Source organism: Pantoea sp. X-Soil-TKNS-1280, assembly GCF_059730475.1.
On record NZ_AP035962.1, the window covers coordinates 3215723 to 3272538 of the forward strand.

The 56816-nt window shown below is 53.1% G+C and carries 58 protein-coding genes, 1 other RNA gene and 1 pseudogene (2 of these 60 running past the window's edge); 32 read left to right on the top strand and 28 right to left on the bottom strand.

The features are described 5' to 3' along the window. On the bottom strand, positions 1-1075 hold the 5' portion of the coding sequence (locus tag AC6I8X_RS14900; protein WP_313683567.1) for a sensor histidine kinase. The gene continues 353 nt to the left of window position 1, outside the view; the window shows 1075 of its 1428 coding nt (coding positions 1-1075); its start codon is at positions 1073-1075; its stop codon lies off the left edge, out of view. Positions 1076-1650: 575 nt separating this feature from the next. After that, entirely contained in the window at positions 1651-5541 is a 3891-nt protein-coding gene (gene purL / locus AC6I8X_RS14905) for a phosphoribosylformylglycinamidine synthase (protein ID WP_497840038.1), read from the bottom strand. A gap of 269 nt (positions 5542-5810) precedes the next feature. Between purL and mltF the strand changes: the two genes are divergently transcribed. Continuing rightward, positions 5811-7271 (top strand): membrane-bound lytic murein transglycosylase MltF, encoded by a 1461-nt coding sequence (mltF, locus tag AC6I8X_RS14910; protein WP_497840039.1) that lies wholly within the window; start codon positions 5811-5813, stop codon positions 7269-7271. Here the strand turns inward: mltF and tadA are convergent. After that, a complete protein-coding gene (gene tadA, locus AC6I8X_RS14915) occupies positions 7268-7765 on the bottom strand; it encodes a tRNA adenosine(34) deaminase TadA (protein ID WP_084876343.1) in 498 nt (165 codons plus the stop codon). The genes mltF and tadA overlap by 4 nt on opposite strands. A gap of 52 nt (positions 7766-7817) precedes the next feature. Next, on the bottom strand, positions 7818-8456 hold the full coding sequence (gene yfhb, locus AC6I8X_RS14920; protein ID WP_497840040.1) for a phosphatidylglycerophosphatase C: 639 nt from the start codon (positions 8454-8456) through the stop codon (positions 7818-7820). Positions 8457-8647: 191 nt separating this feature from the next. Between yfhb and AC6I8X_RS14925 the strand changes: the two genes are divergently transcribed. Next, positions 8648-9487 carry a MurR/RpiR family transcriptional regulator gene (locus AC6I8X_RS14925; protein WP_084876345.1) on the top strand — a complete coding sequence of 280 codons (840 nt, stop codon included), beginning with the start codon at positions 8648-8650 and terminating at the stop codon, positions 9485-9487. A 90-nt stretch (positions 9488-9577) separates the two neighbouring features. Here the strand turns inward: AC6I8X_RS14925 and AC6I8X_RS14930 are convergent, their stop codons facing one another. Then, positions 9578-10438: a glycosyltransferase family A protein gene (locus AC6I8X_RS14930; RefSeq protein WP_497841043.1), complete on the bottom strand. Its 861-nt coding sequence runs from the start codon at positions 10436-10438 to the stop codon at positions 9578-9580. Between the two features lie 261 nt (positions 10439-10699). Between AC6I8X_RS14930 and AC6I8X_RS14935 the strand changes: the two genes are divergently transcribed. Next, positions 10700-10948 (top strand): YfhL family 4Fe-4S dicluster ferredoxin, encoded by a 249-nt coding sequence (locus tag AC6I8X_RS14935; RefSeq protein ID WP_084876346.1) that lies wholly within the window; start codon positions 10700-10702, stop codon positions 10946-10948. On the opposite strand, the gene acpS is transcribed toward AC6I8X_RS14935, so the two are convergent. The 11 genes from acpS to rpoE all read right to left on the bottom strand — a co-directional run bounded on the left by acpS (position 10945) and on the right by rpoE (position 20287). Continuing rightward, positions 10945-11325: a holo-ACP synthase gene (gene acpS / locus AC6I8X_RS14940; RefSeq protein ID WP_299456014.1), complete on the bottom strand. Its 381-nt coding sequence runs from the start codon at positions 11323-11325 to the stop codon at positions 10945-10947. The genes AC6I8X_RS14935 and acpS overlap by 4 nt on opposite strands. Further along, positions 11325-12056, bottom strand: coding sequence for a pyridoxine 5'-phosphate synthase (gene pdxJ / locus AC6I8X_RS14945; RefSeq protein ID WP_497840041.1), 732 nt, complete (start codon positions 12054-12056; stop codon positions 11325-11327). The genes acpS and pdxJ overlap by 1 nt, the downstream gene beginning before the upstream one ends. A gap of 59 nt (positions 12057-12115) precedes the next feature. After that, on the bottom strand, positions 12116-12844 hold the full coding sequence (recO, locus tag AC6I8X_RS14950) for a DNA repair protein RecO (protein WP_299456010.1): 729 nt from the start codon (positions 12842-12844) through the stop codon (positions 12116-12118). A gap of 3 nt (positions 12845-12847) precedes the next feature. Beyond that, entirely contained in the window at positions 12848-13753 is a 906-nt protein-coding gene (gene era, locus AC6I8X_RS14955; RefSeq protein ID WP_084876350.1) for a GTPase Era, read from the bottom strand. 45 nt (positions 13754-13798) lie between these two features. Next, the gene (rnc, locus tag AC6I8X_RS14960; RefSeq protein WP_208716115.1) at positions 13799-14479 is read right to left on the bottom strand and encodes a ribonuclease III; all 681 of its coding nucleotides are present in this window, start codon (positions 14477-14479) and stop codon (positions 13799-13801) included. A 130-nt stretch (positions 14480-14609) separates the two neighbouring features. Next, positions 14610-15581 (bottom strand): signal peptidase I, encoded by a 972-nt coding sequence (lepB, locus tag AC6I8X_RS14965; protein WP_313685119.1) that lies wholly within the window; start codon positions 15579-15581, stop codon positions 14610-14612. A gap of 9 nt (positions 15582-15590) precedes the next feature. Further along, positions 15591-17390, bottom strand: a complete 1800-nt coding sequence (gene lepA, locus AC6I8X_RS14970) for a translation elongation factor 4 (protein ID WP_497840042.1) — start codon at positions 17388-17390, stop codon at positions 15591-15593. 217 nt (positions 17391-17607) lie between these two features. After that, positions 17608-18072 (bottom strand): SoxR-reducing system protein RseC, encoded by a 465-nt coding sequence (gene rseC, locus AC6I8X_RS14975; protein WP_299456000.1) that lies wholly within the window; start codon positions 18070-18072, stop codon positions 17608-17610. Next, positions 18069-19025, bottom strand: coding sequence for a sigma-E factor regulatory protein RseB (gene rseB, locus AC6I8X_RS14980; RefSeq protein ID WP_497840043.1), 957 nt, complete (start codon positions 19023-19025; stop codon positions 18069-18071). The genes rseC and rseB overlap by 4 nt, the downstream gene beginning before the upstream one ends. After that, complete coding sequence (gene rseA / locus AC6I8X_RS14985) at positions 19025-19681, bottom strand: anti-sigma-E factor RseA (protein WP_299455996.1); 657 nt, start codon at positions 19679-19681, stop codon at positions 19025-19027. Before rseA ends, rseB begins: the two co-directional genes overlap by 1 nt. A gap of 27 nt (positions 19682-19708) precedes the next feature. Then, positions 19709-20287, bottom strand: a complete 579-nt coding sequence (gene rpoE / locus AC6I8X_RS14990) for an RNA polymerase sigma factor RpoE (protein ID WP_010617748.1) — start codon at positions 20285-20287, stop codon at positions 19709-19711. Between the two features lie 444 nt (positions 20288-20731). On the opposite strand from rpoE, the gene nadB reads away from it, so the two are divergent. Continuing rightward, positions 20732-22351: an L-aspartate oxidase gene (gene nadB / locus AC6I8X_RS14995; protein WP_497841044.1), complete on the top strand. Its 1620-nt coding sequence runs from the start codon at positions 20732-20734 to the stop codon at positions 22349-22351. On the opposite strand, the gene trmN is transcribed toward nadB, so the two are convergent. Then, positions 22336-23085 (bottom strand): tRNA(1)(Val) (adenine(37)-N(6))-methyltransferase TrmN, encoded by a 750-nt coding sequence (gene trmN, locus AC6I8X_RS15000; RefSeq protein WP_299455983.1) that lies wholly within the window; start codon positions 23083-23085, stop codon positions 22336-22338. The genes nadB and trmN overlap by 16 nt on opposite strands. Positions 23086-23242: 157 nt before the next feature. Here trmN and srmB point away from each other — a divergent pair, with 157 nt between their 5' ends. Next, the gene (srmB, locus tag AC6I8X_RS15005; protein WP_208716125.1) at positions 23243-24571 is read left to right on the top strand and encodes an ATP-dependent RNA helicase SrmB; all 1329 of its coding nucleotides are present in this window, start codon (positions 23243-23245) and stop codon (positions 24569-24571) included. A 196-nt stretch (positions 24572-24767) separates the two neighbouring features. Here the strand turns inward: srmB and grcA are convergent, their stop codons facing one another. Then, a complete protein-coding gene (gene grcA, locus AC6I8X_RS15010) occupies positions 24768-25151 on the bottom strand; it encodes an autonomous glycyl radical cofactor GrcA (protein ID WP_084876360.1) in 384 nt (127 codons plus the stop codon). Between the two features lie 266 nt (positions 25152-25417). Between grcA and ung the strand changes: the two genes are divergently transcribed. Then, positions 25418-26095, top strand: a complete 678-nt coding sequence (gene ung, locus AC6I8X_RS15015) for a uracil-DNA glycosylase (protein ID WP_313685128.1) — start codon at positions 25418-25420, stop codon at positions 26093-26095. A gap of 46 nt (positions 26096-26141) precedes the next feature. On the opposite strand, the gene grpE is transcribed toward ung, so the two are convergent. After that, positions 26142-26720 carry a nucleotide exchange factor GrpE gene (gene grpE / locus AC6I8X_RS15020; RefSeq protein WP_084878548.1) on the bottom strand — a complete coding sequence of 193 codons (579 nt, stop codon included), beginning with the start codon at positions 26718-26720 and terminating at the stop codon, positions 26142-26144. Positions 26721-26843: 123 nt separating this feature from the next. Between grpE and nadK the strand changes: the two genes are divergently transcribed. The 3 genes from nadK to bamE all read left to right on the top strand — a co-directional run bounded on the left by nadK (position 26844) and on the right by bamE (position 29993). Next, positions 26844-27722, top strand: coding sequence for an NAD(+) kinase (nadK, locus tag AC6I8X_RS15025; protein WP_313685110.1), 879 nt, complete (start codon positions 26844-26846; stop codon positions 27720-27722). 73 nt (positions 27723-27795) lie between these two features. Continuing rightward, positions 27796-29457 carry a DNA repair protein RecN gene (gene recN, locus AC6I8X_RS15030; RefSeq protein WP_313685108.1) on the top strand — a complete coding sequence of 554 codons (1662 nt, stop codon included), beginning with the start codon at positions 27796-27798 and terminating at the stop codon, positions 29455-29457. Positions 29458-29645: 188 nt separating this feature from the next. Then, on the top strand, positions 29646-29993 hold the full coding sequence (gene bamE / locus AC6I8X_RS15035; protein ID WP_299455974.1) for an outer membrane protein assembly factor BamE: 348 nt from the start codon (positions 29646-29648) through the stop codon (positions 29991-29993). 54 nt (positions 29994-30047) lie between these two features. Here the strand turns inward: bamE and AC6I8X_RS15040 are convergent, their stop codons facing one another. Both AC6I8X_RS15040 and AC6I8X_RS15045 read right to left on the bottom strand, forming a co-directional pair. Continuing rightward, positions 30048-30338 (bottom strand): RnfH family protein, encoded by a 291-nt coding sequence (locus tag AC6I8X_RS15040; RefSeq protein ID WP_299455972.1) that lies wholly within the window; start codon positions 30336-30338, stop codon positions 30048-30050. Beyond that, complete coding sequence (locus AC6I8X_RS15045) at positions 30331-30765, bottom strand: type II toxin-antitoxin system RatA family toxin (RefSeq protein ID WP_299455970.1); 435 nt, start codon at positions 30763-30765, stop codon at positions 30331-30333. Before AC6I8X_RS15045 ends, AC6I8X_RS15040 begins: the two co-directional genes overlap by 8 nt. Before the next feature lie 159 nt (positions 30766-30924). On the opposite strand from AC6I8X_RS15045, the gene smpB reads away from it, so the two are divergent. From smpB to AC6I8X_RS15070, 5 genes are all read left to right on the top strand, one after another. Next, positions 30925-31407 (top strand): SsrA-binding protein SmpB, encoded by a 483-nt coding sequence (gene smpB / locus AC6I8X_RS15050; RefSeq protein WP_299455968.1) that lies wholly within the window; start codon positions 30925-30927, stop codon positions 31405-31407. A 43-nt stretch (positions 31408-31450) separates the two neighbouring features. Then, positions 31451-31831, top strand: a transfer-messenger RNA (tmRNA) gene (gene ssrA, locus AC6I8X_RS15055). 192 nt (positions 31832-32023) lie between these two features. Then, entirely contained in the window at positions 32024-33214 is a 1191-nt protein-coding gene (locus AC6I8X_RS15060) for an integrase domain-containing protein (protein ID WP_497840044.1), read from the top strand. Positions 33215-33229: 15 nt separating this feature from the next. Further along, a complete protein-coding gene (locus AC6I8X_RS15065) occupies positions 33230-34018 on the top strand; it encodes a hypothetical protein (RefSeq protein ID WP_497840045.1) in 789 nt (262 codons plus the stop codon). A 1-nt stretch (position 34019) separates the two neighbouring features. Further along, positions 34020-36290 carry a UvrD-helicase domain-containing protein gene (locus tag AC6I8X_RS15070; RefSeq protein ID WP_497840046.1) on the top strand — a complete coding sequence of 757 codons (2271 nt, stop codon included), beginning with the start codon at positions 34020-34022 and terminating at the stop codon, positions 36288-36290. Positions 36291-36567: 277 nt separating this feature from the next. Here AC6I8X_RS15070 and AC6I8X_RS15075 read toward each other — a convergent pair whose 3' ends face one another. Together AC6I8X_RS15075 and sid are read right to left on the bottom strand one after the other, a co-directional pair. Beyond that, a complete protein-coding gene (locus tag AC6I8X_RS15075; protein WP_266305670.1) occupies positions 36568-36819 on the bottom strand; it encodes an ogr/Delta-like zinc finger family protein in 252 nt (83 codons plus the stop codon). After that, positions 36816-37532: a capsid size-determining scaffold Sid gene (sid, locus tag AC6I8X_RS15080; protein WP_497840047.1), complete on the bottom strand. Its 717-nt coding sequence runs from the start codon at positions 37530-37532 to the stop codon at positions 36816-36818. Before sid ends, AC6I8X_RS15075 begins: the two co-directional genes overlap by 4 nt. Before the next feature lie 509 nt (positions 37533-38041). On the opposite strand from sid, the gene AC6I8X_RS15085 reads away from it, so the two are divergent. From AC6I8X_RS15085 to AC6I8X_RS15145, 13 genes and pseudogenes are all read left to right on the top strand, one after another. Further along, positions 38042-38299 (top strand): helix-turn-helix transcriptional regulator, encoded by a 258-nt coding sequence (locus AC6I8X_RS15085; protein ID WP_497840048.1) that lies wholly within the window; start codon positions 38042-38044, stop codon positions 38297-38299. After that, positions 38296-38544: a hypothetical protein gene (locus tag AC6I8X_RS15090; RefSeq protein WP_497840049.1), complete on the top strand. Its 249-nt coding sequence runs from the start codon at positions 38296-38298 to the stop codon at positions 38542-38544. The genes AC6I8X_RS15085 and AC6I8X_RS15090 overlap by 4 nt, the downstream gene beginning before the upstream one ends. A 13-nt stretch (positions 38545-38557) precedes the next feature. Beyond that, a complete protein-coding gene (locus AC6I8X_RS15095) occupies positions 38558-39085 on the top strand; it encodes a host cell division inhibitor Icd-like protein (RefSeq protein WP_497840050.1) in 528 nt (175 codons plus the stop codon). Continuing rightward, positions 39082-39348 carry a hypothetical protein gene (locus AC6I8X_RS15100; protein ID WP_497840051.1) on the top strand — a complete coding sequence of 89 codons (267 nt, stop codon included), beginning with the start codon at positions 39082-39084 and terminating at the stop codon, positions 39346-39348. Before AC6I8X_RS15095 ends, AC6I8X_RS15100 begins: the two co-directional genes overlap by 4 nt. Beyond that, positions 39335-39676, top strand: a complete 342-nt coding sequence (locus tag AC6I8X_RS15105) for a DUF5375 family protein (RefSeq protein ID WP_167141083.1) — start codon at positions 39335-39337, stop codon at positions 39674-39676. Before AC6I8X_RS15100 ends, AC6I8X_RS15105 begins: the two co-directional genes overlap by 14 nt. 14 nt (positions 39677-39690) lie before the next feature. Continuing rightward, positions 39691-42003 (top strand): primase-helicase zinc-binding domain-containing protein, encoded by a 2313-nt coding sequence (locus AC6I8X_RS15110; protein ID WP_497840052.1) that lies wholly within the window; start codon positions 39691-39693, stop codon positions 42001-42003. A gap of 254 nt (positions 42004-42257) precedes the next feature. Beyond that, positions 42258-43079: an RNase A-like domain-containing protein gene (locus tag AC6I8X_RS15115; protein WP_497840053.1), complete on the top strand. Its 822-nt coding sequence runs from the start codon at positions 42258-42260 to the stop codon at positions 43077-43079. A gap of 7 nt (positions 43080-43086) precedes the next feature. After that, positions 43087-43383 carry a contact-dependent growth inhibition system immunity protein gene (locus AC6I8X_RS15120; RefSeq protein WP_029991162.1) on the top strand — a complete coding sequence of 99 codons (297 nt, stop codon included), beginning with the start codon at positions 43087-43089 and terminating at the stop codon, positions 43381-43383. Between the two features lie 353 nt (positions 43384-43736). Next, positions 43737-43925 (top strand): YegP family protein, encoded by a 189-nt coding sequence (locus tag AC6I8X_RS15125; protein ID WP_299449670.1) that lies wholly within the window; start codon positions 43737-43739, stop codon positions 43923-43925. Positions 43926-44074: 149 nt separating this feature from the next. Then, the gene (locus tag AC6I8X_RS15130) at positions 44075-44368 is read left to right on the top strand and encodes an ArsR/SmtB family transcription factor (RefSeq protein ID WP_497841045.1); all 294 of its coding nucleotides are present in this window, start codon (positions 44075-44077) and stop codon (positions 44366-44368) included. A gap of 55 nt (positions 44369-44423) precedes the next feature. Continuing rightward, positions 44424-44892: pseudogene (locus AC6I8X_RS15135) on the top strand (rhodanese-like domain-containing protein). 121 nt (positions 44893-45013) lie between these two features. Beyond that, positions 45014-45370, top strand: a complete 357-nt coding sequence (locus AC6I8X_RS15140) for a KPN_00521 family repetitive protein (protein ID WP_313683332.1) — start codon at positions 45014-45016, stop codon at positions 45368-45370. A gap of 118 nt (positions 45371-45488) precedes the next feature. Then, positions 45489-46148 (top strand): epoxyqueuosine reductase QueH, encoded by a 660-nt coding sequence (locus AC6I8X_RS15145; RefSeq protein ID WP_084876377.1) that lies wholly within the window; start codon positions 45489-45491, stop codon positions 46146-46148. Here the strand turns inward: AC6I8X_RS15145 and AC6I8X_RS15150 are convergent. From AC6I8X_RS15150 to mgtA, 3 genes are all read right to left on the bottom strand, one after another. Next, on the bottom strand, positions 46145-46717 hold the full coding sequence (locus AC6I8X_RS15150; RefSeq protein WP_299449668.1) for a TetR/AcrR family transcriptional regulator: 573 nt from the start codon (positions 46715-46717) through the stop codon (positions 46145-46147). The genes AC6I8X_RS15145 and AC6I8X_RS15150 overlap by 4 nt on opposite strands. Before the next feature lies 1 nt (position 46718). Then, positions 46719-46976 carry a YdgH/BhsA/McbA family protein gene (locus AC6I8X_RS15155; RefSeq protein WP_299449667.1) on the bottom strand — a complete coding sequence of 86 codons (258 nt, stop codon included), beginning with the start codon at positions 46974-46976 and terminating at the stop codon, positions 46719-46721. Positions 46977-47381: 405 nt separating this feature from the next. Then, on the bottom strand, positions 47382-50105 hold the full coding sequence (mgtA, locus tag AC6I8X_RS15160; RefSeq protein ID WP_497840054.1) for a magnesium-translocating P-type ATPase: 2724 nt from the start codon (positions 50103-50105) through the stop codon (positions 47382-47384). A gap of 741 nt (positions 50106-50846) precedes the next feature. Here mgtA and AC6I8X_RS15165 point away from each other — a divergent pair. Genes AC6I8X_RS15165 through AC6I8X_RS15185 form a run of 5 tightly spaced genes read left to right on the top strand, consistent with a single transcriptional unit; the run spans position 50847 to position 55814 of the window. Continuing rightward, a complete protein-coding gene (locus tag AC6I8X_RS15165) occupies positions 50847-52415 on the top strand; it encodes an ABC transporter substrate-binding protein (RefSeq protein ID WP_313683329.1) in 1569 nt (522 codons plus the stop codon). Beyond that, on the top strand, positions 52415-53467 hold the full coding sequence (locus tag AC6I8X_RS15170) for an ABC transporter permease (RefSeq protein ID WP_313683328.1): 1053 nt from the start codon (positions 52415-52417) through the stop codon (positions 53465-53467). Before AC6I8X_RS15165 ends, AC6I8X_RS15170 begins: the two co-directional genes overlap by 1 nt. Beyond that, the gene (locus AC6I8X_RS15175; protein ID WP_084876383.1) at positions 53464-54321 is read left to right on the top strand and encodes an ABC transporter permease; all 858 of its coding nucleotides are present in this window, start codon (positions 53464-53466) and stop codon (positions 54319-54321) included. Before AC6I8X_RS15170 ends, AC6I8X_RS15175 begins: the two co-directional genes overlap by 4 nt. Further along, positions 54311-55144, top strand: coding sequence for an ABC transporter ATP-binding protein (locus AC6I8X_RS15180; protein ID WP_497840055.1), 834 nt, complete (start codon positions 54311-54313; stop codon positions 55142-55144). Before AC6I8X_RS15175 ends, AC6I8X_RS15180 begins: the two co-directional genes overlap by 11 nt. After that, positions 55137-55814, top strand: coding sequence for an ABC transporter ATP-binding protein (locus tag AC6I8X_RS15185; RefSeq protein WP_497840056.1), 678 nt, complete (start codon positions 55137-55139; stop codon positions 55812-55814). Before AC6I8X_RS15180 ends, AC6I8X_RS15185 begins: the two co-directional genes overlap by 8 nt. A gap of 70 nt (positions 55815-55884) precedes the next feature. Here AC6I8X_RS15185 and AC6I8X_RS15190 read toward each other — a convergent pair whose 3' ends face one another. After that, positions 55885-56670, bottom strand: coding sequence for an ABC transporter ATP-binding protein (locus tag AC6I8X_RS15190; RefSeq protein WP_497840057.1), 786 nt, complete (start codon positions 56668-56670; stop codon positions 55885-55887). Continuing rightward, positions 56670-56816 carry the end of an ABC transporter permease gene (locus AC6I8X_RS15195; protein ID WP_299449661.1) on the bottom strand. The gene runs 699 nt beyond the window's last position, so 147 of the gene's 846 nt are visible here — the last part of the coding sequence; its start codon lies beyond the right edge, outside the window; it ends in the stop codon at positions 56670-56672. Before AC6I8X_RS15195 ends, AC6I8X_RS15190 begins: the two co-directional genes overlap by 1 nt.

The window sequence follows — 56816 nt, forward strand, 5'->3', positions numbered from 1 at the left end:
GGCAGTGGTTCACCTGTAAATCCACATGGGTGCGCATTTGCCGCGCATGGGCCGGTAACGAGTGTGATTTCACCACCGTCTCGACAATGGTATCCAGTGCCACGACATCCAGCGCCAGCGGGCCGTCGGCCAGTTTGCGGTTGTAATCCAGCAGCTGCTCGATCAAACGTTGCAAATGACGGCTGCTGGTATCCAGAATCGCCACCACTTCCTGCTGTTCGCTATTCAGTGGGCCTGCCACCTGATCGGCTAACAATTCCGTGCCTTCGCGCAAGCTGGCAAGTGGCGTTTTCAGTTCATGGGAAAGATGGCGTAAAAATTCGTGGCGTTGCGCTTCCAGCCAGCTCAGGCGTTCACTCAGCCAGACAATACGCTTACCGAGCGAGCGAATCTCACGCGGACCACGAAAGCTGATACTGTCGCCCAGCGCCTTGCCTTCACCCAGCCGGTTGATCATCCGCTCCACCCGCTTCACCGGCCCGATAATCATGCCGGTAAACAACAACACCAGCGCCAGGCTGATCAGAAACAATATCAGAGCCTGCCAGCCAAAAAACTGGCCTCGATCGGCAATTTCACGCTGCAATTGCAAACCCCGCGAAAACACCACTTCGCGTGTTTCCTGCACCATTTGCGCATTGGTATCGGAAAAGTGCTCAAGGGCTGTCGATGCAGGTTCGGAGGGATTGCCGCTGGCACATTGCAGCGTTTCCAGCTGTGGCAGCGTTGCGGCTAACAGTTTGAACGAGGGCAAATCCGGCAGGCTGGCAGCGTGGGTGGTGAGCATCTGACTGTAGTGCGCACGTTGTGACTGATAGAGCCGCGCCAGACTGTCATCACCCAACACACAATATTGACGATAGCTGCGCTCCAGCTCGATGGCAGTCCGCGCCATGGCTTCACTGCGGCGCACGTCCGTAAAGGTGTTGCGATTGGTGTCTGCCGCCTGATTACTTAGCGCCGACAGGCTTTCCCATGCCTGCCACGCCAGTACCAACAGCGGCAGCAGCACCAGCAGGAACGCCATCAACACCAGCTGACGCAGCGAACGGGGAAATAAACGCCATCTCTTCACAACCGGATTTCCTTAAATTTTTACTACAGGAATGCTAGCGGAGTCTGAAAGCGGAAGAAAGCACAGATAAGAAAACGGCAGGCGCTATGGCCTGCCGTTGAGCGTGACGCCGAACGCCTCACGCGGGAATAAGGTGGTGCCTAACTCAACGTTACGTCCGATGCTTGATAACGTTGCAAAGCAAGCGATTATCGGTTGGGTGGACGGCAGGCACCGTTTGGTGCGTCATTCAGTTTTTATGAGCTCAACCGCAATGCGGGGCAATCATAAGCAGGAGAATGAGCAACGTAATGAGTATAGCAAACATCGTGCCAAAAATAAAATAGCGTTAATTATCAGATAAATGCTTTCTCAGAGTGAGACCCGGCGCAAAAAATTTACCGTCCGGTCTAAAAAGACTGTCGCTGATTAGCAACGCGTTTCTGAAGGAAAAATTACACTCAATAATATCAATAGGTTAAATGTCACCTTTTGACGACAAGCTAACCGTAGCGGTGTCGCTATTTTCCGACACCCAAAAAAAAGGGCATCCATCAGGATGCCCTTGATTGCGCGATAAATCGCGCCGCTACACATTAACCCAACTGCTTACGTGCGTTGCGGAAAATACGCATCCACGGGCTGTCTTCGCCCCACTCTGCCGGGTGCCATGAATTGCTCACCGTACGGAACACGCGTTCCGGGTGCGGCATCATAATGGTCACGCGGCCGCTTTCGTTGGTCACCGCAGTGATACCGTTCGGGGAACCGTTCGGGTTGGCCGGATAAGTCTCGGTCACCTTACCGAAGTTGTCCACGAAACGCAGCGCCACCAGGCCTTTGCTTTCCAGCGCCGCCAGATGCGCGCCATCACGCACTTCAACAAAACCTTCGCCGTGTGATACCGCAATCGGCATATGCGAACCGGCCATGCCGTCCAGCAGCAGTGACGGGCTGGCAGCCACTTCCACCAGGCTGAAACGCGCTTCAAAGCGTTCTGACTGGTTACGTACGAAGCGCGGCCACAGTTCGCTGCCCGGCACCAGCTCGCGCAGGTTGGACATCATCTGGCAGCCGTTACAGACGCCCAGCGCCAGCGTCTGCGGACGGTGGAAGAAGTTTTCGAACTCATCACGCACGCGGCTGTTGAACAGGATGGATTTCGCCCAGCCTTCACCTGCCCCCAGTACGTCACCGTAGGAGAAGCCACCACAGGCCACCAGCGCATGGAACTCTTCCAGACCGCGACGGCCCGCCAGCAGATCGCTCATATGCACATCGACGGCGGTAAAGCCTGCACGATGGAAGGCGGCCGCCATTTCAACGTGGGAGTTGACGCCCTGCTCACGCAGCACCGCGACACGCGGACGCGCACCGGTGGCAATCATCGGTGCAGCAACGTCTTCTTCCGGTTTGAAGGTCAGATGGACATTCAGACCAGGATCGTTGTCGTTTTTCTTCGCTTCATGTTCCTGATCGGCACAGGCCGGGTTGTCACGCAGACGCTGCATCTGCCAGGTGGTTTCTGCCCACCAGGTACGCAGCGTAGTACGGCTTTCGCTGTACACCGCGTGCTCACCAGAACGAATCACAAAACGATCGCCCGGTAGCGCCTGACCAATCACATGGACGTTGGTCATCAGGCCATGATCGGCGAACGTCTTCAGCACCGCATCACGGTCAGCAGCGTTGATTTGCACCACCGCACCCAGTTCCTCGGTGAACAGCGCAGCCAGCGCATCACTACCCAGCGCGGCAATATTGGCTTCGATACCGCAATGGCCAGTAAACGCCATCTCAGCCAGTGTCACCAGCAGGCCGCCGTCAGAACGGTCGTGGTAGGCCAGCAGTTTCTGCTCCGCCACCAGCGCCTGAATAGCGTTAAAGAAGCCAGCCAGCTGTGCGGCGTCACGCACGTCAGCTGGTTTATCACCCAGTTGACGATAGACCTGTGACAGCGCCGTCGCACCCAGGGTGTTTGCCCCATTGCCCAGATCCACCAGCAGCAGCAGGTTGTCTTTATCGGCCTGCAATTGCGGCGTTACGGTGCGGCGTACGTCTTCCACGCGGGCAAAAGCGGTGATGACCAGCGACAACGGTGACGTCATTTCACGCTGTTCATTCCCCTGCTGCCAGCGGGTTTTCATCGACATGGAATCTTTACCCACCGGGATGGTGATACCCAGCGCCGGGCAAAGTTCTTCGCCGACCGCTTTCACGGCTTCATACAGGCCCGCATCTTCACCAGGGTGACCGGCTGCCGCCATCCAGTTCGCTGACAGCTTCACGCGTGTCAGTGAACCAATTGCCGTTGCAGCAAGGTTAGTCAGCGCTTCACCCACCGCCAGACGGCCTGAAGCGGCGAAGTCGAGCAGTGCAACCGGGGCGCGTTCGCCGAGAGAGAAGGCTTCACCGTAGTAGCTATCGAGGCTGGCGGTGGTCACTGCGCAGTTGGCAACCGGAATCTGCCATGGACCCACCATCTGATCACGTGCCACCATACCGGTTACGGTACGGTCACCGATGGTGACAAGGAAGGTTTTCTCTGCCACGGTCGGCAAATGCAGCACACGGTTGACCGCATCAGCAACGGTGATGCCGTCGCGCTGCAATGCTTCACCTTTCGCCTGCTGACTGACCACATCACGCGTCATCTTCGGCGTTTTACCCAGCAGCACATCCAGCGGCATATCGATCGGTTTGTTGTCGAAATGCGTATCCGCCAGGCTCAGATGCTGTTCTTCGGTGGCTTCACCAATTACCGCGTAAGGGGCACGCTCGCGCTGGCACAGCTCATCAAACAGCGCCAGTTTGTCCGGCGCTACCGCCAGCACATAACGTTCCTGCGATTCGTTGCACCACACTTCCAGCGGGCTCATGCCTGGCTCATCGCTCAGCACGTCACGCAGATTGAAGCGGCCACCACGGCCACCGTCGCTGACCAGCTCCGGCATGGCGTTAGACAAGCCACCTGCACCCACGTCATGGATAAACAGAATCGGGTTAGCTTCGCCCAGCTGCCAGCAGCGGTCGATCACTTCCTGGCAACGACGTTCCATTTCCGGGTTGTCACGCTGTACGGAAGCAAAGTCGAGGTCGGCATCAGACTGGCCAGAAGCCATTGATGAGGCAGCACCGCCGCCGAGACCGATATTCATTGCCGGGCCACCCAGCACAATCAGCTTCGCGCCCACCACTATTTCGCCTTTTTGCACGTGGTCGGCACGGATGTTACCGATGCCGCCCGCCAGCATGATTGGCTTGTGGTAACCACGCAGTTCTTCACCGTTGTGGCTGTTAACGCGTTCTTCATAGGTACGGAAGTAACCGTTCAGTGCCGGACGACCAAATTCGTTGTTGAACGCCGCGCCACCCAGTGGGCCTTCGGTCATGATATCCAGCGCCGTCACGATACGATCCGGCTTACCAAAGTCTTCTTCCCACGGCTGTTCAAAGCCCGGAATACGCAGGTTGGACACGGAGAAGCCCACCAGACCCGCTTTGGGTTTGGCACCACGTCCGGTTGCGCCTTCGTCACGGATTTCACCACCGGAACCGGTCGCCGCACCGGGCCATGGAGAAATCGCCGTTGGGTGGTTATGCGTTTCCACTTTCATCAGGATATGCGCGGCTTCCTGATGGAAATCGTATTCGCCTTTTTCGGCATCGGCGTAGTAACGGCCAACTTCGGAACCTTCCATCACCGCCGCGTTGTCTTTATAGGCAGACAACACATAGTCAGGCGTTTGTTCGAAGGTGTTTTTGATCATTTTAAACAGCGACTTCGGCTGTTTTTCGCCGTCGATAATCCAGTCGGCGTTGAAGATTTTGTGACGGCAATGCTCGGAGTTCGCCTGGGCAAACATATAGAGTTCAATGTCGTTCGGGTTGCGGCCCAGCGTAGTGAAGGCGTTCAGCAGGTAGTCGATTTCGTCATCGGCCAGGGCCAGACCCAGCGTAGTGTTAGCCAGTTCCAGTGCCTGACGGCCCCCACCCAGCACATCAACACTTTTCAGCGGCTGCGGCTCATGGTGGGCAAACAGTTGCTGCGCATCATTGAGATCGCCGTATACCGTTTCCATCATGCGGTCATGCAGCAGGCTGGCAAGGGTCTGCCACTGTGCTTCTGTCAGCTGCGGTGCCTGAACATAGAACGCCATACCGCGTTCCAGACGACGCACCTGTGGCAGATCGCAGTTGTGGGCGATATCGGTCGCTTTGGAGGACCAGGGTGAAATGGTGCCTGGACGCGGCGTCACCAGCAACAGACGCCCTTGTGGCGCATGTTCGGCGAGAGACGGACCGTATTTCAGCAGGCGTTGCAGGCGGGCTTTTTCGTCCGCACTCAGCGGCGCACTGACATCGGCAAAATGGACGTACTCGGCGTAAATATCACTCACCGGCAGATGAGCGTCCTGAAAGCGGGTCAGCAGTTTGTTTACACGAAATGCCGACAGGGCGGGCGAACCACGCAGAATTTCCATCATTAAAGATCTCTCGTCTTCGAAGCGCCGGGCGACGCTTCATTGGGCGCAACAGGGAAAACGGGGCGTATTATAGAGAAACAGCACCGGTTACGAAACCGTTTGCGCAGAATTTATGGTCTACCGGATTCGCCTGAATTTTGCGCAAATCCTGCTATATAAGTTGCTCCGGCTCGCTTTGTTGCGCAAAATGCCCTTCGCTCTGGGAGTTCATACAAGATCAATACTGCCTTTTAAAGACAGAGGCCTTAGAGCCAGCGAGAGACAACTATTTGAAACGCCTGAAATTAAACTATCTGTTTATCGGTCTGATCACCGTGCTACTTGCGCTGGCACTGTGGCCGTCGATCCCCTGGTACGGGGGCGGCAAAGACGCGATATCGCAGATCAAATCACGGGGAGTGCTGCGCATCAGTACCGTTAACTCCCCGCTGACTTACTACACCATCAATAATGCACCAGCCGGTATGGATTATGAGCTGGCAAAGCGCTTCGCCGATTATCTTGGCGTCAAACTCCAGGTGACGGTGCGTCCGAACCTCGGTGACCTGTTTGACGATCTTGATGATGGTAAGGCGGATTTGCTGGCTGCGGGCCTGATCTACAACAACGATCGCATAGCCCGTTATCAGACCGGACCGAGTTATTACTCGGTATCGCAACAGCTGGTGTATCGCATTGATAAGCCGCGGCCAAAAAACCTCGGTGATCTGAAAGGCCGCCTGATTGTGCAGTCCGGTTCCGCGTACCTGTCAACTTTACGTTCCGCTAAAGCCGGAAACTATCCCGATCTTGACTGGTCAATCGCTACCGACCAGGGGCAAAAAGCGCTGCTGGAAGCGGTGGCGGATGGCAAACTGGACTACACCGTGGGGGATTCTGTCACCATTGGCCTGCTGCAACGCATTCATCCGCAGCTGGCAGTGGCCTTTGATATCACCGATGAAGAACCCGTCACCTGGTATCTGCCACATAATGAAGAAGATGACAGCCTGAATGCGGCCATGCTCGACTTCTATAGTCAGATGAGCGAAGAAGGCACCATCGCGCGGCTGGAGGAGAAGTATCTCGGCCATGTCGGCACCTTTGATTATGTCGATACCCGCACCTTCCTGCGCGCCATCGACAATACCCTGCCGGATATCAAGCCGTTATTTGAGAAATATGCCTCCAGTCTCGACTGGCGGCTGCTGGCGGCGATTTCTTATCAGGAGTCGCACTGGAATCCACAGGCAACCTCGCCCACCGGCGTGCGCGGCATGATGATGCTGACTCGCAACACCGCTGACAGCCTTGACGTTGCCGATCGTCTCGATCCTGAGCAAAGTATCCGCGGTGGCAGCGAATACCTGCAACGTATGGTGGAAAAAGTCCCCACGACCATCCCGGAAGATGAACGTATCTGGTTTGCTCTGGCGGCCTATAACATGGGCTATGCCCACATGCTGGACGCCCGTAAGCTGACGGCCAAACAAGGCGGTAACCCTGATAGCTGGGCCGATGTGAAGCTGCGTTTGCCGATGCTGAGCCAGAAGCGTTACTACGCGCAGACCACGTACGGCTATGCTCGCGGTCATGAGGCGTATAACTACGTGGAGAATATCCGTAAGTATCAGATTAGTTTGGTGGGATATTTACAGGAACAGGACAAACGGCTGGCGCAGCAGTCAGCCATGGAAGCAGAACTGGGCGCCGGTTATCCTGCTGTCGAACCGAAGATTGCGATGAATTAACCCGCGTCGCGCTGCGCCTGACGCAGCGCTTTTTTCTGCTCACGCCGCATGCGGAAAAAATCACTCAGCATCGCGGCGCATTCTTCCGCCAGCACACCAGAAGCAATCTGGATTTGGTGATTCATACCGGGATGACCAATCACATCCAGCAGCGAACCGACCGCTCCGGTTTTTTCATCTTTTGCGCCATACACCAGCCGGGTAATCCGGCTATGCACCATCGCCCCGGCACACATCACACAGGGTTCGAGCGTCACGTATAACGTGGTGTCGAGCAGACGATAATTTTCCAGCACTTTACCGCCCTGGCGCAGCGCCATAATTTCCGCATGCGCAGTAGGATCATGCTGACCGATCGGACGGTTCCAGCCTTCGCCAATCACCTTGTCACCCTGCACCAGCACCGCACCGACTGGCACTTCCCCCTGCTCCCACGCCAAACGTGCGAGGCGTAAAGCGTGACGCATCCAGTATTCATCAGTCTGTGGGTTCACCGGGTAACTCCTGCGGGTAACAAAGGCGGCGCATTATAGCGAAATAGCGAGGTTATTCCAGCTGCTGCAAATCACCACGCGGGGTGACGCGCCAGCGATGCTGGCAAAAGAACAGCAGCGGGTTGTCCTGCTTGCTGTCGCTATAGCCACTGTACAGCTGCAACGGCGTGCCGATTTTCTCCTCCAGCTGCGCCACTTTTTCATGCCCGAGACAGCGCATCGTCAGTACACGCCCACCCCGTGCTGGCTTCATCTGGCTGGCAATGAGTTGAACACGCGGCAGAAAAGCTGAATCGAAATAGACCTGCTCCACCAGCGACTGCGGTGAACCGGTGATTAACCAGACATCAGCATCATCGCTGCTGAGGTAATCCGTCAGCCGCTGCTGTACCACCGGAAAAGCGGTAACGCGCTGGCGGAACCAGCGGGCGAATTCAGCTTCGCGCTGCAACAGGCGTTTTTCACTGTGACCGAAGGTGATGGCCCACAGCAACAAACTCATCGGCCAGCGCGCGGCACGCCCTTTAAACAGCAACCCCGCAGCAATCACCGGTAACAATGGCACGACCAGCAATAAATTCAGCGGCTGATGTCTCAGCAGATAGCGCATAAAGGTGCCGAACATATCCTGTTGATGTAGCGTGCCGTCGAGATCAAAAAACACCACGCGTCGTTGCGTACCCTTTGTCAAACCACTCTCCTTTCATTCTGCTTTATCATGCCTGCTCTTGAGTGTAGCCAGGCGAACGCGGTCATTTTTAATTCCAATGACTACAATGCCCGCTGAATAGTTTATTCTTATTGGCGGCAGGCTGCTATGTGGCATTCCTCGCCACATTTATCAGGCTAAATAAGCATTACGTTCTGAATTAAGGATCGGAGATGAGTTCATTGCTGCGGATTCGTCAGCTTTATCCGCGTCTGGCGCTCAACGAGCGACGTCTGGCGGATTTTTTGTTGTCACAACCGGACCGGGCGCGGCATTTGAGTTCGCAAAAACTGGCGGAAGAATCAGGCGTCAGCCAGTCCAGCGTGGTCAAGTTTGCCCAGAAACTGGGCTATAAAGGGTTCCCGGCATTGAAGTTAGCACTCAGCGAATCACTGGCCGACCGTGATGCCATCACCGTTCATAACCATATTCTTAGCGATGACCCGCTGAAAGTCGTGGGTGAAAAACTGCTGGCCGAGAAGATCTCGGCAATTCGCGCCACGCTGGATATCAACAGCGAAGAGATGTTGATGGAAACGTTACGGCTGCTGAAGAATGCCAACCGTATCCTGCTGGTCGGCATTGGCGCATCGGGCCTGGTAGCAAAAGATTTTTCCTGGAAACTGATGAAGATCGGCATCAACGCGGTCGCCGAGCAGGATATGCATGCGTTGCTCGCCAGCGTACAGGCCATGACCGCAGGCGATGTGCTGCTGGCCATTTCCTATACCGGCGAACGACGCGAAATCAATCTTGCCGCCCAGGAAGCCGCGCAGACCGGGGCCGATGTGCTGGCGTTTACCGGGTTCACCCCCAATACGTTGCAGCAGTGCGCCACGCATTGTCTCTACACCGTTGCCGAGGAGCAAAGCACCCGCAGTGCCGCAATCTCCTCAACCAGCGCACAGCTGGCCCTGACGGACCTGCTGTTTATGGCACTGGTACAGAATGATCCTGAACGCGCCTCCAGCCATATCCGCCACAGTGAAGCGCTGGTAAGAAAACTGGTGTAACAGTTCAATAGCGCGATCTATCGCGCTATTTTCAGGCGCTTCACACGGTTACTAAACCCGCGTGATAACCAGCACCGCCAGACATGATGTTCAGCGTGCTGCGCGCGGATTCAACCAACGCCACCACCACAATGGCCGCCAGTATTTCCTGATTTTTGGCGGCATTGCCGGACAACGATTATAGGTTTTCATTTTAATCCAGTCGAAATTGAGAAAAATACGACTATGCCCATACTCTCTGCCAAAGTAGCTACACTCATTCTTCTTTCGCAAATCAACCGGCGTATTAGCAGAAAGATCACGTGATAAATTGTGATAGCTTTTTTCACGATCCAGTTGACGCTCATAACACCAAATGCTGTCCGGCATATAACGCTGCTGCGACCCCTGATACTTCTGATATTTCACAAACCGATAATCTTCTGCACCATAATTGCCGCAATATTCTTCATCATAGCCGTAAAAACGCAGAAAACGGGCGCGGCTCATAAAAAACAGATTGGAATGGCCTTTATAGCAGATGCCATCAGCACGCTTACGCCGCAGTTTATAGAAACATCGCCCTGGGTTATCAGAGTCAACCAGATATGCCAGCGTGCTGGCCGGGAAACCATGGTCGAGGTCTGACATCAAAATTTTATCCGATTTTGCGTAGGTCACTCCCAGATTACGTGCCCCACCCTGATTCCATTTGATATCCGTCGTGATGCGTAACCAGGTCAAATTTAAATTCAATACCGGTATTTCATATTCAATCGGTGAGCAGTCATCGACAATAATAAATTCAATACGATCTAATAATGGTGCCGGATAAGTTTCATATTCCTTTAACAAAGAGATGACCGAGTTGATAGACTCCTGGTCACAATAAAAATGCGTAATATAGCTCAGATCAATATGGGATTTGTCGGCAGCATGCCGGTTGCTAATCAGTTCATTTATTATATTCATTGCATAATTTATTAGAGGTTCACCTGGTAGCGCAGATGCTAACTCAGCACCAGATGGCTTCAACCCAGGTTCCCTGATAAATTATTGATATCATAGAAATAAACAAACCCCTGATGGCATCATCAGAAAAATATAACGAATGCAATCTTGCGCTGGCGCAAATGAAACGGAGAAAAATCAACACGCCAGATTGGGGGGAAGGCCGGATTATGCTAAGGTGCGCGCCTTTACTGAATCTTTTACACCAGATAGTAACTCACCATGGCTTTACTGATTACCCAGCGCTGTATCAACTGCGACATGTGCGAACCGGAATGCCCGAACCAGGCGATCAGCCTCGGTGACGCCATCTACCAGATCGACAGCGCTCGCTGCACCGAATGTGTCGGCCATTATGATGTGCCGACCTGCCTGAGTGTATGCCCCATCGATAACACCATCATTCCTGACCCACAGCACCCCGAAAGTCGCGAAGCGCTGTGGGAGAAATTTGTGGTGCTGCATCACTAGCTTTCGATGATCACCGTGGCACAGGCGTAGTGCCGTTCATCGGCCAGGGTGACGTGGACATGCTGCACACCAAGCTGTCGTGCAATTTCCGCCGCTTGCAGGAAGAAACGCAAACCCGGTTTGCCCAGCGCATCGTTGTACACTTCAAACTGATTAAACGCCAGACCGCCACGAATGCCGGTACCAAAAGCTTTCGCCGCCGCTTCCTTCACCGCAAAACGCTTAGCCAGAAAACGCACCGGCTGCTGGTGCGTCTGGTATTGCTGCCACTCGGCTTCGCTCAGCACCCGACGCGCCAGACGATCCCCGGAGCGCTCAATGACACCGGCGATGCGCTCAATCTCAACGATATCGCTGCCCAGCCCGAGTATGGCCATTAACGGCGCGCTTCCCGCATCAGCTGTTTCATCTCTTTAACTGCGTCAGCCAGACCACTCATCACCGCGCGACCAATAATCGCATGACCGATATTCAGTTCATGCATTTCCGGTAAAGCCGCAATCGGCAGCACGTTGTGGTAGGTCAGTCCGTGGCCGGCATTCACTTTCAGGCCGAGGCTGGCAGCAAAGGTGGCTGCGATACGAATTCGTTCCAGCTCAGCATCACGCGCCAGCCCTTCAGGCGCTTCAGCATAGGCACCGGTGTGGATTTCAATATAAGGCGCACCGCTGGCGACTGCCGCTTCAATCTGACGGTGATCGGCATCAATAAACAACGAAACCAGAATTCCCGCCTCACTCAGTTGCCTTACCGCAGCGTTGATTTTGTCCTGTTGTCCCGCCACATCGAGCCCACCTTCGGTGGTCACTTCCTGACGTTTTTCCGGCACCAGGCAGCAGAAATGCGGTTTGATGTCACAGGCAATGCCGACCATTTCATCGGTGACGGCCATTTCCAGGTTCATACGTGTCTGGATGGTATCACGCAGAATACGCACATCGCGGTCGGTAATATGACGACGGTCTTCACGCAGGTGCACGGTAATGCCATCCGCCCCAGCCTGTTCGGAGATAAATGCGGCCTGCACCGGATCAGGATAATGGGTGCCACGTGCGTTACGTACGGTGGCGATGTGGTCAATGTTGACCCCTAACAGCAACTCAGCCATGACAATCCTTAAATATGTTTAGTGTGTTGAGAGTGTACCGCGCGACATCCCGCCTGGCATCATTCGCTCGCCGTATCCGGCTTCTTTTTCGGCACAAACTGACGAAAGAGTTCCTGACTCTTGAGCGGTTTACCGCCCAGGTATGGCTTTAGCGCCATACGGGTAAAACGTTTGGCTGCGCGCAGGCTATCCGCATCCGGGAAATCTCGCTCCCATAGCGCCCGCAGCTGGCGACCGGTAAAGCTGCGCTGGTTCACCACCAGGCTGGCAATAAACCCTTTTTCTTCGCGATAGCTGTAGGTCATGCCGTCATCCACCTCTTCCCCACTGCCTGCGCAGTGCAGGAAATCGACACCGTATCCCAGGTGGCCCAGCAGCGCCAGCTCAAAGCGGCGCAACGCCGGTTCAGGCGTGCCGCTGGCCGCTGCCAGTGACTGGATGCAATTCAGGTAATCGAAGAACAGTTCAGAGAAAGGAATTTCCTGCTCCAGGACGCGTGACAAGAGTTCGTTCACGTACAGGCCACAGTAGAGTGTGATACCGCTGAGCGGCAGCGCCAGCGATACCGCTTCGGCACTGCGCAGCGTTTTTACTTCGCCGCGCCCGCCCCAGCGCACCAGCAATGGCGTGAAAGGTTGCAAAGCACCTTTGAGTTGCGAACGGCGCGACCGCGCACCTTTGGCGAGGACACGCACGCGCCCTTCGCTTTCGCTAAAGAGATCGATCAGCAGGCTGGTTTCGCTATAGGGGCGACTATGCAGCACAAAGGCGCGTTGCCAGCCTTCCATCGGTTAGAGGTCGTCTACATAACCCAGACTGCGCAACGCACGTTCGTCGTCCGCCCAGCCAGATTTGACCTTCACCCACAGTTCGAGGTGCACTTTGGCCTCAAACATCTCTTCCATATCTTTACGCGCTTCAATACCGATGGTTTTGATTTTGGCCCCTTTGTTGCCAATCACCATTTTCTTCTGTCCGTCGCGCTCAACCAGAATCAGGCCGCTGATATCGTAGCCGCCACGTTCGTTGGTTTCGAACTTCTCAATCTCAACGGTAACAGAATAAGGCAGCTCAGCACCGAGGAAACGCATCAGTTTTTCACGGATGATTTCGGATGCCATAAAGCGTTGTGAGCGGTCAGTGATGTACTCTTCCGGGAAGTGATGCTCGGCCTGCGGCAGACGTTTGCGCACGATAGCGGCAATAGTGTCCACATTCTTACCGAATTCAGCGGAAATCGGCACGATTTCAGCGAAGTTCATCTGCTGGCTGAGGAATTGCAGGTGTGGCAGCAGGATGCTTTTATCCTGGATGTTATCAACTTTGTTAACCGCCAGCACTACCGGCACTTTGCCATCACGCAGCTTGTTCAGCACCATTTCGTCATCAGGTGTCCAGCGCGTGCCATCGACCACGAAAATGACCAGTTCAACATCACCAATGGAGCTGCTGGCAGCACGGTTCATCAGGCGGTTGATTGCCCGCTTTTCTTCCATATGCAGCCCGGGGGTGTCCACGTAGATGGCCTGATAAGGCCCTTCAGTATGAATACCCATGATGCGGTGACGCGTGGTTTGCGGCTTGCGTGAAGTGATCGACACCTTCTGCCCCAGCAACTGGTTCAGTAAGGTGGATTTGCCGACGTTCGGTCGGCCAACAATCGCGACAAAGCCGCAATAAGTTTCGTGTTCGCTCATTCGAGTCCTGACTTAATCAGCACCGTTCAGGGTGCTGCGATGTGACTATTCGAGGCCGAGTTTAATCAGCGCTTGTTCGGCAGCGGCCTGTTCCGCTTTACGGCGGCTGGAGCCTACGCCCACCACCGGTTCTGCCATGCCACTCACCTGACAGTGAATGGTAAATTCCTGATCGTGGGCTTCACCACGCACCTGCACTACCAGATAAGAGGGCAGTGGCAGATGGCGTCCCTGCAGATACTCCTGCAGGCGGGTTTTCGGATCTTTTTGCTTATCGCCCGGGCTGATTTGTTCCAGCCGCGTTTGATACCAGTCGAGAATCAGCTTTTCGACGGTCTGAATCGTGCTGTCGAGGAAGATGCCACCAATCAGCGCTTCCACGGTATCAGCCAGAATCGATTCGCGACGAAAACCGCCGCTTTTCAATTCACCCGGACCGAGGCGTAAACACTCGCCGAGATCAAACTCCCGTGCCATTTCAGCCAGCGTGTTACCACGTACCAGCGTGGCGCGCATGCGACTCATATCACCTTCATCAACGCGAGGAAAGCGTTGGTAAAGTGCGTTAGCAATCACATAGCTAAGAATTGAATCGCCAAGAAATTCAAGACGCTCGTTATGTTTACTGCTGGCACTGCGGTGAGTCAGCGCCTGTTGCAGTAGTTCCGGATGAGTAAAAGTGTAGCCCAGTTTGCGCTGTAGCTTGTTAATGAGGATGGGGTTCATGCGATTCCAGTTCTTCTGTGCGTCTGTCACTCTGCATACGAAACAGGGCTGAGGTTCCAACACGTTCTGTTTCGTGTGCAGTGGCTCCCCGCAGGGAGCCAACCGTTTTGCCCGCTATGCGGGCCTGTTATCAGTGAATACCACCGATGCGACTCAGTCGCACGCCGGTTGGCCACTGTCCTTCCTGTTTCTCAAAGCTCATCCAGATAGCGACCGCTTTACCGACCAGATTACGCTCGGGTACAAAGCCCCAATAGCGGCTGTCGGCGCTGTTATCACGGTTATCGCCCATCATGAAGTATTGCCCCTGCGGCACAATCCACGTGGATTGCGGCTCGCCTGGCTGCTGATAGTACATGCTCGCCTGACTTTGCGCTTCGTTAACCAGCAGGATGTCATGCGTCACGTTGCCCAGCGTCTCTTTACGTGTCCCGAGACGCAGGCCGCCACGCATGGTTTCTCCCGGCGGTACCTGGAAGAAGCCGTTGCCGGTTTCATTGCCATCGAAGCCGCTGAAAGTCTGAATAAAGCTGCTCGGTTCGATATTGGTGTAGGTAATCGGCAGTGCCGTATCGCACTTGCTCCCTGCGCAGCCCGGGTTAACGGTCAACGTTTTGCTATAAGGATCGTAGACCACTTTGTCGCCCGGTAAGCCGATAACGCGTTTGATATAATCCATGCTCGGATCTTTCGGGTATTTAAATACCGCGACGTCACCTCGCTGCGGATGGCCGGTTGGGATCAGCGTGGTTTGCGTGATCGGATCTTTCAGACCATAGGCGAACTTCTCGACGAGGATGAAGTCACCAATCAACAAGGTGGGCATCATCGAACCAGATGGGATCTGGAACGGCTCATACACAAAAGAACGAACAATAAACACCACCGCCAGCACCGGGAAAACCGATGCTGCGGTTTCCACCCATCCTGGCTGCGCGGAGACTTTCGCCAGCGTTTTGCTATCCAGCGTGTTGCCGGCTTGCGCCTGTGCAGCAGCCTGCTTAGCACGACGCGTCGGTGCCCATTTAAAACGATCAATACACCAGATAACACCCGTTACCAGGGTGGCGATCGCCAGAATCAGGGCGAACATATTAGCCATTGAGGTTCCTTATTTGCTGTCTTTACCGACATGCAGAATGGCAAGGAATGCTTCCTGCGGCAGCTCAACGTTACCGACCTGCTTCATTCGCTTCTTACCGTCCTTCTGCTTCTGCAACAGTTTTTTCTTACGGCTGACGTCACCGCCATAGCATTTCGCCAGAACGTTTTTACGCAGCTGTTTGACTGTTGAGCGAGCGATAATGTGGTTGCCAATTGCTGCCTGAATCGCGATATCGAACTGCTGTCGTGGGATCAGTTCTTTCATCTTCTCCACCAGATCACGGCCACGATACTGCGAGTTATCACGGTGAGTAATCAGCGCCAGCGCATCGACACGTTCTGAGTTGATCAGCACGTCGACACGCACCATGTCAGAGGCCTGGAAACGTTTGAAGTTATAATCCAGTGAAGCATAGCCGCGTGACGTCGATTTCAGACGGTCAAAGAAGTCGAGGACCACTTCTGCCATCGGAATTTCGTAAGTCAGCGCAACCTGGTTGCCGTGGTAAACCATATTTGTCTGAACACCACGTTTCTCGATGCACAGTGTAATGACGTTGCCCAGATATTCCTGCGGCAGCAGCATATGACACTCGGCGATCGGTTCGCGCAGTTCTTCAATGTTATTCAGCGGCGGTAGCTTCGACGGGCTGTCGACATACACCACTTCGCCATCTGTGGTTTCCACTTCATACACCACGGTTGGTGCGGTGGTGATCAGATCGAGATCGTATTCACGCTCCAGACGTTCCTGGATGATCTCCATATGCAGCAGGCCAAGGAAGCCACAGCGGAAGCCGAAGCCCAGCGCAGTGGAGCTTTCCGGCTCGTAAAACAGCGAGGCATCGTTCAGGCTTAGTTTGCCCAGCGCATCGCGGAAGGCTTCGTAATCATCAGAGCTGACCGGGAACAGACCGGCATAAACCTGCGGCTTCACTTTTTTGAAGCCCGGCAGCGCTTTATCTGCCGGATTACGTTGCAGCGTCAGGGTATCGCCCACTGGTGCACCGAGGATGTCTTTAATGGCGCAAACCAGCCAGCCTACCTCACCGCATTTCAGTTCGGTGCGATCGACTTGTTTCGGCGTGAAAATCCCCAGGCGCTCAGCGTTATACACCTGACCGGTGCTGATCACTTTAATTTTGTCGCCTTTACGCAGCGTGCCGTTCTTGATACGAATCAGCGACACCACGCCAAGATAGTTATCGAACCATGAGTCGATGATCAGCGCCTGCAGCGGAGCATCCGGATCGCCCTGCGGCGGCGGAATGTCACGTACCAGACGTTCCAGCACTTCCGGCACACCGACGCCGGTTTTCGCTGAACAGCGCACGGCATCCGTCGCATCGATACCAACGATATCTTCAATCTCTTCCGCCACACGCTCCGGGTCGGCCGCAGGCAGGTCGATCTTGTTCAGTACCGGTACCACTTCCAGATCCATTTCCATTGCGGTGTAGCAGTTCGCCAGCGTCTGTGCTTCTACGCCCTGACCTGCATCGACCACCAGCAACGCCCCTTCACAGGCCGCCAGAGAACGCGATACTTCATAGGAGAAGTCAACGTGTCCGGGGGTATCGATAAAATTGAGCTGGTAAGTTTCACCGTTCAGCGCTTTGTAATCGAGCGTTACGCTCTGCGCTTTAATGGTAATGCCGCGCTCACGTTCCAAATCCATTGAATCCAGAACCTGCGCTGCCATCTCACGATCGCTCAGGCCACCACAAATTTGGATCAAACGGTCGGAGAGCGTCGATTTGCCGTGGTCGATATGAGCGATGATGGAGAAATTTCTTATGTGCTTCATTTATATGAATATCTTCACGTAGAACAGCAGTTGAATACTTGAGCACAGACACATTCAGGAAACGGTATTTTACCTGGAACCCTGTCAGCCTCATTAATGACGACGCATATTACACTGTTAACGCCTTGCGTTAAAGAATGGAACAGCGGGGAATCGCAACAGAATTAAGCGGCTAAGCGCGCATAAAAAGGCCGCGATTGACACGGCCCGGCAAGAATCAGATTTCAGTTTCAACCCGCATGGCATCTGGCGGCAAAGCAACATTCAGGATCACTGGCTGAAAAGCCTCACGTTCGCCGACTAATGTCGAGACCCCTTTCGCCACAATAAAGCCCCCTGTGCCGCCCAGCAGCGCACCACAGGCGGATGCCAGATCGCTATGGAACAACATCTGAAACAAGCCAGCAACCAGGAACAGGCCAAACAGCGGTGTCATGTAAACCAGCAACGCAGAGCCCAGCAGACTACTCTCACGGATACCCAGCTCAATACGCTGGCCAGGTTGTAGCGGTTCCGGGCTGGCGATTTGCATCACGTGGGCATTTTTCGGCCCCAGCTTATTCAGCATGTGGCTGCCGCAGCCTTTACGCGCCGAGCAACTGTTACAGGAGGTCTTCGCTTCGGTATGTAAGGTCGCGACGCCCTCTTTCCATGCCACCACGGTGGCCCATTCTCTCATCATTTTGCTGGTCCCGAATCAATGCTGTCCGCAATACGTTTTGCTGTGGCGGGAGGAATCTCACCCACCACGGTAATCTCGCTATTATTGCGCACTTCGGTCTGCACCGTACGACGCCCAGTGCGCAATGTCTGCGCAACGCTATTTTTATCAGCTGGCGTTACGTTAATGGCGAAACTGAACAAACCATCGCTGTAGAGACGGGATTCCACCGTTTTGTTCAGCGCCGGGATATCACGACGGCTCTGCGAAATCAGCGTCATCCCCGCCGGTAGCCATGTTGGCTGCCAGTTGAGCTGAACTTTATCGCCCACGGGTAAGGATAAGGTGGGTGGAAGATTGGCTTTCTCCAGCCCCTGCATCAGATTACGTACGCCTTCATCGACAGCAAAACTGATGACGCGGAACTGTTCAAGTGTCTCGCCATCACGATCCAGCAGATCGATACGTAATGGCAACCTGGTATCGACATCCAGCCACACGACATAGCTGTAACGTGAGCCATCCCGGGAAACGATGCGCATCACTTCACACAGCTGGTCGGCAATACGTGAACGACCAACCGGAATGAAATCGTAGGCGCTGCTCAGACGGGAGAAGTCGGCAAACATCAACGGAGGCAGTGCATCGACGATATGGTTGCCGGGCAGTGTGAACGGATCGAGGCCAGCCTCGAAATAGCTGATGTCATTACCGCGCTGAATCACCTCACGTCGCGGACCGTCCATCTGCAAAAGCTGGGCAAATACACGGTTGTTGATAACCGCGTGGCGATAACGCAGAGATTCAATGCCGAGACGCGAGACATTGATATAAGCGAATTCGTAATTGAGGGACTGGCTTGCCTGCTCCATCTGCTGTAACAACGCCCCGGACGCAGAGGTCTGCGCCGGGGCGGTAGATGTGTAAAGCAGGCTGCCTGCCAGCAGGCTAACGGCACACCAAAGCTGCTTCATTACTGCTGCTGAATTCCTAACGACTGATTACCGGGAACATTAGCCTGTGCCTGTTGCGGATCGTTCTTTTCAAACTGAACCTGATCGGCATGCAGACGACGTTGCAGCTCATAATCCTGCAGCATCGCGTTGATACGGCGACGCTGTTCCTGCACCTGCTGATTCGAACTGTTGGTATCGAACGCGTCAGAAGGAACCCCCAGACTGACCGGAGAGGCCTTGCCCATCATCGGCAGAGTGTTGAACACCGGAGAATCGGACGATGGCGTCGCGTTGCTACCTGCAGGCTGATTGTAGTGCTGAACACCGACAATCACCGCCAGCGATACACAGGCGGCTAAGCCGACCTGAGCCAGTTGCGCTGTCCAGGAGCCAGACTTACGCCAGAACGGCATTTTCTTCCAGCTCGCCGGTTCAGGCTGCGCTTCCGGAATCAGCGACGTCACTTTGCGTACCGGTTCATTTTCGATGGCTGCCGCTACACGCGCGGAGATATCAAAATGCAGCACTTCACCCACATCGCCCCGCAGGGTGTCGCGGATCAGATGGTAGCTTTCCCAGCTTTTTTGCAGATTTGCATCCCTGGACAACGACGCCAGCAGCTCGTTATCTAAAGTCTCACCATCCATTAAAGCGGAAAGTTTTTCTTTCTGCATGCTTTGGTACCCTTCCAGTAGCCGTTATCACTGACGTTGGATAAGCGGTTGAACTTTATTATCAATAGCCTCTCGTGCACGGAAGATACGCGAACGTACCGTACCGACCGGACAATCCATGATGGCGGCAATTTCTTCGTAGCTTAATCCGTCCAGCTCTCTGAGGGTAATGGCCATGCGTAAATCCTCAGGAAGCGCCTCAATGGTACGAAAGACAATCTGTTTCAGTTCGTCAGACAACATTAAGTTCTCAGGGTTCGAAATTTCTTTTAACGCACCCGCACTTTCGAAATTTTCCGCGTCGATCGCATCAACATCGCTGGATGGCGGGCGGCGTCCCTGAGCCACCAGATAATTTTTTGCTGTGTTCACCGCAATGCGGTACAGCCATGTATAAAACGCGCTGTCGCCACGGAACGATTCCAGTGCGCGATACGCTTTAATGAAAGACTCCTGTACCACATCCGGCACATCGCCCGACGGGACATAACGTGAAACCAGGCTCGCCACTTTATGCTGGTATCGTATCACCAGTAAATTAAAGGACTTTTGATCTCCCTTCTGAACCCGTTCAACAAGAACCTGATCCGTTAACTGCTCGCTCATCCGAGGTAATGTCTCCCCAAACTCTTTAAATACGCGTAAATGAACTGCCAGCACATCTCATTAGTTCTGAGCAAGCATGCGCTTAGAGTCATATTCTGGCCTGAAGTTCATTACGACCTGATAATTTTCCGTATCGGCACCAAGACGCCTTTGTTGTTGATTGTCATACAGTGTAGCGACTTGCCGCGCGGGCGACCTCTGGTCGGCACCGATAATCGCTGGCAGAGTAACCCATGACGCTACGATTTTCATCTTTATTACCTGAATTTTCAGTATGTTTGGTATAAAAAACGCGTAAAGACTATTTTCAGACATAACTTACTGAAATCGCGTCGTTATCGCGGAAAAACGTCTAATTTCCCCGCGAGATTTGTTCAAAATACTTCACAGCGCAGCCATCCGGGCTTATGCTCAGGGGACCTTTTGTTTAGTAAATTAAACATTATGACCTCATTATCCGATTATCAGTGTGACGTACTTATCGTCGGCAGTGGTGCTGCTGGCCTGTCACTGGCGCTGCGCCTGGCACCGCATTATCAGGTCACGGTGCTGAGTAAAGCCCAGGTCAATGAAGGTTCGACGCTCTACGCCCAGGGCGGTATCGCCGCCGTGTTTGATGAAACCGACAGCATTGAATCACATGTAGAAGACACCCTGATTGCGGGTGCCGGCTTATGCGATCGCGCTACGGTCAGTTTTATCGCCAGCAACGCGCGTAACTGCGTGCAATGGTTGATTGATAACGGTGTGGCCTTCGATAAAGAGCCGCAGGGAGAGGGCGAAGCGCGCTACCACCTGACGCGGGAAGGCGGCCACAGCCATCGCCGCATTCTGCACAGTGCTGATGCGACCGGGCGTGCCGTGGAAACCACGCTGGTCAGCCAGGCCCTTAGTCATCCCAACATTCGTATTCTCGAACGGACCAACGCGGTGGATCTGATCTTATCCGATAAAATTGGCCAGCCGGGTCCACGTCGTGTGGTCGGTGCCTGGATCTGGAACCGTAATCGAGAACAGGTAGAAACCTGCCGGGCGCGTGCGGTGATTCTGGCTACCGGCGGTGCCGCTAAAGTTTATCAATACACCACCAATCCAGACGTTGCTTCCGGTGACGGGATCGCGATGGCATGGCGTGCTGGCTGCCGGGTCGCAAATCTGGAATTCAATCAGTTCCACCCCACCTGTTTGTTCCATCCGCAGGCGCAAAACTTCCTGCTTACCGAAGCGCTGCGCGGTGAGGGTGCATGGCTACTGCGCCCGGATGGTACGCGCTTTATGCCAGATTTTGATCAACGTGCCGAGCTGGCGCCGCGCGATATCGTGGCACGCGCGATCGACCATGAGATGAAACGTCTTGGTGTGGATTGCATGTATCTCGACATCAGCCATCAGCCAGCCAGCTTTGTTCGCGCCCACTTCCCGATGATTTATGAAAAGCTGCTGACCTTTGGCCTGGATCTGACCAAAGAGCCGATCCCCATCGTCCCCGCCGCCCATTACACCTGCGGCGGCGTGATAGTCGATCAGCAGGGTCGTACCGATGTCGATGGCCTGTATGCCATTGGCGAGGTCAGCTATACCGGCCTGCATGGCGCGAACCGTATGGCGTCAAACTCCCTGCTGGAGTGCCTGGTGTATGGCTGGTCGGCAGCAGAAGATTTGATGCGTCGTCTGCCAGAGATCAAACAGGTCGAGCATCTTCCTGCCTGGGATGAAAGTCGCGTCGATGATGCCGATGAACGCGTGGTGATTCAGCATAACTGGCACGAACTGCGGCTGTTCATGTGGGATTACATGGGAATCGTGCGCACCACCAAGCGGCTGGAACGGGCGCTGCGCCGTATCAATCTGCTACAGCAGGAAATTGATGAGTATTACGCGCATTTTAGACTGTCTAACAATTTGCTGGAACTACGCAACCTGGTTCAGGTGGCGGAGTTGATGGTGCGCTGTGCACTGGAACGTAAAGAGAGTCGCGGCCTGCATTACACGCCAGACTATCCTTTCCTGTTACCCGAAGCACAGCCCACGGTATTGGCTCCAGCCCATTACATGAACAGATAGAAATCGCGCGTCAGGCTACACCAGTCTTCTGAGTATTGCGTGTTCTCATCACGTATCGCCAGTCGCTCCATCAAGTGTTCTCCGGCACTGGGTGAGAACCCAAGCAGCACGCGATGGGGCGGCCGCTGCGCGTATTCTGCCACGTCATAACGAAAACGCAGATGCCAGCCATCCTGCTGTGCCTGCTCAATCATGCCCTGCCCCAGTGATTCGGGCAGCACCACGCAAAAGAACCCCTCTTCTTCTATTAACTGCGCCGCACAACGTAGCAAAGTCTGGTGATCAAGACTATCGGTGGATCGCGCGGCGGCACGTTGCGGGGTCGCACAGGCCACGCCAGGTGCGAAATAAGGGGGATTACTGACGATCAGGGAGTAACGTTGTTCGCAATCCTCTGCCCAATCGGTGATATCTGCGTGATGAACTGTCACCCTTGATGGCCAGGGTGACGCCTGCACATTCTCCTGCGCCTGCCCGGCTGCATCAGCGTCCAGTTCTACAGCATCGATATGCACCTCATCTGGCGTGCGCTGGGCAATCATCAGGGCAATCAGCCCGCTGCCGCTACCGATATCCAGCACCCGCCGCACACCAGCAACCGGTGCCCACGCGCCCAGCAAAATCCCGTCGGTGCCAACTTTCATTGCACAGCGATCGTGGGCAATAAAAAACCGCTTAAAGGTAAAACCATTCTTTTGTAACTGAGGCCGCGGATGCGGCGTCGTTTCTGTCATTCTCTGCAACCACTCAACAAATCCTGCCCAATGGCAGAGCTTCAGTGTAACGTGGCTCGACAGGGAAAACATCTCCTGGCCGAACGACATCGGCACACAAACAGATGAAGATTATGTTTGTTCTGTCTATAATCAGCGCCCCAAACTGAGGTAGACCATGACCGTAACCACATTCTCCGAACTCGAACTCGACGAAAGCCTGCTGGATGCCCTGCAGGAAAAAGGCTTCACGCGCCCAACAGCCATCCAGGCTGAGGCCATCCCTGCCGCACTGGAGGGCCGTGACGTACTGGGTTCAGCACCGACCGGAACGGGGAAAACCGCAGCTTATCTGCTGCCGGCTTTGCAGCACCTGATCGATTTCCCACGTAAAAAATCAGGCCCGCCGCGCATTTTAATTTTAACGCCCACGCGCGAACTGGCGATGCAGGTTGCCGATCATGCGCGTGAACTGGCAAAACATACACATCTGGATATCGCCACCATCACTGGCGGCGTTGCCTACATGAATCACGCTGAAGTCTTCAGCGAAAATCAGGACATCGTGGTGGCGACCACGGGCCGTTTGCTGCAATACATCAAAGAAGAAAACTTTGACTGCCGCGCCGTTGAAACGCTAATTCTCGATGAAGCCGACCGCATGCTGGACATGGGTTTTGCCCAGGACATCGAAACCATCGCGGGCGAAACCCGCTGGCGTAAGCAAACGCTGCTGTTCTCCGCCACGCTGGAAGGCGACAGCATCAAAGACTTTGCCGAACGCCTGCTGAATGACCCGGTTTCAGTTGATTCGGATCCCAGCCAGCGCGAGCGTAAGAAAATTCAGCAATGGTATTACCGTGCTGACGACCTCGAGCACAAAACCAAACTGCTGGTGCATCTGCTGAAGCAACCTGAAGTCACCCGCTCGATTGTGTTTGTGCGTAAGCGCGAGCGTCTGCATGAACTGGTGACCTGGCTGCACGAAGCCGGTATTCGCTGCAGCTATCTCGAAGGTGAGATGGTGCAAGCCAAGCGCAACGAGGCGCTGAAACGTCTGAATGACGGTCGCGTCAACGTACTGGTGGCCACCGACGTCGCTGCACGCGGTATCGACATCGAAGATGTCAGCCACGTATTCAACTTTGATATGCCACGTACTGCGGATACCTATCTGCACCGCATTGGCCGCACCGCGCGTGCTGGCCGCAAAGGGACTGCGCTGTCACTGGTTGAAGCGCATGACCATGTGCTGCTGGGCAAAATCAGCCGTTATATTAATGAACCGCTTAAGCCACGTACCATCGATGAGTTACGTCCGGAGAGCCGTGCGCCCAGCGCAAAAGTGACCGGAAAACCGTCGAAAAAGGTGCTTGCGAAGCGTAAAGAGCAGAAAGAGAAAGAAGCCGAAAAACCGCGGGTAAAAAAACGTCACCGCGATGCTAAAAATATCGGTAAACGCCGCAAGCCAAGCGGTTCCGGCACACCGGATCAAAGTGTGGAATAAATCAGCACACTTACCAAAAAATCGCCTCCTGTGAGGCGTTTTTTTTACGTTTAACTGCCAAAAATTCCCATTTCGCTCCCCTTTTCACTCTGGTGTCACGAAGCTAAAAGATTAAATACAAAAAGGCCGTACCGGTAAGCACCGGTACGGCCTGGATTGCTGTGTGTCTTTTCGTCAGTTATGCAAAAAGCCGCAGTTACAGGCTTTCAGTGAAAGTACGGGTGATAACATCACGCTGTTGTTCCGGCGTCAGCGCATTAAAACGTACTGCATAACCTGATACACGGATGGTCAGCTGCGGATATTTTTCCGGGTGTTTCACCGCATCTTCCAGCGTTTCACGACGCAGAACGTTAACATTCAGATGCTGGCCGCCCTCGATACGAACCTGTGGTTTCTGCTCCACCGGAATTTCGCGGTAAGCAATTTCACCCAGATCGCTGATGGCAACCACCTGATCTTCAGCAAAATCACCTTTTGCACACAGGCAACGTGCTTCAGATTTTTCATCGTCCAGCAGCCAGAAAGAATTCAGCAGCTGCGGATTATTGGTTTTAGTAATTTGAATACCGGTAATCATACATGGCCTCCAGGTCCAGGCGCTGCCACGGTTGAACAGCGCGGTTTTCGAAAATCTTTGATGCTCAGGTATATCACTGGCAGAAATGAGCAGTTTTGACCTGCATCAATTTCAACCAGGCGCTCTGGTACCAACAAAAACTAAAAACTTGTTTTATAACAGGTTTACGTTTTAAATTTTTTTGTAAATTATCAAATTATTTTTGACCTTCTGCTCCCCGCCCGGACGCGTTAAGCTAGGCGCAATTTTTTGGCAGGGAGTCCATGATGACCGAGAAGCTGACCTGGCACGATGTGCTGGCTGAAGAGAAAGAGAAACCTTACTTTGTGGAGACCCTGAAGGCGGTCGCCAGTGAGCGCGCTGCGGGTAAAACGGTCTATCCGCCGCAAAAAGATGTGTTCAATGCCTTTCGCCTGACCGAGTTAGGGGACATCAAGGTAGTGATATTGGGCCAGGACCCTTATCACGGCCCCAATCAGGCTCACGGACTGGCTTTTTCCGTACTACCGGGCGTAGCCATCCCCCCCTCGCTGCTAAATATGTATAAAGAGCTGGAGCAGGATATACCCGGATTTGTTCGCCCTCAGCATGGCTTTCTGGAGAGCTGGGCAAAACAAGGTGTGATGTTGCTCAACACGGTGCTGACAGTGGAAGCAGGACAGGCACATTCACATGCGCGCTTTGGTTGGGAAACCTTTACTGACAACGTGATCAGCGCAATTAATCAGCATCGCGAAGGGGTGATTTTTCTGCTGTGGGGTTCGCATGCGCAAAAGAAAGGCAGCATCATTGATCGCCAGCGTCATCATGTTCTGAAAGCGCCGCATCCTTCACCGCTGTCCGCCCATCGCGGTTTTTTTGGCAGCCGTCATTTTTCGCAGACCAACACCTTGCTGAATCAGGCTGGGAAACCCGTTATTGACTGGACACCGGTGTTGCCCTGAAACGCAAACGGCCGCATCAGGCGGCCGTTTGTGATTAAGCAGCAAATCAGCTTTTCGCTTTTGCTACCGCAACCATCGCCGGACGCAGCAAGCGACCGTTCAGCGTATAACCACGCTGCATCACCATCATCACGTGATTAGGTGCCACTTCTTCGGATTCCATCATCGACATTGCCTGATGCACATCCGGGTTGAAAGGCACATTGGTCTCACCCACCACCTCCACACCGAATTTACGCACCGCACCCAGCAGTGATTTCAGCGTCAACTCGATGCCTTCAATCATTGATGCCAGTTCAGAATTCTCTTTGTCCGCCACTTCCAGCGCACGCTCGAGGCTATCGATGACCGGCAGCAGCTCGTTGGCAAATTTTTCCAGCGCAAATTTGTGCGCTTTTTCCACATCCATTTCAGTACGACGACGGATGTTTTCGATTTCCGCCTGCGCACGCAGTTGTGCTTCACGCACACCGGACTGCGACTGAGCTAATTCAGCTTCCAGTTGCGCGATGCGTTCATCACGCGGATCCACCTCAGCTGCCGTCTCTGCGTCCAAGTGCTGTTGATCCTGTTGAATTTCGTCTGAGACTTGCTCGTTTGGGGTGTTCTGTTCTTTACTACTCATGAATTTCTCCGCGTTTTGCACATTCATCTCGCTGGTTCGCTTATTATGGGGATCAGTTTGACGGTTTCAAGGGAACCCATCACATTGCCTGGCCGTTTTGGCTTATGAGGAATACGAGCGCAAATGAACAAACACTTTAACTGCATTGGGATCGTCGGCCATCCCCGCCATCCTACTGCGTTAACTACCCATGAAATGCTGTGGCGCTGGCTGACAGCAAAAGGCTATGAGGTGATTGTTGAGCAGCAAATTGCGCGCGAACTGGCACTGAAAAATGTACAAACCGGCACGCTGGCGGAAATTGGCCAGCAGGCCGACCTGGCTGTGGTGGTCGGTGGCGACGGCAACATGCTCGGAGCCGCGCGCGTGCTGGCCCGTTACGATATCAAAGTGATTGGTATTAACCGTGGAAATCTGGGTTTTCTGACCGATCTCGATCCAGACAACGCCCAGCAACAGCTGGATGATGTACTGCAAGGCGATTATTTCGTCGAAAGCCGTTTTTTACTGGAAGCGCAGGTATGCAAAGAAGATTGCTCACCGCGTATTGGTAGCGCCATTAATGAAGTGGTTCTGCATCCGGGAAAAGTGGCGCATATGATTGAATTTGAAGTCTATATCGATGAGGTTTTTGCCTTCTCGCAACGTTCCGATGGTCTGATTATCTCCACACCGACGGGTTCAACCGCTTATTCACTCTCCGCTGGTGGCCCGATTCTGACACCTTCGCTGGAAGCCATCGCGCTGGTACCGATGTTCCCGCATACTCTGTCTGCGCGTCCGCTGGTGATCAACAGTAACAGTACCATTCGCCTGCGTTTCTCCTCGCGCCGCAACGATTTGGAGATCAGCTGCGATAGCCAGATTGCATTGCCGATTCAGGAGGGTGAAGATGTGTTGATTCGCCGCAGCACCCATCACCTCAATCTAATCCACCCTAAAAATTACAATTATTTTAATACGTTAAGTTCAAAACTCGGCTGGTCAAAAAAATTGTTCTGAACCACTTTACTGGATAAAAAACCAGTTTATACTGTATGAAAAACCATATCTGTTTTTCTATACAGGTGAATTTATGCTGGCACAACTTACCATCAGTAATTTTGCTATCGTTCGTGAATTGGAAATCGATTTTCACCGTGGCATGACAGCGATCACAGGTGAAACCGGCGCAGGAAAATCCATCGCAATTGATGCGCTTGGCTTGTGCCTTGGTGGTCGTGCCGAAGCAGATATGGTGCGTCAGGGAGCGAATCGTGCGGATATTTGTGCACGCTTTCAGCTGAAAGCCTCACCGTCTGCCCAACGCTGGCTGGTGGAAAATCAACTGGATGACGGCAATGAATGCCTGTTACGCCGCGTGATCAGTGCCGATGGCCGGTCACGCGGTTTTATCAACGGCACGTCGGTCCCACTTTCTCAACTACGTGAACTGGGACAGTTGTTGATTCAGATTCACGGCCAGCATGCCCACCAACTGTTGCTCAAACCTGAACATCAAAAGCATCTGCTCGATGCTTATGCTGCACACGATGCTCTGCTGGTCCAGATGCGTACCCACTATCAACACTGGCATCAAAGCTGCCGTGCACTGGCCCAGCATCAGCAACTTTCCCAGGAGCGGGAAGCACGCCGTGAGCTGTTGCAGTACCAGTTGAAAGAGTTGAATGAGTTTGCACCGCAACCCGGTGAGTTTGAGCAAATCGACGAAGAATATAAACGTCTTGCCAACAGTGGTCAGTTGCTCTCGACCAGCCAGCAGGCCTTGCAGATTCTGGCCGACAGCGAAGACACCAATATGCAAAGTCTGCTGTATAGCGCACGTCAGATGCTGAGCGAACTGGTCACGCTGGATGATAAAGTCGGCGGCGTATTTAATCTGCTGGAAGAAGCGGCAATCCAGTTGAGTGAGGCCAGCGATGAACTGCGCCACTATTGCGACCGCCTCGATCTCGATCCCAATCGTCTGCACGAACTGGAGCAACGCCTGTCGCGCCAGATCGCTCTGGCACGCAAGCATCATGTCTCACCCGAAGCGCTGCCCGTGTTGTATCAGCAACTGCTGGATGAAGCCGAACAACTCTCTCAGCAGGAAAGCGATCAGGAGACATTACAGATTGCTGTCGCTGCGCATCATCACGAAGCACTGGCGAGCGCCACGCTGCTGCATCAGCAACGTGAGGTTGCAGCACAGGAACTGACCCGGTTAATCACCCAAAGCATGCGCATGCTGGCAATGCCGCACGGTGAATTCGCGATTGTGCTGGAATTCAACCCGGAGCAGCTGACTGCCGAAGGAGCCAGCCGCATTGATTTTCGCGTGACGACTAACCCTGGCCAGCCATTGCAGCCGCTCGGGAAAGTGGCATCAGGGGGTGAATTGTCGCGTATCGCGCTGGCAATTCAGGTTATTACTGCGCAGAAAATGGAAACTCCGGCAATGATCTTTGATGAAGTGGATGTTGGTATCAGTGGCCCGACGGCTGCCGTTGTCGGCCAGATGTTGCGTCAGTTGGGTGAATCAACCCAGGTGATGTGCGTGACGCACTTGCCGCAGGTTGCCGGTTGTGGTCATCAACATTTCTTCGTCAGCAAAGAAACGGATGGTGCAATGACAGAAACGCACATGCAACCACTTGATAAACGTGCACGCCTGCAGGAACTGGCGCGGTTGCTGGGCGGTAGTGAGGTGACACGCAACACGCTGGCGAACGCGAAAGAACTTTTAGCAGCCTGATACCGCACTTTTTTCCGGCCCGATGGTCATATGCTTGCTCTGTAGAGGTTTCCAATAGCGAAAAGGTTTATTATCATCGGCACTTATGTCGCCAGAGTAATAAAGCCTGCCGCAGGCAGAGTTCAGAATTTGATGGCAAAAAAACAGCCTGATGAAAAGGCGTTTGGCCCCAGAAAAGGAATGTAGAGATGCGCTGTAAAATGCTGACTGCCGCGGCAGTGGTAATGTTGATGATGACCGCCGGATGTTCCACCCTTGAGCGCGTTGTATACCGTCCTGATATCAATCAGGGGAACTACCTGGTCGCCAATGATGTGGCTAAAATCCACACTGGCATGACGCAGCAGCAGGTCGCGTATACCCTCGGTACCCCGATGATGCGCGATCCCTTCGGTAGCAATGTCTGGTACTACGTTTTCCGCCAGGAACCCGGTCATGAAAGCGTGAAACAACAGACGCTGACGCTGACTTTCGATAGCAATGGCGTGCTGACTAACATCGACAACAAACCGCGTCTCACTGGCAGCGAAGGCTAAGTAAGATGCAATAAAAAAGGCGCCTGAAGCGCCTTTTTTGTTTCTGCCGTTTCGCTATTTTTTCTCAGCTGAGCGTTCCGCTCGCTGGCGTCTCATCTCTTTCGGGTCGGCAATCAGTGGACGATAGATTTCCACGCGATCGCCATCCTGCAACGTATCATCCAGTTTTACCGGGCGGCTGAACACACCGACTTTATTCGTTTTCAGATCGATATCTTTGCGCAGAGATAACAGTCCTGAGGCTTTAATCGCCTCCTCCACTGTCGCACCCTCTTCCAGCGTTACGGTGCGCAGGTACTGTTTGTCCGGCAGGGCATAAACAACTTCTATCGTGATATCAGGCACGATAAACCTCTTTGGCGCGTTTAGTAAAGGCCAGCACCATATTGTTAGCCAGCTCTTTAAATACCCGACCGAACGCCATTTCTACCAGCATGTTGGTGAACTCAAAATCCAGACTCAACTCGACCTTGCAGGCATCGTCACCCAGTGAAGTAAAGTGCCAGCCCCCGGTCAGCTTGCGGAACGGACCGTCAACCAGCTGCATATGAATGCTTTGATTGCTGGTCAATGTGTTACGCGTAGTAAAAGTCTTACTGATGCCTGCTTTGGAGACATCGACAGCAGCTGTCATTTGATTACCGCTGTTTTCCAGCACCCGACTGCCGGTGCAACCCGGAAGAAATTCAGGATAAGCATCCACATCATTCACGAGCTGGTACATCTGCTCAGCGCTGTAGGGGACCAGCGCTGAACGACTTATCTGGGCCATAATGGTTCCTGTTCATCACAAAACCGTTGAATAATACCATTTTCAGCCATTAAACAAAAATTCACGGCTTTGCCAGCTGTGCTAAAATAGCCTGTTTTTTACCGCCCCGCAGGACAGGGGATGCGTCCACAGACTGAGTGATGTAGACTACGCCGCACTATGACAAAGAAAAAAGCTAACAAACCCGGTTCAGCCACTATTGCCCTCAACAAACGCGCTCGCCATGAATACTTCATTGAAGAAGAGTTCGAAGCGGGTATGTCGTTGCAAGGATGGGAAGTCAAATCTCTCCGCGCTGGCAAAGCCAACATCAGCGACAGCTATATTCTGCTGCGCGATGGCGAAGCCTATCTGTTTGGTTCGACTTTTCAACCGCTGGCGGTGGCCTCTACACATGTGGTGTGCGACCCTACCCGCAACCGTAAACTTCTGCTGAAGCAGCGTGAACTTGATTCGCTCTATGGCCGTGTCAATCGCGAAGGTTACACGGTAGTCGCCTTGTCGATTTACTGGAAAAATGCCTGGGCCAAACTGAAGATTGGTGTGGCACGCGGTAAGAAAGAGCACGACAAACGCGAGGATATCAAAGAACGCGAGTGGAAGATGGATAAAGCGCGCATCATGAAAAATTCCAACCGCTAAGGGATGGAATCTACAGTTTTTTTTGCTATAATTAAAAGTTCCTGGGGCTGATTCTGGATTCGACGGGATTGTGAACCCTTAGGTGCATGCCGAGGTGCGGTAGGCCTCGATAAAAAACCGCAAAAAAATAGTCGCAAACGACGAAAACTTCGCACCTGCTGCTCTCGCAGCTTAATCAGCCTAAGAAACTGAAGGTGTCCTCTCTCCCTAGCCTCCGCTCTTAGGACGGGGATCAAGAGAGGTCAAACCCAAAAGAGATCGCGTGGATGCCCTGCCTGGGGTTGAAGCGTTAAATCCAATCAGGCTAGTTTGTTAGTGGCGTGTCCATCCGCAGCTGGCAGGCGAATGTAAAGACTGGACTAAGCATGTAGTGCCGACGGTGTAGTAATTTCGGACGCGGGTTCAACTCCCGCCAGCTCCACCAAAATTCTTCAAAGATGGTTCCAGAGCCATCCGCAGAAGTCCTGAAAGCCCGCATAGCGCAAGCCCTGCGGGCTTTTTTGTGTCTGTAATCTTCCGACATGATCCGCCTGAATCCAGTGATAATTGGTACACGTTTTGGTACACGCTATAATATGGGCCAAAAACGTGTACCAATTATGGACGGAAATCAATCATGGCGCGGATCACACGCCCCCTCACTAACAATGAAATCCTTAAAGCCAAGCCTCAAGAGAAAGACTTCACGCTGCATGACGGAGATGGGCTCTTCATTCTCATCAAAACGTCAGGGAAGAAGCTATGGCGCTTTCGCTATCAACGACCGGACAGCAACAGCCGTACAAATTTGAGTCTTGGCTCCTACCCTGCTCTCACGCTCGCTGCTGCTCGACAAATGCGCGACCAGTATTTGTCTCTTCTCGTACAGAGAATCGATCCACAGCGGCAAGAGGAAGAAGCCATTAAGCAGCGTCAAATCGAGTTAGATAGCGTTTTCGCAGTGGTAGCCGAGAATTGGTTTCAGCTAAAGAGCAAAAGCGTTACAGAGGACTATGCGAAGGATATCTGGCGCTCTTTAGAGAAAGACATTTTCCCAAGTATAGGGGATATTCCAGTCCAATCGATAAAAGCCAGAATGCTCGTTGAAACACTGGAACCTATAAAAGCAAGAGGAGCATTAGAAACAGTACGCCGTTTAGTACAACGTATTAATGAAATAATGATATATGCAGTAAATACCGGATTAATTGATGCAAACCCAGCGGCAGGCGTGGGTATGGCTTTTGAGAAACCCAAAAAGCAGAACATGCCTACAGTAAGGCCAGAAGAGTTGCCAGCACTAATGCGATCTTTGGCCATGTCCAATTTATCCGTTCCAACACGCTGTTTGATTGAATGGCAACTACTGACCCTTGTCCGGCCTTCTGAAGCTTCCGGTGCCAGATGGGACGAAATCAATCTAAATACAAACACTTGGACAATCCCAGCACATCGAATGAAAGCAAAGAGAGAACATATAGTGCCTTTGTCATCACAAGCACTGGAGGTATTAAGTGTGATGAAAAGCATCAGTTTCAAAAGAGATTTCATATTTCCTAGCCGCAACGATCCAAATATGCCAATGAACAGCCAGACAGCTAATGCAGCTTTAAAAAGAATTGGATATGGTGGTAAGTTAGTGGCTCATGGTATGAGAAGCATAGCAAGCACTGCATTGAATGAAGCCAATTTTAACACTGATGCGATTGAAGTTTCGCTGGCTCATGTCGATAAAAATGAGGTTAGAAGAGCCTATAACCGGTCATTGTATCTTGACTTACGAAGAGAGCTGATGGCTTGGTGGGGAGATTTTGTTTTCAGGAAGTGACTATAAGGAGATGAAATGTTACGTGACATAATCGATGTTGCGGATGATAAAAGCCTTTCTCAAGGCACTATTTTTAATTGTGCCTATTGTGCTTTATATCCCAATGACGAAACCCTAGGACTAATAGTTACGGCTCGCTGCGATATCGCAAACAAAGATAAAGTGAAATTTTTCAACTACATACCCGCAATTCCGTTCAACATCTGGAAAAAAAAAGAGCTACTCCCCTTATTAAAAAAACGCGTTTATAAAAACCTTTTTCATCAGTACCTAACTCTCATTTCCTCTGCTGGTTTTTCAGAAACAAACGTAAAAACTTATGGATTTGAAAAAATTCTAGAAGAAATTAAAAAACAAAAAAAAATCAATGCACGAGATTTAACAAAGCTCCTGACCTTGAAGGAAAAACTGAGCTGTTTTATTGATGAGGGGAATTATGAAGTTATGCACAGACTCTTCTCCGACGAAATAAAAAAATGCATTGATGATATAATCGAAAATAAAAACCCAGATTATTTCCTGATAGATCGAGTACCAGGTTACAATGCAGTAGTTGTTAATCTTAGAGAAATATATGAATTAAGCATATCTACGGCAAAACTAATACCTAACGGTATAGATCTGGAGTATAACGGAAACCATCCTGGGCTAAACATTAACATAGAGAATAAATTTTGTAGCATTGTAGGTCAAATGAAGTCCCCGTACATCGAGTTATTAATACAGAGATTCGCAAACAACTTCATTCGGATCGGTGTAACCAATCCACACAAGGAATTATCAACCTCAATAATGGGAATTTAAAATGAATTTTATTGCAATTGACAGTAGCGCGGCAAGAAAAATTGTTTCAGAAAGAATGTTGCAGTCAGCTGATTATGACAAAGGTCAACTTCTCGCAAATCTTTTAAAAGATGGTAGCATAACTGACTTCAGTCCTGACATTAAAGCAATAGAGCATAACGCTGGAATTTACATTTTAAGCAAGAATCCAACAAAGAAAAACTTTTTAATTTATGACACCACAACATTCAATGGATTCCAAAAAACCAGCAATGAAGTAATCACTATACTGCAAAAATCATGCAGATTAGCCATTAAACTATGGGATAAAATCGGTCACAGTCCTTGTGAAAAGGTTATTAATGGCACGTCACTAATCGCTCTTTTACCTCTATCTTTCACTACAGGAAAATCATACAAAGTTATTCTTGACAAATCCCCAGATAAAGAAAGACAGGAAAAGAGGAATGAAAGTAGTTTTTTAATATTTCAAGATGGTTATGAAACAGCAGGAGACAGTCCTAAACTTTCTAATTTTAGAAAAGCAAAAGAAGGCATGAGCGAGATAGATTTCACATCACTATTTAAACCTGTTGATAAAACTGACGCCCCTCAGAACTCATATTTAATAGTTAATGAATCAGATGCCAATAATGCCCAATCAAACCCTCATATGGGACTTGACTATTGGTCTAAGAATCTCACGGAAAATCAAAAGAGATTCGTATTTAGCGAAAGCTATGGTCCTGACATACTCAAAGGTGCTGCCGGAACAGGAAAGACGCTGAGCCTCATTCTGCGGTGCGTAGTTCAACTAAAAAATGCACGGGATAAAGACACACCTCTCCAAGCTATCTTTATAACTCATAGCATTGCCACAAAAGAAAACATTGAAAACCTAATAGCATCCAATGGAGGCGTGGATTTTATCGATTCAGATGGACAACATTCAGTGGTAGTCACAACATTACAAGAATGGTGCATAAAAAACTTAGGCAATAGAATATCTGCCACTGAATATTTAGACAATGACGCACTGGAATCAAAGCAATTACAACTTTTATATATTAATGAAGCTCTGGATGATTTTTTGATAAATGATTATGCCGGCGCCGTCTCATTTATCACCCCTGAGCTAAAGGATTTCTTTGGAAATAACGACACTTGGTCAATTTCCATTTTACTACAAGAAGAAATTTCAACATATATAAAAGGTAGAGCTGGGGATGATTTAGAGACTTACATTTCCTTAGCAAGAACAAAGCTCACCATTCCTTTATCATCTGAAGACGACTTTAAAACAATATTTTCAATATATAATAAATACCAAGAAAAACTCATATCTCTAAATTTATTTGATAGTGATGATATTACACTTTCAGCGTTAAAAGAAACCTCCACGCCGATCTGGAAAAGGAGAAGGATGAATAGTGGTTACGATATCATGTACATTGATGAGACCCATCTGTTCAACATAAATGAACTAAGTCTCTTCCACAATCTGCTAAAACCCAATTCGAATCATATTGTATTCACGATGGACAGAAGTCAGGCGTCTGGCGACACTGCAATCACAAAAGATGATGTGACAAAAGAGCTTGATGCCAAACTAGCTAACGAGCATGGGCTAAATGCTGTATTCCGCTCCTCAGAGCATATTATCAATCTTGCAAGTTGCGTGTTAGCTTCCGGTGCAACTTTATTCCAAGAGCTAGAAAATCCCTTATCAGAATCTATGACTGGCCACACTTCTCTAATTGAAGAGAAATGCACCATTCCTTATATTATTTCAAAGCAAACTTCGGAAGAGGTCTATAAAGCTTGTTTTTCTTTATCGGATCATATAATTCAGTCTTATGGCATACCAAAAAAAGACATTCTCATAGTGCCGTGCACTGACAAATCATTACGCGAGTTAAAATCTTTTTGTGAAAAACAACAAGTTAATCATGCAACAATCGAAAGGCGAGGTGACAACTTAGCGATAGAAAGAGCTGCTGAAAAAGATCAATATATTATTGGAGGAATAGATTACATAGGTGGACTTGAGTTTTCAGCAGTAATTATAATCGGTGCAGATGCTGACAAATTCCCAGAGCAATCAACTTATACAGGAGAGTCACACCATTTCATCAACTACTCAGCCTTCAACAAATTATATGTCGCTATTACTAGAGCCAAATTTCAAGTCGCTTTCATCACCGAGAAAACTCAAAAAATAAGCCCTTTATTAGAAACCGCAGTGCAGGAAGATCTTATAGTTTACAATAATGAGCTAGCCGAAAAAATTTAATACTTAAAACGCGAAGCTAATGCCAGTTAGCTTCGCGCGCAATGCTATCCCCGCCACGCCTGCCCGCTTTATGCATCGCTTTTCATGCAGGTGCATAATGCGGGCCGGACCGCGTCCGGCATGGCCTGAATGGGGAAAAGCGGTGCATGGTTTTGCATGCAGATCCATGCACGCTATGCATGCATCACTCTTTACAAAGCGGCTGGCCAGAAAAAGGGCTTCAGAAAGGCAAAGCGAAGACACAAAAAAGCCGCTGGTCGGCAGCGGCTGTGTGGGATTAATGTACCTGGCGAAATGCAGAACCGTAACGGCCCAGCGTCTGGCGTTCCTTTACCGGTTCCGGCGGTGCTTCCGGTACTTTTTCCGGCTGTGGCGGTGCGGTGATGACCTTTGTGATGCTTTCATTCGTCTTGAAGGTGCAGGAGCAGTCCAGGTTAGTGCACTGGTGATAACGCTCTTTCACCTGCTCGGACATATAACGACTCGATTTGGTGTGTGCCGCGCTTTTGCAGTAGGGACAGTGCATCATTTCTGGCTGCCCTCCTGAAGTTTTGCACGCTGTGCCCGGATTGATTCCCCCAGCTTCTGGCGGCGCAGGGGGCGCGTATAGAGCTCCATATCAACCCCAGTCAGCGCCGGGCGATGCAGGCCGATATTCTCCAGCAGCGGTGCCTCTTTCAGCACGCTCTCCGGCAGTGCCATTGCTGCCCGCGTCAGTGCTTCGCCAACCAGCCCGGCCACATCCTTAATCCGGTCCCGGTCGTCACCGGCAAACGTCGGGGAAAGTTCTTCACGCCGGATACGCAGACTGATGGCCCACAGCAAAGCCGGACTCACGTTGCGCAAAGCTGACTGCCAGTGCGCATCCGCGAATCCGGTAAACGCCTCGCGGTGCGATTCAACATACTCTTTGCCACTGCCGCAGCATTTCAGCATCGCCTCCTGCTTATCCAGCGCCAGCTCTTTCAGCAGCCCGGCAAACTCATCGGCCAATTCCCGGCTGGCGATACGCTGTGAATGCTCGGTGCGCAGCTCATCCGTGAGGTTGCCGCGCAGGTTACGGAAGCGCGTGCGCCAGTTGTTCTCGGCTTCTTTACCGGCTTCGATGGCCGCCTGCTGCTCTTTCTCACAGCGGGTGATATCAGCGCAGATGCCGTTATACCGCTTCATTCTTTCCGTATGTTCTGCACGGGCCTTCTCGAAGCGCACCAGTGAGGCAGGTTTCTGTTCCGGGGTGGTCATGGTGGTCTCTCATCGTCTGTAAAGGATGAGGTCATTCTGTCGTGTACCACAGGACAGCGCATTTCATTGCTTCCCGCCTGTCAATGAGCAGACAAAGGCAGAGCCGGTGCGGGCCCCCTCTTAACAGATTTTATTTCTTATATAACTGTTCACTGGTATTCACTGAGATAAAAAAGATAATAAATACAGTAAGTAAAGCAGTGAACACTTAGATTTAAAGTCTTCACCAAGTATTCACAGGTGTTCACACCTTTCAGAAACAGGCCTTTTTCTGGCGAGCGAACCTTCATTGTTTTTAGCTATTAATTAACAATCATTAATTGATACTTAAATCAAATGTCCCTTTAAAGGCTAACAGAGGCTAATAGAGGCCAACAGAAAACAAAACGCTTGTTTTTTGACCAATTCCATCTTGTTTACATGAGTAAAAATATTCTCACAATAGGGGGTTACCTGAAGACACTACCGTAACCGGACAGCACCGGCCGGACCCAGAAAGAGGTAACACCATGCACGCAGTTTCATCCGTACCGGCCCCTGCCCTCCCCGTAACCCGTGACGTCGTTTTCCCGCGTGACCGCTTCATGCGCCTGCCGGAAGTCATCAGCACCTGCGGCCTGTCACGCTCGACCATTTACGACTTAATCAGCCGGGAGCAGTTCCCGTCGCAGATTTCCCTCGGCGGTAAAAACGTCGCCTGGCTGGCGTCAGAGATTGACGGCTGGATGCAGGCCCGCATCGCGCAACGCGCCGGGGGTGCAGCATGATTACGCTGAATTTCGGCACGAAAACCTACCCACTCACCCGCGAAGAGGCCGCCTTTGTCGCGGAAAGCCTGACGGCAGCCGTCAGCGGCAAACCCGCCACGGCACCGGCCTTTACAAGCGGGATGCACGGCCATATTTCCGTGCTGAGTCGAAAAGCGAAGCCTGCCAAACAGGGCGAGAAGAAAGAGGACGGGAAATTCCGATCAAATCCGCCGCAATCCGATCACGTCCTGACCGATTGCTGAGGAAAACGCCCCGATGTGTGAAAAAAGGCTTTTCTCTGGCGAGCGGCCGTTATACAGTTTTCTCGCTGCCGCAAAATCGGCAGCCGGGCGTAGGAACCCGTGCTACTTATTGGCGACACAACACGCGCCATGCGTGTTTTTTTACGTCGTTGCCTCAGTGCGCCATTTTTCAGCGCAGCGGTTCTTATTCCGTTGCGTCGTCAAAATAATGGTGGCTCAGGCGGGGCAGCCTTCGGGCTGGCCGGTTTCCAATAAGGCCGGTATTCCTACCCCCGTCTGGGCTACCACCCATGAGCGTAGGAACTCCGGTGGTAGCAGTAACCGCTACTTATTGGAGTTTGTCCTCATGACAACGGCCCTTACTGTCACTCACCCCGAATTCACCTTTATTTTTGCCGCCGTGCGCCGCACCGATGCCGCCGCACGCCCCTGTATGCTGCGCACCGTGGCAGGCGATGAGCGCAGCGCCCGCGCCCGCCTCGCCCGCGATTATGTCCTGTCCTTTGCCGGTCGTCTGCCGGTTAAGGCGGTGGTCGCATGAATACCCTTTCTCAACACCTGAATAACCAAGACTCCTACCCCATTCCCCACGCTGACTACCTGCGCCTGCTGCACGCGCACACGGTCGGCGTGACCGTGCTCGATATGTTCGACTCGGTGAACTGTCTGAGCGCGCGCGGCTGCGTGCCGGACGGCGCGGCGCTGGCCTCGGTCGTCGCCCTGCTCACCGACCAGCTCGGTAAAGTCGTTGAAACCTGTGAATCCCGCATGTTAGCCACGGAGGCCCGCCATGATGACCGTTAATCACTCCTGCCTGCCCGTTGAGGTACGCACCGCCGTTTACCGCCGCGCGCTGGCGCAGGGCTACCTGAATGCCTGCAAAAGCCTCGGCATTACCGTTTCCGCCACGCTCGATGAGTTGCAGATGACCATTGCCCTTGAGCTGGAGGGCTTCTATGTGCGCCGCCACGGCCCCGATGCGGGCATGGAGATGGCCTGTACCATGCTGGGCGATATGGTCGAGCCTGACCTGCTGACCGCGCCGCCGCGCCTGACGCAGCTCGGCGTCACCATGATGGATGAGCTGTTCCGCAGCCAGCTTGCGGCCGCCAGCCGCACCACGCTGCACTGAGGGAGGACGCTCACATGAAACATATTGTCTCTGACACCGTACAGGCGGCCACCGGGCTCTGGCCGCAGCTTCTGCCCGCCCTCGGCATCAGCGTGCACGCCGGGGGGCGGCACGGTGCCTGCCCGGTCTGTGGCGGTAAAGACCGCTTCCGCTTTGACAATCAGGGCGGTCGCGGAACCTGGCTGTGCAACCAGTGTGGGGCCGGTGACGGCCTTAACCTGGTGGAGAAAGCACTCGACGTCAGCACGAAAGAGGCCGCCGTCAGGGTGGCCGGGATGCTCGGCGCGCTGCCGGAGTCCGCCCCGGTGATGCCTGATGCCGCAGACAGAACCCACGCGCAGGCAGACGCCGCCGCACGGGCGCAGGCGCTTATCGCTGCCGCCGTCAGCCGCACGGACAACGCCTACCTTTCAGCTAAGGGGCTGTACGGCACGCAGGCGCTGACGCTTTCTGATGCGCTGCGCTGTGGTGGCATCAGTTTTGCCGCCGGGGATGTGCTCATCCCGCTGACCGGTGAAGACGGCTCGCCCGTTAACGTGCAGCTCATCAGCGCCGGAGGCGACAAACGCACCCTGCCCGGCGGGCAGGTGAAAGGCACGTACTGGCTGGCAGGCGAGCCGGACGGCAAAACGCTGTGGCTCACCGAGGGTTACGCCACCGGCCTGACCGTGCACCGGCTGACCGGCCAGGCGGTTTACGTGGCGCTGAGCGCCAACAACCTGCCCGCGCTGGCGAAGCGGCTGCGTGAGTCACATCCTGACGCGCTGATGCTGATTGCCGCCGACCGTGACGACAACGGCACCGGCCAGCTAAAGGCAGAGGAAGCGGCCAGAGCCTGTAGCGGCAAAGCCGCCCTGCCGCCGGTGGCGGGTGACTGGAACGACGTGTGGCAGGCGCAGGGCGATATTGCCACGCTGGCGCAGCTCACCGCCTTCACCCAGCCGCAGCCACTCAGCCCGTTTGAATCCGTCAGCGAGGCCGACCTGAAGGCCATGAGCGCCAGCCAGAAGGCGGAGCTGCTGGTCGCCCACTACGGGCAGGCGCTGGCCGTGCCGCCGGTCGGGGAGGAAATCTGCCGCTATGAAAGCGGCGCATGGCAGGTGATGGAGGCGAAGACGCTGCGCCGGGAAATCGCCGCCCTGTTTCAGAAGGTGCGCGCGCCATTCTCCGCCGCCGGTATCGGCAGCGTGCTCGACACGCTCAAGCTGATGGTGCCGCAGATGGGGGAACCGTCCCGCCGCCTGATTGGCTTCCGTAACGGCGTGTTTGATACCGCCACCGGCACGTTCAGCCCGCACCGCCGCGAGCACTGGCTGCGCACGGTGAACAGCGTGGATTACACCGCCCCGCGTCCGGGTGAAAACCTTGCAGACCACGCCCCGGCATTCTGGCGCTGGTTAACGCGGGCCGCCGGACACAGTCACGACAAGCAGGAGCGAATTCTCGCGGCGTTATTTATGGTGCTGGCAAACCGCTATGACTGGCAGATGTTTCTTGAGGTGACCGGCCCCGGCGGCAGCGGTAAAAGCGTGATGGCCTCAATAGCCACTCTGCTGGCCGGAAAAGACAACACCACGTCCGCCACCATCGACACGCTGGAATCCTCACGCGAGCGCGCCAGCGTGGTGGGCTTCTCGCTGATTATCCTGCCTGACCAGGAGAAATGGAGCGGCGACGGCGCGGGCATCAAGGCGATTACCGGCGGCGATGCGGTGGCAATCGACCCGAAATACCGTGACGCCTATTCGGCACACATCCCGGCGGTGATTCTGGCGGTGAACAACAACCCGATGCGCTTCAGCGACCGCAGCGGCGGTGTGTCACGCCGCCGGGTGATCCTGACGTTCCCGGAGGTGATACCGGCAAAGGAGCGTGACCCGCAGTTGCTGGACAAAATCAGCACCGAGCTGGCCGTTATCGTGCGTCACCTGATGCAGCGCTTCAGCCAGCCGGAGGAGGCCCGCGCGCTGCTTCAGGCGCAGCAGACGTCCGGCGAGGCGCTGGAAATTAAACGCCAGGCTGACCCGCTGGTTGATTTCTGCGCCTACCTGATGCCGATAAGCACCGCGACCGGCCTGTTTATGGGTAACGCCAATATCCGCCCGCTGAATCCGAAGCGATATCTGTACCATGCCTACCTGTCATTCATGGAATCGCGCGGCCATCAGCACCCGCTCAGCCTGACCGCATTCGGCCAGGCGGTGCCGCAGACGCTGAAGGAGTATGAGCGCATCCTGCTGAAGCGCCGGACGAATAACGGCGTCCAGACCAATCTCACGTTACATGAGGACAGCGAGGCCGACTGGCTGCCCGCGTGCAGTCAGTAAACCCCGCAACAAACGAACCGGCTCAGGCCGGTTTTTTTACGTTTCAGCCCGGAGTGATCACTCCATATGAACACAAGTGTACACACACCCCTTAACCCTTCACTACCTAACAAATTGATTTAAAATGATTAAAATCAAAAGTGAACAGTGTGAACACTTTTTACTAAAATCATTTCTGACTCTGAAATGATTGGTCATGTAAGAAAAAAGGTTAGAATCGACCTGTTTGTCTTTTAAACACATGAGGTTGCATTATGGATGATGGCATAAAGATCGCGATGTCCCCTGTTCAGCTTGCTGCTGCGCTCTCTGATAAGACAGTGACAGAGGCGGAAACGATGAGTAACCGCCTTCTCGGAGGGCTGGGGCTTGTCATGGGTTCACTTGAGCTGGCAGGCGCCACCGCTCTGTGTATCGCACCTGAACCTACCGGATTAACAAAAGCAGGATGTGTAGTTGTCGGCGCACATAGTCTCGATAGCATTCACGCTGCTGCAAACCAGCTCATTGTGGGCAGAGACACCCGCACGGCAACTTACGAGGCAGCAACAGCAATTGCCAAATCCTTTGGAGCAGATGACGATACGGCGATGAAAATCGGCCTGACTGTCGATATCGCTGTTCCATTAGGATTTGCACTTGGCATCGGCGCAAGCCGGGTAGCAGCAGTAAGGGCTGGCCGTATCAAACTCAGTGAGCATGAGTCAATGACGGGTTTTAAACCCGGCGGGCATACGCTTTCCACACATGTTGGCAAAAGCGATGCAGAGCTGTTAGCCCGCTTTGAAACGAATAAACGTTTGCAGTATTCCACAACCTTTACCAACGTGCGTGTTGCAGAAGAAGCCATATCGAGAGCGCTCTTTGCTAATCGGGGCGTTATAAAATCCGTTCTTGGCGGAGGCAGGCAGGGAGCCAGGCTGACTATTCGCTATGCATTTGGGAAACCGATTGGCTACGGTTTCCAGCGCGGGAGTAACCAGCGGATAGTCATGACAAATGTGAGAATTGTTATTGATTTTCAGCAATATAACGGCAAACCCTATTACATTCTCACAGCGTTCCCGGCTCTATAGGTACAAAATGCAAAACTTCCACTTTCTTGACCAACTGATTTTCGGTTATTTCAACCAGGACGCCGACATCATCAATGATGGCGAGGATACGATTGAAGGCATAGTACGGCTGTTCAAAAAGTCAGCACCAGACTGGATGCTCAAAGATCTCGTCGAAGAAGTTGATGATTTTATCTCCGCCTATGGTGACGGTGTCGAAGAAGAGTTCAGGAAACGATACGGGTTTGATTTTTCGCCTGAACTTTGGGAAACCACTGCTCATGAATTCCTGATGACTGTACGTCAGATCTCGTCAGAGAAATGAGGTTTCCGGGAGTACATTTCCTGATGAGAAAAAATAATTGGTACACGTTTAGGTACACGGAAGAAAACTGAATTAAACAAACAACCTTTAAAACAATAAGTTGGATTATTTATTCAGATTCCGCCAGCCCCAAAATTCTTTCGCGGCGATACCAGAATCGTCCGCTGAAGTCCTGAAAGCCCGCACGGCGCAAGCCCTGCGGGCTTTTTTGTGTCTGTAACTCCTGCTAGCTACAGAGAAAGAAGTGAGCGACATCCTAAAATCATGAGAAAGATTAATTGATCAATATTTATCCATGATGAATATTAAGTCGCCGGGGCAAGAGGCTCCGGGATTCAATAAGGAGATATCTCATGGGCTATTACATTCTCAAGAAAAGTACCAAAACCGTACAGAACCAGAAGTATTATTTTGTATTGAAGGCAAGCAATGGCGAAACTATCGCCACCAGCGAAATGTACTCCACTAAGCAAGCCGCACAAAATGGCATCAGATCCGTTCAGCAGAATGGTAGCTCAGCTGATGTCCGCGACCAGACTTAACATCGCAGCCTAATCTAAGGGCTGTCATCAGCCCTTTCTCATGCTCCACGGCCACCTCCCGCACACATCCGGGTGTTGCACTTCACTGCTTTTAACTTGAGATTATTCTAAATTTAGAATTTACTAAAATATCAGAGACCAATTTATCGCTGTTTAAAGAAAATGCCACCACCACAGCTGTCTTGCTCAAATCGATGAGTAATCCAGGCAGGTTATTGATCCTTTGCATTCTCATCGATTCTCCAGGCACATCGGCTGGCGATCTGAGCAAGCTGACAGGATTGAGTCCATCCGCTACATCCCAGCATCTTGCCCGCATGAGGTCGGAAAACCTCATTAAGAGCGAGAGACAGGCGCAGCGCGTTAATTATTTTATTAAAGATGAATCAGTACAAAAGCTGGCAGCGACCTTAAAAGCGATTTTCTGCCCGGAAAATACATGATGAGCCACGCCACAACTTCATCCAATGAAATCAACCAACTCAGGGAAAAAGGGGCGTGATTGTTGATATTCGCGAAAAAGATGAGTTTCGCCGCGAGCACATCCCCGGATCTATTTCATGGCCTCTGAGTGAGATACAGTCTGGCAACACACTGCACACCTTCCCAGCACAGAGTCCCGTGATTTTCCATTGTCAGGCAGGCTTGCGTACTCAACCGAACAGCGCAGCACTGGCAAAAACCGCCGATGGTGGCGAACTCGTCCTGCCTGAGGGAGGGATCAATGCCTGAAAACAAGCGAGTCTTCCGATAGTAAAAAACGCCAGACAGCCTCTCCCCCTGATGCGACAGGTGCAGATCACTGCCGGAACGATGGTTCTGGTGGGGGGTTATTGCGGGGTATAATCTGCATCTGAGATTCTTTTTACTATCCGGTTTTGTCGGCGCGGGTTTGCTTTTTGCTGGTATCAGTGGCTGGTACGGCATGGCAAATCTACTGGCAAAAATGCCCTGGAATCGCCAGTAGTAAAATAAAGCCGGTCAGAACACGATGATTCATTTACAGTTTATTCCTAAAGCCAGATGTTACTGAGCGTGCCATTGTTAACTACGGTCAGAACATTAATGACTTTGATGAGGGAATATTCATGAAAAAGACAATTATCGCTTTATCAGCATTTCTGCTGGCTTCGTCGGCTTTTGCCGCTACCACACATGCAACCGATGAAACCGTAGCCAATGCACAGGCAGGCGCGAATACCGCAAAAGAGAAACTGCATCAGGCGCAGGATGAAGGGTCTGAACTGAAGCTCAAGTCTAAACATGCTGCTGAAGGTAAAAGCGATAGCCTGAGTAGCAAGGCGAGCGAAGGCACACAAAAGGCCTGGCATAAAACCAAAGAAGGGACTGAAAAAGGTTGGGATGCCACCAAAGAAGGTGCTCAGAAAGGCTGGAACAAAACCAAAGAAGGTGCCAGCGACGTGAAGAAAAAAGTCACCGAATAAGTTAACTCAGAGGCCGCAAATGCGGCCTTTTCTTTATCTTAACAAACCCCATTCTTTGCTTCCTGGCTGCATAGCCCTTACACTGCTTTTTTTCCTTCAAAAACCATTAAACACGCTTATGTCTGACACCTTCATCCGCCAGCCGCTTCCCCTGCCAAACGGTCACAACAAAGTGCTGCTGCATTCCTGTTGCGCGCCCTGCTCCGGTGAAGTAATGGAAGCGATGCTGGCTTCCGGTATCGATTACACCATTTTCTTTTACAACCCAAACATTCATCCATTGAAAGAATACGAACTGCGAAAGGAAGAAAATATCCGCTTTGCCGAGCAGTTTGGTGTCCCTTTTGTCGATGCCGACTACGACAAAGACAACTGGTTCGAACGCGCCCGCGGTATGGAGTGGGAGCCGGAACGCGGCGTGCGTTGCACCATGTGTTTTGATATGCGCTTCGAACGCACTGCATTATATGCCCACGAACATGGTTTCCCGGTCATCACCAGCTCACTGGGTATTTCGCGCTGGAAGAATATGCAGCAAATCAACGATTGTGGAGTACGTGCCGCCGCACGTTATCCGGATATGCTGTATTGGGAATTTAACTGGCGTAAAGGTGGGGGTTCCGCACGCATGATCGAAATCAGTAAGCGCGAACGTTTCTATCAGCAGGAATATTGTGGTTGCATCTATTCATTACGCGACAGTAACCGCCATCGCGTTGCCAGTGGTCGGGAACGCATCGAGATTGGCGTGCAGTATTACCAGCCTGATGAAGACTAGCTCTGCAGAATGCTGGTGAAAAACCGCTGAACCATGGTCGCATCCGGCTGCCTGCCTTCCTGAATAATGGAACGCAGCAGCCACGCATCAGTGAACGCTACCGCGGCTTCTGCCTGCTGCGAAGTCAACGCCAGTTGCTGTTGCAGTATTTGCTGATGACTGGTAATCCATGCCGCTGCTGCCTGCCGCAGACGAGGGCGTGAAACCGCAGCAACAAACAATTCGTACTCACAAATTAATCTGGCCCGCGCATCCAGCGTCCAGAACAAGAACCGGGTTAGCTGCCGTGGGATGTCCGTTTCTGCTTCCACGAGAAACCACTCCTGTGTTTGCCGGGTAAAATTCTCCACCGCCCGTTCGATGACCGCCGCATGCAGCTCATCGAGATTTTTAAAATGATAAGTGACGGTTCCAGGCGAGATATCACAATCTGTTGCCACCGCGCGATGGGTACAGGCATGTAATCCGTCGCGGCGGATAATCGCCGCTGCACAGTGCAAAATGTTGTCACGCATCTGCTCAGCGCCAGCGCGCATCGCTCTCTTCCCGACACTCATCATCTGACTCATCTTATTTCAACAGCTGCGCACTACCTGAAAAGGTGTTCTTGCCGTTGGCAGAAGTGATATGAAACGCCGGAGCACCTGCACGGTCAGCTTTTTGAGCGAGCGCTGCAACCAGATCGTCAAGATTGCTGGCACCGCTGGCACTGATATGCCCGATCACCTGTTGCGTTCCTGGAGACGCAATTTCAGTGGCAGCCAGCGCCGAAGCACTCAGGGAGACCAGCGCACCGGTCATCATCAGTTTTACAAGGATAGTTTTCATATTTGCTCCAATAGGGGGGAAATGCTGGAGCGCATGGTAGAGCGATGGTCAGATAAACATAACCCTGTCATCCTGACAGACTTATTCATTAAAATTGAATAAGACCAATCCATTAAAATACCGTACAACGTACAAAATAAAACATTATCATCTGCAAAATACATATTAATTGATTGAATATGCCAAAAACAGACTTTCATCGTACCAGCGTACGATAAATACGTGTCAAGCCTTGCGTTTTCTGGTCAAAAAAAAGCAGCGCTTCCTGGGAAAACGCTGCTGTTATAACCGCCCAAATCGTTAAATCCGTTAACGCACCACCACCGTCAACAGTATGATCACTGCCATCATGATTAGCAGATGGCACACCACCTTATCCAGTTTGCGCATATCGCCTCCCTGGTTTTAGAACCACTGGCCAAAACGTTTGATGTAGAACGTTTTCATGCCCTGTGCCAGCACGCAGTAACCCAGCAGAATCGCGACCAGCCACGGGAAGTAGGCCCACGGCAGCGGTACCAGACCCACCATCGCGCCGAGTGGCGAGAACGGTAGCAAAATCCCCGCCACCATCACACAGCCGGTGGCAAGCAACACCGGCAACGCCGCGCGGCTCTGGATAAACGGAATCTTTTGTGTGCGCAGCATATGCACCACCAACGTCTGTGACAGCAACCCTTCTACAAACCAGCCAGACTGGAACAGCGACTGCACTGCCGGAGTATTGGCAGCGAACACATACCACATGACGGCAAAGGTTGTGATATCAAAGATGGAAGATGTCGGCCCAATCCACAGCATGAAACGTTTGATATTACGCGCATCCCATTTACGCGGTTTACGCAGGAATTCACGATCCATTTTGTCCCACGGCAATGCCAGCTGGGAAACGTCATACATCAGGTTCTGAATCAGCAGATGTATCGCCAGCATTGGCAGGAACGGTATAAAGGCGCTCGCTACCAGCACGGAAAAGACGTTGCCGAAGTTAGAGCTGGCGGTCATATTCAGATACTTAATGATGTTGCCGAAGGTTTCCCGGCCCTTCATCACACCCGCTTCCAGTACCATCAGATCTTTTTCCAGCAGGATAATGTCAGATGATTCTTTAGCGATATCCGCTGCGCTATCGACAGAGATCCCCACATCCGCATCGCGCAGGGCTGGTGCATCGTTGATACCATCCCCCAGGAAGCCAACAGTATGATCCTGCTGTTGCAGCGCTCGCAGGATGCGTGATTTCTGCAATGGCGTCAGTTTGGCAAATACCGCACTCTGCGCAGCCACTGTCGCCAGCTGTTCATCACTCATCGCCGCAATATCATCGCCGGTGACGATGGTGCCACAGTCGATACCGACCTGCTGGCAGATACGCGCCGTCACGACCGGGTTATCACCGGTCAGCACTTTGACGCTGACACCGTTTTCCTGCAACGCAGTAATGGCTTTCGCAGCACTCTCTTTTGGCGGATCGAGGAAGGTGAGCAGCCCTTCGATCGTCAGCCCCTGCTCATCTGCCACACTCAGCGCATGCTGTAAGCCGGGTTCCGGCAGAACACGGCTGGCCACCAGCAGCACGCGAAAGCCCTGTTCGTTATACTGATGCGCCAGTGCCAGCAGTTCCGCACGACGATTCGCATCCAATGGCTGGATTAGCTTACCTTCACGTTCTGCAGTGGCAATGCTCAGCATCTCTTCCACCGCGCCTTTGCAGATCAGCAACTGCTGGCCAAGACGACGGTCTGCCACCACCACCGATACCCGGCGGCGGATGAAATCAAACGGCAGCTCATCCACTTTGCTGTAGTAATCCGCCACAGCACTGCTGACGCGGTGTTCACCGTAGCGCAGGATGGCGCGGTCCATCAGATTGGGCGTGCTGCTTTGATAGTGGCTGTTCAGCCAGCTCAGCATCAGTACGCGTGAGTTTTCCACTCCCGCACAATCAAGATGGTGCTCCAGAATAATGTTGTCCTGGGTCAGCGTGCCGGTTTTATCGGTACACAGAATATCCATCGCACCCAGGTTCTGAATCGCATTCAGACGTTTCACGATAACTTTGCGGCGTGACATGGCGATCGCACCTTTCGCCAGGTTGGAGCTGACAATCATCGGCAGCATTTCCGGTGTCAGGCCCACCGCCACCGCCAGGGCAAACAATGCAGCATCCAGCCAGTCACCTTTGGTCAGGCCGTTAATCAGCAAAACCACCGGCACCATCACCAGCATAAAACGGATCAACAACCAGCTAACGCTGTTAACTCCACGGTCAAACGACGTTTGCGTACGGTTGCCAACGATGGATTTCGCCAGGCTACCAAAATAGGTTTCCTCTCCGGTCGCCACCACTACGGCTTTCGCTGTACCGCTGGAGACGTTGGTTCCCATCAGACACACGCTACCCAGTTCCAGCAGAGAAGCCCCCTGCTCACTGGAAGCCATGCTTTTGCTGGCGAGGTTGCCGGTAACATCATATTTTTCCACCGGCAGCGACTCGCCGGTCAGAATCGCCTGGCTGATAAACAAATCGCGTGAATCAAGCAGGCGCACATCGGCAGGCACCAGATCCCCGGCAGAGAGATAAATGATGTCGCCCGGCACCAGGGTGGTAATGTCCACTTCCTGTTTGCTCGCGGGTTGCTGTGCCGATTCACGACGCAGTACCGTCGCGGTGGTACGCACCATAGATTTGAGTGCCTGAGCCGCTTTATTAGTACGGAACTCCTGCCAGAAACGCAGTAAACCGCTGAGCGTTACCATCGTCAAAATGATGATGACACCGGTCAGATCGGTCTCCTCGCCATGGCGTGCAGGTATCCAGTAATCGGTGAAGAAGCTCACGCCGGCCAGCACCATCAGGACATAAATGAACGGATTGTTGAACGCCAGCAACAGCTGCACCAGCGCTGGTGGCGCTTTATCATGTGCCACCTGGTTGTGACCAAATACCGCCAGACGCGCTTCAGCTTCACTGGCACTCAGTCCCTGCGCATCGCTATGCACCCGGGCCAGGGTTTCACTGGCGGTGAAAGCAGCTTCTTCTTCAATCAGATAGCGCGGGGTTTTCTGACGCGGCTGACGTGCAATGTTCAGCGCTCTTTTTTCTTTATTGAGTTTCATGTCAGTCATCGTGACACTCCTCTTTTTTACGGCGATAAATATCCCTGCATGTCTGGCATGCATTATTGGGAAATAAATTAACGGCAAAGCGTTATTAAAAAAAAACGACACACACGAAATATTCATGCCTGTTTACGGGAAGAGAAAATAAGTTATCCCGCTCACTGAGACAGTAAGTAATGAATATTCAACGATGTCGATGCCCGCGTTCTGTCGCCAGATGCGCAGGAAGAACCAGCACACTGAAGATCAGTGTGCGCACCGAGGTGGAGGGAAAAGTGCGTGTAAAATCATGTGCATGACGTTATCCCCTGGGCAGCAGCCCGTACAAAAGTTAAAGCATGGGAACAATCGTCAGAAAAGGGAGAGGATTGCTACCTGCCGGTTCCGGCAAGCAGCAACAAAAGAATTCGTGCGTCAGCTTGCCTTGTGTTGTGTTAAATAAGGGTGACTGTCCAACTGAATTCTCCTGTTTGAAGTTGCGGCCATTATATTCCTGGCACATGTATTGTAAAGTTAATTATTCTGCCATCGGTTTCCGTTTAAATTCTGTTGTAAATCCCCTGACTTCAACCGACCCATACCTGAGCGAATGTTAAGGTTCCGCAAATCTGCTCACCCCATGTTTACCGGCTTATAACCATAACGTTAGTCTTAGAACTTTAAGGCATATCTATATCTGATAATTGACTATTATTCATTACAACGCTTTCGTAAACTCGCGTTACTTTTTTAAGGCAAGGAATTCTCATGAAAAAAATAATCCCCTCCCTGCTGGCGTTATCGATGGTAGCCGCGTTCTCAGTTAATGCCGCGACACCGAAAGATACGCTGGTGATTGCCCAATCCACCGACGATGCCGACAGCTTTGACCCGGCCCAGGGCTTTGAGCTGACCACGGTCCAGGCGTTCACCAACATTTACCAACGCCTGGTCCAGTCCGACCCGCAAAATCCGACCGACCTGAAACCCACCCTGGCAACCTCCTGGCAGCCGGGCAGTGACAACCGCAGCCTGACGTTTGAACTGCGTAAAGATGCCAAATTCGCCAGCGGCAACCCACTGCGTCCGGAAGATGTGATCTTCTCACTGGGCCGTGTGGTGAAGCTAAACCTCGATCCTTCCTTTATCCTTACTCAGCTCGGCTGGAACAAGGACAACGTTGATAGCTTCCTGAAAAAAGTTGACGACAACCATGTCCAAATCAGCTGGAGCGCCAACGTGAGTCCGGCCTATGTGCTGAGCCTGCTGTCAGCGCCCGTCTCCTCAATCGTTGATGAGAAAACCGCGCAGGCAAACGCGACCAATGGCGATTTTGGTCACGCATGGCTTGCCACCCATTCGGCGGGCAGCGGCCCTTATCAGATCCGCAAAGTGGTATTACACGAAGTGGTGTTGCTGACGGCTAACCCCACTTCTCCGGCTGGCGCGCCGAAGCTGAAGAACATCCTGATCAAAAACGTACCGGAACCGGCTGCGCGTCGTCTGCTGCTGGAGCAGGGTGATGTGGATATCGCACGTAATCTCGGTGCCGACCAGATTGCAGCGCTGAAAGGTAAAGCAGGCGTGAAAACTGAAGCCATCCCGATGGCCTCGCTTTACTACATCCAGTTCAACGTGGGTGCCAATCCGGTGCTGAAAAACCCGGCATTGTGGGAAGCCGCGCGTTACCTGTTCGACTATAAAGGTATCGCCAACGACCTGCTGAAAGGCCAGTTCGAAGTGCATCAGACCTTCCTGCCAAAAGGTTTCCTCGGTGCCCTGAACGATACCCCGTACAGCTACGATCCGGAAAAAGCCAAAGCGATTCTGAAGAAGGCCGGTCTGACCAACGTCAGCTTTACCCTCTCCACCAGCAATCAGCCGCCGTATCTGGACATCGCGCAGGCGTTGCAGGGCAGCTTTGCCAAAGGTGGCGTGAAGGTTGAAGTGCAGCCGGGACTCAGTTCTGAAGTGTCTACCAAGGTTAAAGCGCACCAGTATCAGGCGACGCTGAATGCCTGGGGTGCTGACTACTTCGATCCCAACACCAACGCCGCTTCCTTTGCTTACAACCCGGAAGATGGCAGCAAAACCATCGCTTACCGTTCTGACTGGCACATCCCGGAGCTGAGCAAGCAAACACTGGCGGCCACTGCCGAGAGCGACAGCAACAAGCGTGTGGAAATGTACCAGGCGATGCAGCGTGAAGTGCTAAAGAACTCACCTTATGTGATTGGTCTGCAGGCACGTAACCTGATTGCGTTGCGCGACAATCTGCAAGGCTACGTTCAGGGCATCAACCCGGATATGGTGTATTACTCACAGGTTACCAAGTAATGGCGGCATCAGCCCCACAGGCCGGGTTCGCCCGGCCACTCTGGCAACGCACCAGCCGATTCATCACCAGCCTGCTGTCGCTGCTGGTGACGCTGCTCGGCCTGCTGGCCTTTACCTTTATGTTATCGCACCTGTCACCGGTCGATCCGGTGCAGCAGATCGCAGGCGATCACGCCAGTGAGGCCACTTATGCGCAGGTGCGTCACGATCTCGGTCTCGATCAACCGGTGCTGGTGCAGTTCTGGCGTTATATCAGCCATCTGGCCCACGGCGATCTCGGCCTGTCCCATCTGACCAATCAACCGGTTAGCGCCGACCTGATGCGCACCTTCCCGGCGACCATTGAACTGGCGACCTGTTCGATCATTTTTGCGGCGGTATTCGGTGTGGCGCTGGCGCTGCTGGCGGCCTGGAAACCAGGCAGCATCATCGATAACGTGGCGCGTTTTATTTCGCTGCTCGGTTATTCCGTGCCGGTGTTCTGGCTCGGTCTGCTCGGTCTGCTGTTGTTTTACGCCGTGCTGCACTGGTCCGCCGGACCGGGTCAGCTGGATGATATCTGGATATATACGCTGGAGCCGAAAACCGGCTTTGTGCTGATTGATAGCTGGCTGTCCGGGGACCCTGAGATGTTCCGCAATGCGATCGCCCATATCTGGCTGCCAGTGGTGATTCTTGGCATGCTGGCGATGGCCGGGATTACACGCCTGCTGCGTGCCGCGTTGCTGGAGGAGAGCAGCAAGGAGTATGTGATTCTGGCGCGTGCCAAAGGTGCTGGCCGCACGCGCATTCTGCTGCGTCATATCTTTCCCAACGTGCTCGGCACGCTGATTACCGTTATCGCCCTCTCCTGGGCCACCCTGCTGGAAGGTTCGGTGCTGACGGAAACCGTTTTTGCCTGGCCCGGCGTGGGTCGTTACATGACTAACGCGCTGTTCTCCGCCGATGTTCCGGCGATTCTCGGCGCGACCCTGCTGATTGGCAGCTGCTTTATTCTGCTTAACGCGGTGGCCGACGCCCTGACCTGGTTAACCGATCCGAGAACCCGATGACTCAACAACTCTCCGAACTGGAAACGCTGCGCCCACGTCGCAGCCGACGTCGCATCACCTCGCTCAGCATCGGTTTAACGCTGGTGGTGATTCTGCTGGTGATGGCGGTGTTTGCACCGCTGCTGTCCCCCTTTGATCCGAATGTGCAAACCATCAGTATGCGCCTGCTGCCGCCTTCGGCAACCCACTGGTTTGGCACCGATGGTTTTGGTCGTGATCTGTTGTCTCGCGTGATTTATGGCACCCGTCCGACGCTGCTGCTAGTAGCGCTGATTCTGGTACTGACCATCCCGGTAGGTCTGCTGGTCGGCATCACTGCCGGTTATGTTGGTGGCTGGACCGAGCGCGTGCTGATGCGCATTACCGACATTTTTCTCTCTCTGCCTAATCTGGTTATCGCCCTGGCGTTTGTCGCCATGCTCGGCCCAGGTCTGATGAACGGCGCGCTGGCGCTGGCACTCACCAGCTGGCCACCGTTCGCCCGTCAGGCGCGTGCCGAGACGCTGGCGCTGCGCCGTAGTGATTACCTCGCCGCAGCACGGATGCAGGGCATCACCGGCCTGCGTCTGATGTTCGGCCATATTCTGCCGCTTTGCCTGCCTACCGCAGTGGTGCGTGCGGCGCTGAGTCTCGGCGGCATTATTCTTTCCGCTGCCGGTCTCGGCTTCCTCGGCATGGGTGTGCAACCGCCCACCGCAGAATGGGGATCGATGGTAGCCGAAGGCAGCAAAGTCATTTTCGACCAATGGTGGGTGGCTGCGGCCCCCGGTGCTGCTATTTTGTTCGCCAGCCTGGCCTTTAACCTGGCAGGTGACGGCCTGCGTGACCAACTGGATACCCGCCATGCCAAATGATCTGTTAATTGATGCTCAGGGGCTGGTGATTCGCAGCGACGACGCGTTGCTGGTTGATAACATCCACTTTCAGCTCGGGCGCGAACGCGTGGCACTGGTCGGTGAGTCAGGTTCGGGCAAATCCCTCACCGCCCGCACCCTGATGGGGCTGTTGTCACCGTCACTGCATTTGCACGCGGATCGTCTGCAGGTGGTGGGGCAGGATGCGTTGCAGATGCGCGAACGCGACTGGAGCCGCCTGCGCGGCAGCAAGGTCGCGATGGTGATGCAGGACCCGAAATACGCCCTCAACCCAACGCGCACCATTGGCTGGCAGGTGGAGGAACCGCTGGTGCTGCACCATCGTCTGAGCCGCGCCGAGCGCAAAGAGAAAGTGTGCGACATGCTCGATGCCGTCGGCCTGCCGGATCCCCGTCAGCTGATGAAACGTTATCCGCATCAGCTCTCCGGGGGAATGGGCCAGCGTGTAATGCTGGCAATTGCCTTGATCACCGATCCCGAGCTGCTGATCGCCGATGAACCGACCTCAGCGCTCGATCATGCGATGCGTGATCAGGTGCTGGCGCTGATTCGTCGTCTGGTGGAACAACGCAACATGGGGCTGCTGCTGATCAGCCACGATCTGCAACAGGTGTCGGAGCATTGCGAGCGGGTGATGGTGATGTATAAAGGCCGTCTGCTGGATACCTTGCCTGCGGCGCAGTTGTCCAACGCCAGCCATCCGTATACCCGCACGCTGTGGGCCTGCCGTCCGAGCAAAGCCACCCACGGCGCAGCACTACCGGTGCTGGATCGTGCCGCCCTGGAGCAGAACCATGATTGAGTTATCCAACCTGAGCGTATCCCATAAGCAGGGCTACGAACTGCGCACCGTGGTACATGACGTCAACCTCAACGTGAAGGCAGGCGAGTGTTTTGGCCTGGTGGGTCCCTCTGGCTGCGGTAAATCGTCGCTGCTGTGGGTGATGGCCGGACTCAACCCGCACTGGTCCGGCAGCATGGCGCTGGCGGGCACTGCCGTGAAACCGGGTAAACCCTTTACCGGCCAGTTGCGGCGTGATGTGCAGATGGTATTTCAGGATCCCTACGCTTCGCTGCATCCGCGCCATCGCCTGCGTCGCACCCTGGCCGAGCCGTTAAAGATGCTGAAACAGGACCATATCGACGATCGCATCAACGATGGATTTCGCCATGTGGGCCTTGATCCGGCGCTGGCAGATCGCTATCCGCACCAGCTCTCGGGCGGCCAGCGTCAGCGCGTCGCCATTGTGCGCGCCCTGCTGCTCCAGCCGAAGATCCTGCTGCTGGATGAGCCAACCTCGGCGCTGGATATGTCAGTGCAGGCGGAGATCCTCAACCTGCTGAACGAGCTGAAGCGTGATGATGGATTGACGATGGTGCTGGTAAGCCACGATCCTGACGTGATCGATCATATGTGCGATCGCGCCGTGCGCATGGCACAGGGCAGGATTGTTGAACAGTTAAGTGCTTAAAACCGCGCGATAAATCACGCCGCTACGATCAGGCCAGTTTTTGTAGCGGCGCGATTCATCGCGTAATCCGTTAATGCGCCATCGTTTGCAATGTTTCGCTGCGGATCGACTCGGTAATTTCCGCCTTCAGCGTCATAAACTCCGGTGAAGTTTTAATGGTGTAATCACGGCCACTGTTAAAATTTACCGCCACTTCCTGTTTGATACGACCCGGCCGGGCGCTGAAGATCGCCACCTTATTTGCCATAAAGATCGCCTCATCGATGTCGTGCGTAACGAAGAGCACCGTCTTGCGCGATTGCTCCCACACTGACAGCAACAACTCCTGCATCATCACCCGCGTCTGATTATCCAGGGCACCAAAGGGTTCATCCATCAGCAGCACTTTCGGGTCATTCGCCAGCGCACGCGCGATGGCGGTACGCTGCTGCATGCCGCCAGAGAGCTGACGTGGATAGTGCCGGGCAAAGCCACGCAGCCCCACCTGCTGGATATAATAATCGCTACGCTCCTTTTGCTGTGCAGCACTCAGGCCGCGTTCGCGCAGACCAAAGCGGATGTTCTCTTCCACCGTCAGCCACGGGAACAGCGTGTAGCTCTGAAACACCATGCCGCGGTCAGCTCCGGGGCCATCGACCGGCTGCCCATCAAGCCAGATCTCCCCACGCGTCGGGGTATCCAGCCCGGCAATGATGCGCAACAGCGTCGATTTACCACAACCGGAGGGGCCGAGAATGGTGATGAAATCATTCTCCTCCACCTGGTAATGAATCGGCTGCAACGCCAGCGTTTGTTCGCCTTTCGGTCCGGTAAATACGCGTTCCACCCCGCGCACGTTCAGCTTGCTGTGTTTCATCACAGGTTACTCCATGCAAACAAGCGCCGGTTGGCGACTTTGAACAAATAATCAGACACCAGGCCGATACAGCCAATCACGATGATGCCAAAGATAATTTGCCCGGTATTCAGCAGCGCCTGGCTATCGACAATCATATGGCCGAT

Coding starts and splice junctions, on each gene's coding strand:
- sid (WP_497840047.1), bottom strand. CDS start 37,532: ATGACCACCCCGGAACAGAAACCTGCCTCACTGGTGCGCTTCGAGAAG.
- AC6I8X_RS15155 (WP_299449667.1), bottom strand. CDS start 46,976: ATGAAAACTATCCTTGTAAAACTGATGATGACCGGTGCGCTGGTCTCC.
- AC6I8X_RS15175 (WP_084876383.1), top strand. CDS start 53,464: ATGACTCAACAACTCTCCGAACTGGAAACGCTGCGCCCACGTCGCAGC.
- AC6I8X_RS15045 (WP_299455970.1), bottom strand. CDS start 30,765: ATGGCCCAGATAAGTCGTTCAGCGCTGGTCCCCTACAGCGCTGAGCAG.
- trmN (WP_299455983.1), bottom strand. CDS start 23,085: ATGACAGAAACGACGCCGCATCCGCGGCCTCAGTTACAAAAGAATGGT.
- AC6I8X_RS15060 (WP_497840044.1), top strand. CDS start 32,024: ATGGCGCGGATCACACGCCCCCTCACTAACAATGAAATCCTTAAAGCC.
- AC6I8X_RS15090 (WP_497840049.1), top strand. CDS start 38,296: ATGATTACGCTGAATTTCGGCACGAAAACCTACCCACTCACCCGCGAA.
- AC6I8X_RS15185 (WP_497840056.1), top strand. CDS start 55,137: ATGATTGAGTTATCCAACCTGAGCGTATCCCATAAGCAGGGCTACGAA.
- AC6I8X_RS14935 (WP_084876346.1), top strand. CDS start 10,700: ATGGCTTTACTGATTACCCAGCGCTGTATCAACTGCGACATGTGCGAA.
- AC6I8X_RS15100 (WP_497840051.1), top strand. CDS start 39,082: ATGAATACCCTTTCTCAACACCTGAATAACCAAGACTCCTACCCCATT.
- AC6I8X_RS15150 (WP_299449668.1), bottom strand. CDS start 46,717: ATGAGTCAGATGATGAGTGTCGGGAAGAGAGCGATGCGCGCTGGCGCT.
- AC6I8X_RS15115 (WP_497840053.1), top strand. CDS start 42,258: ATGGATGATGGCATAAAGATCGCGATGTCCCCTGTTCAGCTTGCTGCT.
- AC6I8X_RS15070 (WP_497840046.1), top strand. CDS start 34,020: ATGAATTTTATTGCAATTGACAGTAGCGCGGCAAGAAAAATTGTTTCA.
- rseB (WP_497840043.1), bottom strand. CDS start 19,025: ATGAAGCAGCTTTGGTGTGCCGTTAGCCTGCTGGCAGGCAGCCTGCTT.
- acpS (WP_299456014.1), bottom strand. CDS start 11,325: ATGGCCATACTCGGGCTGGGCAGCGATATCGTTGAGATTGAGCGCATC.
- AC6I8X_RS15165 (WP_313683329.1), top strand. CDS start 50,847: ATGAAAAAAATAATCCCCTCCCTGCTGGCGTTATCGATGGTAGCCGCG.
- nadB (WP_497841044.1), top strand. CDS start 20,732: ATGACCTCATTATCCGATTATCAGTGTGACGTACTTATCGTCGGCAGT.
- AC6I8X_RS15095 (WP_497840050.1), top strand. CDS start 38,558: ATGTGTGAAAAAAGGCTTTTCTCTGGCGAGCGGCCGTTATACAGTTTT.
- grpE (WP_084878548.1), bottom strand. CDS start 26,720: ATGAGTAGTAAAGAACAGAACACCCCAAACGAGCAAGTCTCAGACGAA.
- rpoE (WP_010617748.1), bottom strand. CDS start 20,287: ATGAGCGAGCAGTTAACGGATCAGGTTCTTGTTGAACGGGTTCAGAAG.
- AC6I8X_RS15075 (WP_266305670.1), bottom strand. CDS start 36,819: ATGATGCACTGTCCCTACTGCAAAAGCGCGGCACACACCAAATCGAGT.
- purL (WP_497840038.1), bottom strand. CDS start 5,541: ATGATGGAAATTCTGCGTGGTTCGCCCGCCCTGTCGGCATTTCGTGTA.
- AC6I8X_RS15110 (WP_497840052.1), top strand. CDS start 39,691: ATGAAACATATTGTCTCTGACACCGTACAGGCGGCCACCGGGCTCTGG.
- AC6I8X_RS15120 (WP_029991162.1), top strand. CDS start 43,087: ATGCAAAACTTCCACTTTCTTGACCAACTGATTTTCGGTTATTTCAAC.
- recO (WP_299456010.1), bottom strand. CDS start 12,844: ATGGAAGGCTGGCAACGCGCCTTTGTGCTGCATAGTCGCCCCTATAGC.
- lepB (WP_313685119.1), bottom strand. CDS start 15,581: ATGGCTAATATGTTCGCCCTGATTCTGGCGATCGCCACCCTGGTAACG.
- mgtA (WP_497840054.1), bottom strand. CDS start 50,105: ATGACTGACATGAAACTCAATAAAGAAAAAAGAGCGCTGAACATTGCA.
- AC6I8X_RS15190 (WP_497840057.1), bottom strand. CDS start 56,670: ATGAAACACAGCAAGCTGAACGTGCGCGGGGTGGAACGCGTATTTACC.
- AC6I8X_RS15140 (WP_313683332.1), top strand. CDS start 45,014: ATGAAAAAGACAATTATCGCTTTATCAGCATTTCTGCTGGCTTCGTCG.
- AC6I8X_RS15105 (WP_167141083.1), top strand. CDS start 39,335: ATGATGACCGTTAATCACTCCTGCCTGCCCGTTGAGGTACGCACCGCC.
- srmB (WP_208716125.1), top strand. CDS start 23,243: ATGACCGTAACCACATTCTCCGAACTCGAACTCGACGAAAGCCTGCTG.
- smpB (WP_299455968.1), top strand. CDS start 30,925: ATGACAAAGAAAAAAGCTAACAAACCCGGTTCAGCCACTATTGCCCTC.
- lepA (WP_497840042.1), bottom strand. CDS start 17,390: ATGAAGCACATAAGAAATTTCTCCATCATCGCTCATATCGACCACGGC.
- AC6I8X_RS15085 (WP_497840048.1), top strand. CDS start 38,042: ATGCACGCAGTTTCATCCGTACCGGCCCCTGCCCTCCCCGTAACCCGT.
- AC6I8X_RS14925 (WP_084876345.1), top strand. CDS start 8,648: ATGAGTTCATTGCTGCGGATTCGTCAGCTTTATCCGCGTCTGGCGCTC.
- grcA (WP_084876360.1), bottom strand. CDS start 25,151: ATGATTACCGGTATTCAAATTACTAAAACCAATAATCCGCAGCTGCTG.
- ung (WP_313685128.1), top strand. CDS start 25,418: ATGACCGAGAAGCTGACCTGGCACGATGTGCTGGCTGAAGAGAAAGAG.
- recN (WP_313685108.1), top strand. CDS start 27,796: ATGCTGGCACAACTTACCATCAGTAATTTTGCTATCGTTCGTGAATTG.
- AC6I8X_RS15170 (WP_313683328.1), top strand. CDS start 52,415: ATGGCGGCATCAGCCCCACAGGCCGGGTTCGCCCGGCCACTCTGGCAA.
- nadK (WP_313685110.1), top strand. CDS start 26,844: ATGAACAAACACTTTAACTGCATTGGGATCGTCGGCCATCCCCGCCAT.
- AC6I8X_RS15145 (WP_084876377.1), top strand. CDS start 45,489: ATGTCTGACACCTTCATCCGCCAGCCGCTTCCCCTGCCAAACGGTCAC.
- AC6I8X_RS15180 (WP_497840055.1), top strand. CDS start 54,311: ATGCCAAATGATCTGTTAATTGATGCTCAGGGGCTGGTGATTCGCAGC.
- rnc (WP_208716115.1), bottom strand. CDS start 14,479: ATGAACCCCATCCTCATTAACAAGCTACAGCGCAAACTGGGCTACACT.
- AC6I8X_RS14930 (WP_497841043.1), bottom strand. CDS start 10,438: ATGAATATAATAAATGAACTGATTAGCAACCGGCATGCTGCCGACAAA.
- era (WP_084876350.1), bottom strand. CDS start 13,753: ATGAGCGAACACGAAACTTATTGCGGCTTTGTCGCGATTGTTGGCCGA.
- rseC (WP_299456000.1), bottom strand. CDS start 18,072: ATGATGAGAGAATGGGCCACCGTGGTGGCATGGAAAGAGGGCGTCGCG.
- AC6I8X_RS15065 (WP_497840045.1), top strand. CDS start 33,230: ATGTTACGTGACATAATCGATGTTGCGGATGATAAAAGCCTTTCTCAA.
- AC6I8X_RS15125 (WP_299449670.1), top strand. CDS start 43,737: ATGGGCTATTACATTCTCAAGAAAAGTACCAAAACCGTACAGAACCAG.
- rseA (WP_299455996.1), bottom strand. CDS start 19,681: ATGCAGAAAGAAAAACTTTCCGCTTTAATGGATGGTGAGACTTTAGAT.
- bamE (WP_299455974.1), top strand. CDS start 29,646: ATGCGCTGTAAAATGCTGACTGCCGCGGCAGTGGTAATGTTGATGATG.
- pdxJ (WP_497840041.1), bottom strand. CDS start 12,056: ATGGCTGAGTTGCTGTTAGGGGTCAACATTGACCACATCGCCACCGTA.